Annotated in this window: 50 protein-coding genes (1 of these 50 cut by a window edge); 27 read left to right on the forward strand and 23 right to left on the reverse strand. The window is 73.9% G+C overall.

Annotated features, from left to right (window positions below; genetic code table 11):
- The 3 genes from NUM_RS17920 to NUM_RS17930 form a co-directional block, all read left to right on the forward strand.
- Positions 1-898, forward strand: an 898-nt coding sequence (locus NUM_RS17920; RefSeq protein ID WP_207126030.1) for a hypothetical protein, incomplete at its 5' end; no start/stop codon positions are given.
- Between the two features lie 375 nt (positions 899-1,273).
- Positions 1,274-2,080, forward strand: a complete 807-nt coding sequence (locus tag NUM_RS17925) for an FHA domain-containing protein (RefSeq protein WP_207126031.1) — start codon at positions 1,274-1,276, stop codon at positions 2,078-2,080.
- An 86-nt stretch (positions 2,081-2,166) separates the two neighbouring features.
- On the forward strand, positions 2,167-2,457 hold the full coding sequence (locus NUM_RS17930) for a hypothetical protein (RefSeq protein ID WP_207126032.1): 291 nt from the start codon (positions 2,167-2,169) through the stop codon (positions 2,455-2,457).
- Positions 2,458-2,511: 54 nt separating this feature from the next.
- Here the strand turns inward: NUM_RS17930 and NUM_RS17935 are convergent, their stop codons facing one another.
- From NUM_RS17935 to NUM_RS17985, 11 genes are all read right to left on the reverse strand, one after another.
- On the reverse strand, positions 2,512-3,186 hold the full coding sequence (locus NUM_RS17935) for a uracil-DNA glycosylase (RefSeq protein WP_207126033.1): 675 nt from the start codon (positions 3,184-3,186) through the stop codon (positions 2,512-2,514).
- Between the two features lie 55 nt (positions 3,187-3,241).
- On the reverse strand, positions 3,242-4,060 hold the full coding sequence (locus tag NUM_RS17940; RefSeq protein WP_207126034.1) for a MerR family transcriptional regulator: 819 nt from the start codon (positions 4,058-4,060) through the stop codon (positions 3,242-3,244).
- 111 nt (positions 4,061-4,171) lie between these two features.
- On the reverse strand, positions 4,172-5,047 hold the full coding sequence (locus tag NUM_RS17945; RefSeq protein ID WP_225918656.1) for a S1 family peptidase: 876 nt from the start codon (positions 5,045-5,047) through the stop codon (positions 4,172-4,174).
- Positions 5,048-5,240: 193 nt separating this feature from the next.
- Positions 5,241-6,647: a maltokinase N-terminal cap-like domain-containing protein gene (locus NUM_RS17950; protein WP_207126035.1), complete on the reverse strand. Its 1,407-nt coding sequence runs from the start codon at positions 6,645-6,647 to the stop codon at positions 5,241-5,243.
- The gene (treS, locus tag NUM_RS17955) at positions 6,644-8,491 is read right to left on the reverse strand and encodes a maltose alpha-D-glucosyltransferase (RefSeq protein WP_225918657.1); all 1,848 of its coding nucleotides are present in this window, start codon (positions 8,489-8,491) and stop codon (positions 6,644-6,646) included. The genes NUM_RS17950 and treS overlap by 4 nt, the downstream gene beginning before the upstream one ends.
- A gap of 69 nt (positions 8,492-8,560) precedes the next feature.
- Positions 8,561-10,528 carry an alpha-1,4-glucan--maltose-1-phosphate maltosyltransferase gene (locus NUM_RS17960; RefSeq protein ID WP_207126036.1) on the reverse strand — a complete coding sequence of 656 codons (1,968 nt, stop codon included), beginning with the start codon at positions 10,526-10,528 and terminating at the stop codon, positions 8,561-8,563.
- Positions 10,529-10,667: 139 nt separating this feature from the next.
- The gene (locus NUM_RS17965) at positions 10,668-11,153 is read right to left on the reverse strand and encodes a hypothetical protein (protein WP_207126037.1); all 486 of its coding nucleotides are present in this window, start codon (positions 11,151-11,153) and stop codon (positions 10,668-10,670) included.
- Positions 11,154-11,279: 126 nt separating this feature from the next.
- Complete coding sequence (locus tag NUM_RS17970; RefSeq protein ID WP_207126038.1) at positions 11,280-12,755, reverse strand: glycoside hydrolase family 3 protein; 1,476 nt, start codon at positions 12,753-12,755, stop codon at positions 11,280-11,282.
- A gap of 65 nt (positions 12,756-12,820) precedes the next feature.
- Entirely contained in the window at positions 12,821-13,681 is an 861-nt protein-coding gene (locus tag NUM_RS17975; RefSeq protein WP_207126039.1) for a carbohydrate ABC transporter permease, read from the reverse strand.
- Positions 13,681-14,649 (reverse strand): carbohydrate ABC transporter permease, encoded by a 969-nt coding sequence (locus tag NUM_RS17980; RefSeq protein WP_207126040.1) that lies wholly within the window; start codon positions 14,647-14,649, stop codon positions 13,681-13,683. The genes NUM_RS17975 and NUM_RS17980 overlap by 1 nt, the downstream gene beginning before the upstream one ends.
- A 202-nt stretch (positions 14,650-14,851) precedes the next feature.
- Entirely contained in the window at positions 14,852-16,177 is a 1,326-nt protein-coding gene (locus NUM_RS17985) for an extracellular solute-binding protein (protein WP_207126041.1), read from the reverse strand.
- A gap of 114 nt (positions 16,178-16,291) precedes the next feature.
- Here NUM_RS17985 and NUM_RS17990 point away from each other — a divergent pair, with 114 nt between their 5' ends.
- Both NUM_RS17990 and glgP read left to right on the forward strand, forming a co-directional pair.
- On the forward strand, positions 16,292-17,524 hold the full coding sequence (locus tag NUM_RS17990; RefSeq protein WP_207126042.1) for an ROK family transcriptional regulator: 1,233 nt from the start codon (positions 16,292-16,294) through the stop codon (positions 17,522-17,524).
- A 100-nt stretch (positions 17,525-17,624) separates the two neighbouring features.
- Positions 17,625-20,207 carry an alpha-glucan family phosphorylase gene (gene glgP / locus NUM_RS17995; RefSeq protein WP_207126043.1) on the forward strand — a complete coding sequence of 861 codons (2,583 nt, stop codon included), beginning with the start codon at positions 17,625-17,627 and terminating at the stop codon, positions 20,205-20,207.
- 14 nt (positions 20,208-20,221) lie between these two features.
- On the opposite strand, the gene NUM_RS18000 is transcribed toward glgP, so the two are convergent.
- Positions 20,222-21,190 carry a LacI family DNA-binding transcriptional regulator gene (locus NUM_RS18000; RefSeq protein WP_207126044.1) on the reverse strand — a complete coding sequence of 323 codons (969 nt, stop codon included), beginning with the start codon at positions 21,188-21,190 and terminating at the stop codon, positions 20,222-20,224.
- Positions 21,191-21,590: 400 nt separating this feature from the next.
- On the opposite strand from NUM_RS18000, the gene NUM_RS18005 reads away from it, so the two are divergent.
- Positions 21,591-22,241, forward strand: coding sequence for an N-acetylmuramoyl-L-alanine amidase (locus tag NUM_RS18005; RefSeq protein WP_225918659.1), 651 nt, complete (start codon positions 21,591-21,593; stop codon positions 22,239-22,241).
- 43 nt (positions 22,242-22,284) lie between these two features.
- Here NUM_RS18005 and glgX read toward each other — a convergent pair whose 3' ends face one another.
- Entirely contained in the window at positions 22,285-24,360 is a 2,076-nt protein-coding gene (gene glgX, locus NUM_RS18010) for a glycogen debranching protein GlgX (RefSeq protein WP_207126045.1), read from the reverse strand.
- Between the two features lie 133 nt (positions 24,361-24,493).
- On the opposite strand from glgX, the gene NUM_RS18015 reads away from it, so the two are divergent.
- The 6 genes from NUM_RS18015 (at position 24,494) to NUM_RS18040 (ending at position 30,852) form a co-directional block, all read left to right on the forward strand.
- On the forward strand, positions 24,494-25,321 hold the full coding sequence (locus NUM_RS18015) for an ABC transporter ATP-binding protein (protein WP_207126046.1): 828 nt from the start codon (positions 24,494-24,496) through the stop codon (positions 25,319-25,321).
- 127 nt (positions 25,322-25,448) lie between these two features.
- Positions 25,449-26,234 carry an enoyl-CoA hydratase/isomerase family protein gene (locus NUM_RS18020; RefSeq protein ID WP_207126047.1) on the forward strand — a complete coding sequence of 262 codons (786 nt, stop codon included), beginning with the start codon at positions 25,449-25,451 and terminating at the stop codon, positions 26,232-26,234.
- 51 nt (positions 26,235-26,285) lie between these two features.
- Positions 26,286-27,224 carry a class I SAM-dependent methyltransferase gene (locus NUM_RS18025; protein WP_207126048.1) on the forward strand — a complete coding sequence of 313 codons (939 nt, stop codon included), beginning with the start codon at positions 26,286-26,288 and terminating at the stop codon, positions 27,222-27,224.
- Positions 27,224-28,333 (forward strand): hypothetical protein, encoded by a 1,110-nt coding sequence (locus NUM_RS18030; RefSeq protein WP_207126049.1) that lies wholly within the window; start codon positions 27,224-27,226, stop codon positions 28,331-28,333. Before NUM_RS18025 ends, NUM_RS18030 begins: the two co-directional genes overlap by 1 nt.
- 122 nt (positions 28,334-28,455) lie before the next feature.
- Positions 28,456-29,157 carry an acyltransferase gene (locus NUM_RS18035; protein ID WP_207126050.1) on the forward strand — a complete coding sequence of 234 codons (702 nt, stop codon included), beginning with the start codon at positions 28,456-28,458 and terminating at the stop codon, positions 29,155-29,157.
- A gap of 114 nt (positions 29,158-29,271) precedes the next feature.
- On the forward strand, positions 29,272-30,852 hold the full coding sequence (locus NUM_RS18040) for a thiamine pyrophosphate-dependent enzyme (RefSeq protein WP_207126051.1): 1,581 nt from the start codon (positions 29,272-29,274) through the stop codon (positions 30,850-30,852).
- 69 nt (positions 30,853-30,921) lie between these two features.
- Here the strand turns inward: NUM_RS18040 and NUM_RS18050 are convergent, their stop codons facing one another.
- The 4 genes from NUM_RS18050 to NUM_RS18065 all read right to left on the reverse strand — a co-directional run bounded on the left by NUM_RS18050 (position 30,922) and on the right by NUM_RS18065 (position 36,338).
- A complete protein-coding gene (locus tag NUM_RS18050; RefSeq protein WP_225918661.1) occupies positions 30,922-32,412 on the reverse strand; it encodes a carbohydrate binding domain-containing protein in 1,491 nt (496 codons plus the stop codon).
- A 255-nt stretch (positions 32,413-32,667) separates the two neighbouring features.
- Complete coding sequence (locus NUM_RS18055; RefSeq protein WP_207126052.1) at positions 32,668-33,951, reverse strand: glycosyltransferase family 4 protein; 1,284 nt, start codon at positions 33,949-33,951, stop codon at positions 32,668-32,670.
- 45 nt (positions 33,952-33,996) lie between these two features.
- On the reverse strand, positions 33,997-35,511 hold the full coding sequence (locus NUM_RS18060; protein WP_207126053.1) for a DUF885 family protein: 1,515 nt from the start codon (positions 35,509-35,511) through the stop codon (positions 33,997-33,999).
- A gap of 32 nt (positions 35,512-35,543) precedes the next feature.
- Positions 35,544-36,338, reverse strand: a complete 795-nt coding sequence (locus tag NUM_RS18065; RefSeq protein ID WP_207126054.1) for a class I SAM-dependent methyltransferase — start codon at positions 36,336-36,338, stop codon at positions 35,544-35,546.
- Between the two features lie 209 nt (positions 36,339-36,547).
- Between NUM_RS18065 and NUM_RS18070 the strand changes: the two genes are divergently transcribed.
- The 7 genes from NUM_RS18070 to NUM_RS18100 all read left to right on the forward strand — a co-directional run bounded on the left by NUM_RS18070 (position 36,548) and on the right by NUM_RS18100 (position 41,959).
- On the forward strand, positions 36,548-37,327 hold the full coding sequence (locus tag NUM_RS18070) for an electron transfer flavoprotein subunit beta/FixA family protein (protein WP_207126055.1): 780 nt from the start codon (positions 36,548-36,550) through the stop codon (positions 37,325-37,327).
- A gap of 11 nt (positions 37,328-37,338) precedes the next feature.
- The gene (locus NUM_RS18075; RefSeq protein ID WP_207126056.1) at positions 37,339-37,902 is read left to right on the forward strand and encodes a hypothetical protein; all 564 of its coding nucleotides are present in this window, start codon (positions 37,339-37,341) and stop codon (positions 37,900-37,902) included.
- A 41-nt stretch (positions 37,903-37,943) separates the two neighbouring features.
- Positions 37,944-38,903, forward strand: coding sequence for an electron transfer flavoprotein subunit alpha/FixB family protein (locus NUM_RS18080; protein WP_207126057.1), 960 nt, complete (start codon positions 37,944-37,946; stop codon positions 38,901-38,903).
- A 304-nt stretch (positions 38,904-39,207) separates the two neighbouring features.
- On the forward strand, positions 39,208-39,795 hold the full coding sequence (locus NUM_RS18085; RefSeq protein ID WP_207126058.1) for a biotin transporter BioY: 588 nt from the start codon (positions 39,208-39,210) through the stop codon (positions 39,793-39,795).
- Positions 39,792-40,466: a hypothetical protein gene (locus tag NUM_RS18090; RefSeq protein WP_207126059.1), complete on the forward strand. Its 675-nt coding sequence runs from the start codon at positions 39,792-39,794 to the stop codon at positions 40,464-40,466. The genes NUM_RS18085 and NUM_RS18090 overlap by 4 nt, the downstream gene beginning before the upstream one ends.
- A gap of 54 nt (positions 40,467-40,520) precedes the next feature.
- Entirely contained in the window at positions 40,521-40,751 is a 231-nt protein-coding gene (locus NUM_RS18095; protein WP_203965495.1) for a DUF2630 family protein, read from the forward strand.
- A 32-nt stretch (positions 40,752-40,783) separates the two neighbouring features.
- Positions 40,784-41,959: a cysteine desulfurase family protein gene (locus NUM_RS18100; protein ID WP_207126060.1), complete on the forward strand. Its 1,176-nt coding sequence runs from the start codon at positions 40,784-40,786 to the stop codon at positions 41,957-41,959.
- 24 nt (positions 41,960-41,983) lie between these two features.
- On the opposite strand, the gene NUM_RS18105 is transcribed toward NUM_RS18100, so the two are convergent.
- Positions 41,984-42,349 carry a hypothetical protein gene (locus tag NUM_RS18105; RefSeq protein ID WP_207126061.1) on the reverse strand — a complete coding sequence of 122 codons (366 nt, stop codon included), beginning with the start codon at positions 42,347-42,349 and terminating at the stop codon, positions 41,984-41,986.
- A gap of 78 nt (positions 42,350-42,427) precedes the next feature.
- On the opposite strand from NUM_RS18105, the gene NUM_RS18110 reads away from it, so the two are divergent.
- Positions 42,428-42,838, forward strand: coding sequence for a heavy metal-binding domain-containing protein (locus NUM_RS18110; protein WP_207126062.1), 411 nt, complete (start codon positions 42,428-42,430; stop codon positions 42,836-42,838).
- Between the two features lie 52 nt (positions 42,839-42,890).
- On the forward strand, positions 42,891-43,964 hold the full coding sequence (gene mnmA, locus NUM_RS18115; protein ID WP_207126063.1) for a tRNA 2-thiouridine(34) synthase MnmA: 1,074 nt from the start codon (positions 42,891-42,893) through the stop codon (positions 43,962-43,964).
- Between the two features lie 41 nt (positions 43,965-44,005).
- On the opposite strand, the gene NUM_RS18120 is transcribed toward mnmA, so the two are convergent.
- Positions 44,006-44,881, reverse strand: coding sequence for a LysR family transcriptional regulator (locus NUM_RS18120; RefSeq protein WP_207126064.1), 876 nt, complete (start codon positions 44,879-44,881; stop codon positions 44,006-44,008).
- Positions 44,882-45,013: 132 nt separating this feature from the next.
- Between NUM_RS18120 and NUM_RS18125 the strand changes: the two genes are divergently transcribed.
- Positions 45,014-46,219 (forward strand): MFS transporter, encoded by a 1,206-nt coding sequence (locus NUM_RS18125; RefSeq protein WP_207126065.1) that lies wholly within the window; start codon positions 45,014-45,016, stop codon positions 46,217-46,219.
- A gap of 158 nt (positions 46,220-46,377) precedes the next feature.
- Here the strand turns inward: NUM_RS18125 and NUM_RS18130 are convergent, their stop codons facing one another.
- Positions 46,378-47,244, reverse strand: a complete 867-nt coding sequence (locus NUM_RS18130; protein WP_207126098.1) for an oxidoreductase — start codon at positions 47,242-47,244, stop codon at positions 46,378-46,380.
- 159 nt (positions 47,245-47,403) lie between these two features.
- On the opposite strand from NUM_RS18130, the gene NUM_RS18135 reads away from it, so the two are divergent.
- Positions 47,404-48,192: a GNAT family N-acetyltransferase gene (locus NUM_RS18135; RefSeq protein ID WP_207126066.1), complete on the forward strand. Its 789-nt coding sequence runs from the start codon at positions 47,404-47,406 to the stop codon at positions 48,190-48,192.
- A gap of 76 nt (positions 48,193-48,268) precedes the next feature.
- Here NUM_RS18135 and NUM_RS18140 read toward each other — a convergent pair whose 3' ends face one another.
- The 3 genes from NUM_RS18140 to NUM_RS18150 all read right to left on the reverse strand — a co-directional run bounded on the left by NUM_RS18140 (position 48,269) and on the right by NUM_RS18150 (position 51,238).
- Positions 48,269-48,604 carry a VOC family protein gene (locus NUM_RS18140; RefSeq protein ID WP_207126067.1) on the reverse strand — a complete coding sequence of 112 codons (336 nt, stop codon included), beginning with the start codon at positions 48,602-48,604 and terminating at the stop codon, positions 48,269-48,271.
- A 42-nt stretch (positions 48,605-48,646) separates the two neighbouring features.
- Positions 48,647-49,630 (reverse strand): zinc-binding dehydrogenase, encoded by a 984-nt coding sequence (locus NUM_RS18145; RefSeq protein ID WP_207126068.1) that lies wholly within the window; start codon positions 49,628-49,630, stop codon positions 48,647-48,649.
- An 84-nt stretch (positions 49,631-49,714) separates the two neighbouring features.
- On the reverse strand, positions 49,715-51,238 hold the full coding sequence (locus NUM_RS18150) for an NADP-dependent succinic semialdehyde dehydrogenase (RefSeq protein WP_263975132.1): 1,524 nt from the start codon (positions 51,236-51,238) through the stop codon (positions 49,715-49,717).
- Between NUM_RS18150 and NUM_RS18155 the strand changes: the two genes are divergently transcribed.
- The 4 genes from NUM_RS18155 to NUM_RS18170 all read left to right on the forward strand — a co-directional run.
- Entirely contained in the window at positions 51,198-52,214 is a 1,017-nt protein-coding gene (locus NUM_RS18155; RefSeq protein ID WP_207126070.1) for a uroporphyrinogen decarboxylase/cobalamine-independent methonine synthase family protein, read from the forward strand. The genes NUM_RS18150 and NUM_RS18155 overlap by 41 nt on opposite strands.
- 142 nt (positions 52,215-52,356) lie before the next feature.
- Positions 52,357-52,908: a ferritin gene (locus NUM_RS18160; RefSeq protein WP_207126071.1), complete on the forward strand. Its 552-nt coding sequence runs from the start codon at positions 52,357-52,359 to the stop codon at positions 52,906-52,908.
- A 167-nt stretch (positions 52,909-53,075) separates the two neighbouring features.
- Complete coding sequence (gene ligA / locus NUM_RS18165; RefSeq protein ID WP_225918663.1) at positions 53,076-55,253, forward strand: NAD-dependent DNA ligase LigA; 2,178 nt, start codon at positions 53,076-53,078, stop codon at positions 55,251-55,253.
- A gap of 247 nt (positions 55,254-55,500) precedes the next feature.
- A protein-coding gene (locus tag NUM_RS18170; protein ID WP_207126072.1) for a putative bifunctional diguanylate cyclase/phosphodiesterase crosses the window boundary here: on the forward strand, positions 55,501-57,319 show its 5' portion. 251 nt of this gene lie beyond the right edge of the window; the window shows 1,819 of its 2,070 coding nt (coding positions 1-1,819); the start codon lies at positions 55,501-55,503; its stop codon lies off the right edge, out of view.

Consider the following 57,319-nt stretch of genomic DNA (forward strand, 5'->3'; position numbering starts at 1 on the left):
GCTGCGTCGTACGGTCGCCGCGGTGGCCGTTGCCGCGCTCACCGCCGCGTTCGCGGTCGCGGTCGGCGGTGACGCGGTGCGGCCGGCACCGCGGCCCTCGCTCGGCGACGCCGCGACCGCCGACCCATGCGCGCTGCTCGACCCGGCCGGGCTGCGCCGGTACGGCGACGTGGACGTGCAGACCGCCTACGGCAACTTCAACCGGTGCGACGCGATAGTCGACCGTGACCACGGCGCCGACCTCGACGTGCAGGTCGAGTTCGACGTCGGCGCGGTACCCGGGCCGCGCGCCACCGTCGCCGGACTCCCGGTGCACCGGGAGAGGCAGGACGACGGCGCGTGCGCCCGAGAGATCCCGGTACCGGGCGGCTACCGGGTCTGGGTCGTCGCGGTACTCGACGGCGACGGGAGGGCCGACCTGTGCCCGGTCGCCGACACCGCGACGACCGCGGCGGTCGGCGTGCTGCGCCGCGGTACGGTGCCGCGGCGCGCGCCGTTCCCGACCGGCTCGCTCGGCCGGGTCGACGGCTGCACGCTGCTGCGTGGCGTGTCCGGGGTGGCCACCCCGATCGACCGCGGCTTCGCCGGCTGGGACTGCGCCGCGGACGGCGCCAAGCACACCTCGCTGCGCTGGCGTTTCGACCGAAACCAGCCGCTGACCAGCGAGGACGGTCGACCGATCCGGCTTGCCGGCCGGTCCGCGTTCGTCACCGCCGACGGCGACGGCGACGGCACCTGCCTGGTCCAGGTCGTGCAACGCCGGTACGACGACCCGCGGAACGGACCGACCGAGGAACTGCTGTACCTCGTCGTGCAGGGCGACGGCGCCGGCGAGCGGTACTGCCCGCTCGCCGAACGGCTGGCCGGTGCCGCGGCCCACCGCCTGCCGCCACCCTGACGCCCCGACACGCAACGACGACCCCGTGCACAACGACGACCCGACGCGCAACGACCTGGTGCATGACGGCCCGGTGCATGACGGCCCGGTGCATGACGGCCCGTTGCACGACGGCCTGGCGCGCGATGGCCTGATGCGCAAGGACCTCGACGTGACGACGATCCGATGCGTGCCGACAACACGGTGCGGGACGGCGACGTGGTGCGGGGCGGCGACCGAGCCACCGCCGCGCACCGCGTCGTACCCCCGAAGTGCGGCTCGTGCCGGGCACGCGCCGCACTCAGGTTCTAGCCGCCCCCGCCCGGGAGGGGTCCCGGCCGGCGCCGGGGGGCGGACCGGTCGTGCTAGGAATAAACCGGACGAAAGGCGGTGGTCGTGCAGGGCGGGACACGGCGACGAACCGGTGGCGGGCAGCAACTGCCGCCGGGCCACGACAGCCTGGCGTTCGGCGTACCGGAGTCGGTGCCGGGCACGATCTTCGTCCTGGCGGTCCGGGGCGGCATCGAGATGCGGCCCCGGGAGGGACGCACGATCCTCTTCGGGCGCAACCAGGAGGACGTGCACGTCTGCGTCGGCGTGGACGACCGCGGCGTCAGCCGACGGCACGGCGTGCTGCTGCACACCAGCGGCCGCTGGTGGGTGCGCAACACCGGACGGCTGCCGATCCGGCTGCCCGGCTCGCGGCTGCTGTTCCACGGCGAGGAGCCGGTGCCGCTCGCGACCGGCTACTCGCCGCTGTTCGTGCGCGGTTCGGCCGACCGCGACCACCTGCTGGAGGTGTACGTCGCGGCCGACGCCGGCGACCGCCCGGGTGAGCGCCCGCTGGACGAGACCCAGCCGCCCCGGCTGTGGCGCCTCGCCGACGAGGAACGCGCGGTACTGGTCGTGCTCGGCCAGCGTTACCTGCGGCACGACGCGCACCCGCAGCCGCTCGCCTGGCGGCAGGCCGCCGACCAGCTCGCCGAGCTGTACCCGGACGCCGGGTGGACGCCGAAGCGGGTCGAGCATCACGTCGCGGCGGTGCGTACCCGGTTGTCGACCGCCGGGGTCGCCGGCTTGACCCGCGACGAGGTCGGCGAACCGGTCGGCAACACGCTCAACCACAACCTGCTGCGCGAGCTGATGCTGTCCACCACGCTGATCCCGCCGGACCTGGCCCTGCTCGACGCACACCTCGACTGAGCAGCCCGAACGATCCGCCGACGGGACCGGTCCCGTCCCGGCCTGGCTAGCCTGCCGGCGTCGTTGCCGTGGAAGGGGCTGCCGAGATGGACGCGCTCGTAGAGATCCTGATCGTCGTCGGGGTCATGCTGATCTACCTGGTACCGGCGGTGATCACCGGGCTGAAGGGCAAGCAGGGCATGGTGACCGCCGGGGTGTTCCTGCACCCGGTCTGGTGGGTGGGTGCGATCCGGCTGGCCCGCCCCGACTCGTACTGGGCGCGCCGGTTCTACGACGACGCCAAGCGGCGGCGGGCGCTGGAACGCCACGACCGCGGTGCCGGGCCGGCGCCGGACCACCTCGCCGCGCTCACCGGCGACAGCGCCGGCGACGCCTGACCCCACCGACGCCTGGCCACCGGCGGTGCCCAGCACCACCGGCGTCCGGTGTGCTCAGGGCAGCTTCCAGTCGACTGGGCCGGAACCCTGCTGGACCAGCAGGTCGTTGGCCCGGGTGAACGGCTTCGAGCCGAAGAAACCGCGGTCGGCCGACATCGGCGACGGGTGCACGCTCTTGAGCACCGGGGTGTCGCCGAGCAACGGCTGCAGCGACTGCGCGTCGCGCCCCCACAGGATCGCGACCAGCGGGCCGCCGCGTGCCACCAGCGCCCGGATCGCCGCGTCGGTGACCTTCTCCCAGCCCTTGCCGCGGTGCGCGGCCGGCTTGCCCGGCTGCACGGTCAGGCAGCGGTTGAGCAGCAGCACGCCGTGCTCGGTCCACGGGGTCAGATCGCCGGTGGCCGGCTTCGGGTAGCCCAGATCGTCGCAGTACTCCCGGAAGATGTTGCGCAGGCTGGCCGGGATGCGGCGCTCCGGCGCGACCGAGAACGACAGCCCGACCGCGTCGCCCGGGGTGGGGTAGGGGTCCTGCCCGACGATGAGCACCCGCACGTCGGCGAGCGGTTGGGTGAAGGCGCGCAGCACCCGGTCGCCGGCCGGCAGGTAGCCCCGGCCCTCCGCGTTCTCCGCCCGCAGGAAGTCGCCCATCGCACTGATCTGCTCCGCCACCGGCGTCAACGCGTCAGCCCAACTCGCGTCGACGACCTCGGCCAAACCTCGCCCAGTCATGACCGCGGAGCCTACCCACCGGGTACGACACGGGCACACATCGGGTGTCCGCCGGTCACTCCCGCTCCACCGGTTCCTGGAGTTCGGTGACCCAGTCGGACTGGTCCGGCCCCGGGCAGGACAGGTACAGCTCGCGGTATCCGGTGGACCGGTACCCGTGGTCGCCGATCCAGCGCCCGAGCGCCTGGAACGACGGGTCGGACTCGGCCATCGCACCGTGGTGCACCAGCGTCGCCGCGGTCGCCACCGGCGGCAGGTCGACCACCTCGAACGGGTACGCCGGGTCCGGCGCCACCGCCACCGGCACGCCGGCGTGCACCAGCACCCCGCCGCCCGGATCGTCGGTGTACCAGGCGATGTCGGCCGCCGCAGCCCGCACGTGGTGCGCGTCGAGCAGGGTGCGCAGCCGCCCGTACAGCGGGACGATCACCGGCGTGATGTCCGCCGGGTCCCAGCTCGCGGCCACGCCCGTCAGCTGCGCCAGGCGAACCGCGGGGAGGTTCTTGAGCACGATCTCGGCGGTGGGCAGGTGCCCCTCGCGCTCGATCACCGCCAGCCGCGCCTCGACGCCGGCCAGCCGGGCCGTGTCCGCCTCGATCTGCTGCCGCAGCTGGGCGTGCCGCAGCCGCAGCATCCCGCGCAGCTGCTCGGCGGAGAGCTGGTCGTCGAGCACGGCGCGGATCTGGGCGAGGCTGAGCCCGAGCTCCTTCAGCGCCACGATCCGGTTCAGCCGGGCCAGCTGGTCGGCGGTGTAGTACCGGTAGCCGGTGGCGGCGTCGACCCGGGCCGGGGCCAGCAACCCGAGCGCGTCGTAGTGCCGTAGCATCCGTACCGACACCCGGCCGTGCCGGGCGAAGTCCCCGATCGTCAACATGGCGTGTCGTCCTGCCCCCTGCCACCGCCTCGGGTCAAGGATGCGCCCTGCCGCCGGTGACGCCGCGGCGCCCCGCCGGTCGGGTGACCGGCGGGGCGCCGACGGGTGCGGTCAGTAGACGGTGACGCCGTAGGCGCTGGCGGCCTGCGGCAACGGCTGGAAGAACGTGGTACCGCCGGAGGTGCAGTCACCGCTGCCGCCGGAGGTGATGCCGAGGCCCTTGGACCCGTCGTACATCGGGCCGCCGGAGTCGCCCGGCTCGGCGCAGACGGTGGTCTGGATCAGGCCGCGCACCGTACCGCCGCCGCCCGAGTAGTGCACGGTGACGTCCAGCGCGGTGACCGTGCCGCTGTGCGTACCGGACGTCGAGCCGGTGCGCTTGACCGACTCGCCGACGTACGCGTTCGCCGCGGTGAAGCCGCCCGGATGGCTCAGCGAGCTGTTGTCGTACCGGACGAGCGCGTAGTCGTGGCCGGGGAACGTGTAGCCGACCGTCGGCCCGATCAGGGTGCGGTGCCCGGAGTCGGTGTACCAGGTGTCCGCGACCTGGCCGCAGTGCCCGGCGGTGAGGAAGTAGTAGGTGCCGCCCTTGACCACGTTGAACCCGAGCGAGCACCGGTACTGGCCGCCGTAGATGGCGGCGCCGGCCGAAAGCAGCGGACGGAACACGCCCGCGGTGCGGGTGACGTGCACCGCGGCGGTGTCGCCGGCGGCCTTCCGGATCGTGGCGAGCTCGCCGGCCGACACGGTGCTGTCGGCGGTCACCACGACCCGGTGGGCCGCGGTGTCGGTGTACCAGGCGATGCCGCCGATGCCGGTGTTCGCCACGGCGGCGCCCACCCCGGCGAGTCGGCTGGCGCTGGGCGCAGACGGCGCCGCCGTGGCGGCGGCGGGCAGGCTGAGCGCGGACGCCGCGGCGAGGCCGACGGCGGCGGCGAGGGTTCGGATCGTGCGGGCGAGGCGGTGCGGGGCAGGGGAGATCGGCACGGGTTCCTCCTTCACGGTGCCGGGGCGGGGGCTCGCCTCGGCTGGGGATGAGACCGTCGTTGAATCCCGTTTCCTGCCATACGGTACTCGGAAGGAGACATTCGGCAATGGTCAGGCTTTCGGCGGAAAAACCTGTCGTATCGCGTCTCGTCGCGCTCGGTACTCCCGTTCGGCCCGGTGCCGGGCGGGTCGGTCAGGCGCTGGGCAGGTCGCCGGGCGGCGGCACCTCGAAGCCGAGCATCCGGGCGATCGAGCGCAGCGGGATCCACCGCCAGGCCGGCCGGTGCCGCGCCTCGTAGACCACCTCGTACACCGCCTTGTCCAGCTCGTACGCGCGCAGCAGGGTGCGGTGCCGGCCGGGGTCCTGGCCGGCGGCCTCGGTGTACCCGGCCGTGAACGCCGACCGGTTGCGCGCCGCCCACTCCTGCGCCCGGTACTCCAGCTGGTGGTCGGCGCCCTCGCCGACGAGCAGGTGCTCGGCCGCGTAGTCGAACGAGCGGAGCATCCCGGCGACGTCGCGCAGCGGCGAGTCGGACCGGACCCGTTCGGCGAGGGGCTTGACCGGTTCGCCCTCGAAGTCGATCAGCAGCCAGCCGGTCGGGGTACGCAGCGCCTGGCCGAGGTGCAGATCGCCGTGGATGCGCTGGATCGGGTACGGCGCGGTGAGGTCGGCGACGGCGGTGAACTCCGCGCCCAGCCGGGCCGCGTACCGGGCCAGCTCGGGCACGGTACGCACCGCGTCGGCGAGCCGGCCGATCATCGCCGCGGACAGCTCGGCGTGCCCGTCGGCGTCCCGCTGGCCGGAACCCAGCGCGGTGACCAGGTCGGTGTGCACCGCGGCGACCGCCGCACCGAGCCGGTGCGCCTCGGCGGCGAAGTCGCCGCCCACCTCGTCCGCCTTCAGGTCGCCCTCGGCGAACAGGTCGCGCACGCTCGCGGTGGCCATCGCCCAGCCGTCCGCCGAGTTCGCCGCGTAGGCCGACAGCATCCCGTACGACACGGCCGCGCCGGACAGCTCGCCGCCGATCTCGCCGAGCAGCGGCGCCACGTGCGGGCAGCCGACCCGGCGCAGCGCCCGGTTCAGCTCCACGTCCGGGTTGGCGCCGGGGGTGGGGCGGCGGAACAGCTTCAGGATCGACTCCTCGTCGAACACCACCGACGAGTTCGACTGCTCCACCTCGACCACCCGGCTCGGCAGGCCGCGGGTGATGGTCGCGCCAGGCTCCGGCCGGAACACCAGGCCGCCGTGCTGCTCGCCGCCGGCCAACGCGCCCAGCAGCAGGTCGGCCAGCTCGTCGTCCCACAGCCCGGCGAACCCGACGTGGCTGCCGACGGTACCGATCCGGGCGTGCTCCAGCTTCTCCGGCAGCGCGGTGCGCCAGCCGACCAGCAGCTGGTAGCGCTCCGGCTCGCCGGTCGCGTACCGCACCTCGACGACCAGGTGGTCCAGCCGTGGCTGCACGTCGCCCAGCGGTACGGCCGACACCGGGGTCACCGCCTCGATCGAGCGGTGCTTGCCGGCGAACCAGCGCTGCTCGGGCAGCCACCGGGCGAACGCGCCGGCCAGCGCCACCGCCCGGTCGGTGGCAGTGGGGCTCATGACGTGACCTCGTCCCGCGGGCTGATCTGGAACCAGAAGAACCCGTGCCCGGGCAGCGTGAGCAGGTAGGGCAGCTCTCCGATCGGCGGGAACGGCACCAGCCCGGACAGCTCGATCGGTGCCCAGCCCTCCCACTGCCGCAGGTTCAGCTCGATCGGCTGCGGGAAGCGGGACAGGTTGTTGACGCACAGCACCACGTCGTGGATCTCCGGCGAGGACTCGTCGCCCTCCTCGGCGTGCCCGCGGTACTCCCGCAGGTACGACAGGACCGACGGGTTGGAGCCGCCCAGGTCGTGGAAGTCGCCCAGCGCGAACGCCGGGTGCCGCTTGCGGATCTCGATCATCCGCCGGGTCCAGTGCAGCAGCGACGACGACGAGTTGAGCTGCGACTCCACGTTGATCGCCTGGTAGCCGTAGATCGGGTCCATGATCGTCGGCAGGTAGAGCCGGCCCGGGTTGGCCTGGGAGAACCCGGCGTTGCGGTCCGGTGTCCACTGCATCGGGGTACGCACCGCGTCCCGGTCGCCGAGCCAGATGTTGTCACCCATGCCGATCTCGTCGCCGTAGTACAGGATCGGCGAGCCGGGCAGCGACAGCAGCATCGCGGTGAACAGCTCCAGCTGGTCGCGGTCGTTGTCCAGCAGCGGGGCGAGCCGGCGCCGGATGCCGATGTTCGCGCGCATCCGCGGATCCTTGGCGTACTCCCCGTACATGTAGTCGCGTTCCTCGTCGCTGACCATCTCGAGGGTGAGCTCGTCGTGGTTGCGCAGGAAGATGCCCCACTGGCAGCCGGACGGGATCGCCGGCGTCTGCGCCATGATCTCCGAGATCGGGAACCGCGACTCGCGCCGTACCGCCATGAAGATGCGCGGCATCAGCGGGAAGTGGAACGCCATGTGGCACTCGTCGCCGCCGACGTCCGGATCGCCGAAGTACTCCACCACGTCGGTCGGCCACTGGTTCGCCTCGGCCAGCAGCACCCGGCCCGGATACTCGTCCTCGACGACCTTGCGCACGCTGCGCAGGAACGCGTGCGTCTCCGGCAGGTTCTCGCAGTTCGTGTCGTCCCGCTCGAACAGGTACGGCACCGCGTCCAGCCGGAACCCGTCGATGCCGAGGTTCAGCCAGAACCGCAGCACCGAGAGCATCTCCTCCTGCACCCGCGGGTTGTCGTAGTTGAGATCCGGCTGGTGGGAGAAGAACCGGTGCCAGTAGAACTGCCGGCGCACCGGGTCGAACGTCCAGTTCGACTCCTCGGTGTCGACGAAGATGATCCGCGCCTGCGGGTACCGCTCGTCGGCGTCGGACCACACGTAGAAGTCGCCGTAGTCGCCGTCCGGGTTGCGCCGCGACTCCTGGAACCACGGGTGCGCCTCGGAGGTGTGGTTCATGACCAGGTCGGTGATCACCCGGATGCCGCGCTGGTGCGCCTCGTCCAGCAGCAGCACGAAGTCCTCCACCGTGCCGAACTCCGGCAGCACCTGGTAGAAGTCGCTGATGTCGTACCCGCCGTCGCGCAGCGGCGAGGCGTAGAACGGCGGCAGCCACAGGCAGTCGACCCCGAGCCAGGACAGGTAGTCCAGCTTCGCGGTGAGCCCGCGCAGGTCGCCGCAGCCGTCCGCGGACGAGTCGTTGAACGCCCGCACCAGGACCTCGTAGAACACCGCCCGCTTGAACCAGTGCGGATCCGCCGGCAGGCTGCGCGCCGACCGGAAGTCGTCCGGTACCGGATGCGACACCTGCCCGTCGGCGGTGACGTAACTGCCGTCGTCGATGTCCGGCCGTCCGTCGTCGGGGCCCGTCCTGCCCGCCTCCGGGGGTCGCCGGAGGGTCGTCTCACTCACCGCGCACCTCGCGCTTCGCCGTTGTCTCTGTTGTCGTGTGGGTGGGGGGTGGGTGTGGCTCGGGGTGGGTCAGCCGTGCGGGTGCACGGTCAGCAGGTGCGCCGGCTGTTCGTACGGGTCGAGCCGGACCGCGTTGAACTGGCCCCAGTCGTACTCGGCGCCGGTCAGCTCGTCCCGCACGGCGAACCGGTCCGACCAGCCGACACCGAGTGCCGGCAGGTCGAGCGCGGTGTTCCCCCACTGCACGCTGTGTGGGTCCAACGAGCAGACCACCAGGACGGTGTTGCCGCTCGCCGCATCCCGCTTGGAGAAACACAACACCGCGTCGTTGTCCACGTGGTGGAACGTCAGGTCACGCAGCTGCTGCAGCGCCGGGTTGGCCCGCCGGACCGCGTTGAGCCGGGTGATCAGCGGCGCCAGGGTGTGCCCGGACGCCGCCGCGGCGGCCCAGTCGCGCGGCCGCAGCTGGTACTTCTCCGAGTCCAGGTACTCCTCGCTGCCGGGGGCCCGGGCGACGTGCTCGAACAGCTCGAAGCCGGAGTACACACCCCAGGACGGCGACAGGGTCGCGGCCAGCACCGCCCGGATGGTGAACATCGGCGGGCCGCCCTGCTGCAGGCTCGCGTGCAGGATGTCCGGCGTGTTCGGCCACAGGTTCGGCCGCATGAAGTCGGCGCTGGCGACCAGGTCGGCACCGAACTCGGTCAGCTCCGCCTTGCTGGTGCGCCAGGTGAAGTAGGTGTACGACTGGGTGAAGCCGGCCTTCGCCAGACCCTTCATCATCGCCGGCCGGGTGAACGCCTCGGCCAGGAACAGCACGTCCGGGTGGTCGGCGTGCACCTGCTCGATCAGCCACTGCCAGAAGTTGACCGGTTTGGTGTGCGGGTTGTCCACCCGGAACACCTTCACCCCGTGGTCGATCCAGTGCGTCACCACCCGCAGGATCTCCGCCCGCAGCCCCTTCGGGTCCCGGTCGAAGTTGAGCGGGTAGATGTCCTGGTACTTCTTCGGCGGGTTCTCCGCGTAGGCGATCGAGCCGTCCGCCCGCTGGGTGAACCACTCGGGATGCTCGCGCACCCACGGATGGTCCGGCGCGCACTGCAACGCCAGGTCGAGCGCCACCTCCATGCCCAGCTCGCGGGTACGGGCGACGAACGCGTCGAAGTCGTCCAGGCTGCCCAGCTGCGGGTGCACCGCGTCGTGGCCGCCGTCGGCCGAACCGATCGCCCACGGCACGCCCGGGTCGTCCGGCCCGGCGACCAGCGCGTTGTTGGCGCCCTTGCGGTTGACCAGCCCGATCGGGTGGATCGGCGGCAGGTAGACGATGTCGAAGCCCATGTCGGCGATCGCCGGCAGCCGCTCCGCCGCCGTCTTGAAGCTGCCGTGTTCCGGGGTCCCCTCCACCGCGGCGTGGCCGGACTCCGAGCGCGGGAAGAACTCGTACCAGGAGCCGAACGCCGCCCGCGGCCGATCCACCCAGATCGCCTGGCTGGACGAGCGGGACACCAGGTCACGCACCGGGTAGCACCACAGCAGCCGCTCCAGCGTCAGCGCCGGGGCGACCCGGTGGGCCAGGTCGGCGGAGCTGTCGCGCAGTGCCAGCACCGCCTCGGTGACCCGCGGCCGGTCCTGCTTGGGCACCAGCCGGATGGCGCGCACCAGCACCTCGGCGCCGTCGGCGAGATCGTTCGCCAGATCTTCGGCGCCCTGCCCGGCGTCGAGCTTCGCGACCACCGCGTGCCGCCAGGTCCGGTACGGGTCGCTCCAGGCCTCGATGCAGTAGCTCCACCGGCCCATCAGGTCCGGCCGGATCGGCGCCGCCCACCGGTCGGTACCGGACTCCACCTCGGTCATCCGGGTGAAGGGCTGCTTGAGCCCGGCCGGGCTGCGCCAGACCACGGCGCAGCCGAGGGCGTCGTGGCCCTCCCGGTACACGGTCGCCGAGACCGTGACCCACTCGCCGACGACGGCCTTGGCCGGCGCCCGGCCACAGTCCACGACGGGGGAAACGGCTTCGATCGGGATTCGTCCGGTCATCGGTGTCCACGGTATCCACCGACATGCCGTCGCGCACTACGCCGCGCTCATCCGTCCTCGCGATGTGTCGTCGCGTTGCCGTCACGGACGGCCGGCGGTCACCGGTCGGTGGTCGGGTCCGGCGAGGCGGCGGAGCCGGTCAGCTGGCGGCGATCTTCACGATGGCGATGATCACCGCGATGATCGCGGCCACCACGGCGACGCCGATCCGGATCGCGAGCCGGATCGCGAGCGTCCTGCCCACGCCGGCGGCGACCTCCCCGAACCCGCTCGAGCGCGGCTGCCCCAGCTGCATCGGCCGGTACGGGTCGTACCCGGGCGGGCCGTACTGCGGTGCCCCCTGCGCCGGGTACTGCCCGTTCGGCGCCGGCGCACCGCCGCCCTGGTACGGCGCCGACTGGTACGGGCCACCCTGGCCCGGCGCGCCCTGGCCCGGCGCGCTCGGGTACGGCGCCGACTGGTACGGGCCGCCCTGCGCCGGCGCCCCCGGGTACGGCGCCGACGGGTACGGCGGGGACTGCGGCGGCATCGCCGGAGCGGGCGCCGGCTGGTACGGCGGGACACCGGGCGCGCCGCTCGTCGGTGGGCCCGGCACCGGTGGGTTCGACATCGGTGGCGCTGGCATCGGCTGACCGTACGGCGGCGGGTACTGCGGGCCGCCGGTCGGCGGGTAGGACATGACGTCTCCACGGACGGGCTTCGCGCTGGCCGTGCCACGCTACCGCGCCCGCCGCCGGCCGGCGCGCGCCCGTCAGCCGGCGAGCAGCGCCTCGGCGGCCGCCCGGGCGTTCGCCGGGCCGGCGCCGAAGGTGGCGAGGTAGCCCACCGCGCGCGGCGGCCGCCACGCCGGCCAGCCCATCTCCACCAGCACCACCTGCGGGTAGGCGGCGGTGATCTGCTCGATCACCTCGCGGATCCGGGCGTGCCGGTGGGTGTCCCGGCTGACCAGGATCAGCGGCCCGCCGGCGGCCCGGCGGGCCAGCGCGTCCACGTCGATCGGCTCGTCCGACAGCGGCCGCAGCCGGACCAGGTCGGCCGGCGCGTCGGCCGCCTCCAGGTAGGGCAGCAGCCCCCAGGGCACCTCGCCGACCGCGATCGTGGGTGGCGCGTCCAGCTCGACGATCAGCGGCCGCGGCGAGCGGGGGAGCGCGCCGTACACGCGCAGCGCGCGGCGGGCGGCGGCGAGCCCGATCTCGTCCGGTACCGGCGCCGGAACGCCGCCGGTGGCCCGGTCGGCCCGGGTGGCGGCGGCCAGGACGGCGGAGCGGCGGGCGGCGTCGGCGAGCCGCTCGGCGGACAGCCGACCGTCGTGCACGGCGGCGACGATCTCCGCCACCGTCGCCTCGACCAGCTCCTCGGTGATCCGCGAGCCGAGGCAGAGCAGGTCGGCGCCGGCGGCGAGCGACCGGACCGCGGCGGGGCCCATGCCGGCATCGCCGGCGGCGCCGCCCATCTCCAGCGCGTCGGTGATGATCGCGCCGCCGAAGCCGAGCTCGCCGCGCAGCAGGTCGCCCAGCGCGGCCCGGCTGAAGGTGGCCGGCAGGTCACCGGTGAGCGCCGGTACCCGCAGGTGCGCGGTCATGATCGCCGGCGCACCGGCGCCGATGGCGGCGGCGAACGGCGGCAGGTCGCGCTGGCGCAGCACCGACAGGGGCGCGTCCACCACCGGTACCGCCTCGTGCGAGTCGACCCGGGTCGCGCCGTGCCCGGGGAAGTGCTTGGCGCAGGCGGCCACGCCGGCGTCACCGAGACCGCGGACCGCGGCGACGGTGTGCGCGGCGACCCGGGCCGGGTCGGTGCCGAACGAGCGGGTACCGATGACCGGGTTGTCCGGCGCGGAGTTGACGTCGACGGTGGGGGCCAGGTCGAGCGTGATGCCCAGCGCGGCCAGCTCGCCGCCGAGCGCCGCGTACACCTGGCGAGTCAGGTTCTCGTCGTCGACCGCGCCCAGCGCCGCGTTGCCGGGGTAGCGCGACCCGGAGGTGTAGCCGAGCCGGGTGACGTCGCCGCCCTCCTCGTCGAGCGCCACGATCAGCTCCGGCCGGTCCGAACGCAACGTCGAGATCAGCCCGGTGATCTGGGGTTCGTCCACGATGTTGTGGCCGAACAGGACCACCCCGCCGAGCCCCTCGTCGCCGAGCCGGCGCACCCAGTCGGGTGCGGTCGCGTCCGGGAACGCGGCGAGCAGGGTGCGCAGCGCCTGGCCGCGTAACGACGGATCGGTCATCGGTTGGGTGCCCTTCCCTTGCCCACTGCGCTGCGCGGAACCACTGCTTCCCGGACCCACCGCCGTCATCCCTTGACCGCACCGGCGGTGAGGCCGCTCGCGACGTGCCGCTGGATGATGGCGAAGAAGACGACCACGGGCAGCGCCATCATGGTCGCGCCCGCCATCAGCGCCCCGTAGTCGACACCGTGCGCGGAGACGAACGACACCAGCCACACCGGCAGCGTCTCCTTCTGCTGGTCGGAGAGCAGCACGTACGCCATGATGTACTCGTTCCAGGACTGGATCAGGGCATAGATCGACGTCGCCACCAGGCCGGGGAACACCAGCGGCAGCACGATCCGGAAGAACGCCTGCAGCCGGGTGCAGCCGTCCACCATCGCCGCCTCCTCCAGCTCCGCCGGCACGCCGGCGACGAAGCCGCGCAGCGTCCAGATGCTGAACGGCAGGACGAACGCGAGGTAGGTCAGGACCACCCCGGACAGCTTGTTGACCTGGTCGATCGAGTTGAGCATCAGGTAGAGCGGGATGATCAGCGCGGACATCGGCACCATCTGCACGACCAGGATGGCGAAGATGAACGCGCGCCGCCCGTACCAGCGGAACCGGGCGATGGCGACGGCCGCGAGCAGCGCCAGCACCAACGCGATGATCATCGTACTGAACGCGATGATCACGCTGTTGCCCAGCGCGTCACCGAAGTGCGGCGCGTGGATCGCCCGGGAGAAGTTGGACAGGGTGGGGTGCAGCGTGGCGAAGTGCGGCGTGTAGGTCATCAGCTCGTCGCCCGGTTTGAAGGCGGTGAGCACCATCCAGTAGACCGGGAAGATCATCAGGACCGAGACGACCACGCCGACGACGTTCGCGGCGATCCGGCCCCCGCCGGGGCGCGGCCGGCGGGGCGGCGTGCTGGTGTGACTCGTCATCAGTCGATCTCTCCTTGACGCAGGCTCTGCCGGATGTAGAACACCGTGAAGACCAGCAGCAGCACCACGGTGACCACCGCGATCGCGGCGCCCAGGCTGTACTCGTTCACGCCGAAGGCGCGCACGAACGAGTAGACCCCGAGGATCTGGTACTGCGGTTCCGGCCGGCCGCCGCGCGCCACCCAGACCTGGTTGAACACCTGGAAGTCCCAGATCACCGACAGCACCGTGACGATCGTGTAGATCGGCCGCAGGATCGGGTAGGTGACCCGGAAGAAGATCTGCCGGCCGTTCGCACCGTCGACCCGGGCCGCCTCCTCCAACTCCTTCGGTACCTGGGAGATGCCGGCATAGAGGGTGATCGCGACGAACGGGATCGCGCCCCAGACCACGATCATGGTGATCACGCCGAACCCGGAGATCGTGTTCGCGTACCAGTCGTGCCCGTTCATGTCGACCCCGGGCAGCCGCCCGACCAGCCAGTTCACCACCCCGAACTCGTAGTCGAACAGCCAGTTGAACACCAGCGTCGACACCACCTGGGGCATCGCCCACACGCAGATGAGTACGACGGTGAGCAGCAGCCGGCACCACCGGGACGCCGCCCGCATCACCAGCGCGAGCACGGTGGCGAGGACCAGCGTCAGCGCCACGTTCGCGGCGGTGAACGCCACGGTGCGCAGCACGACGAGGAAGAACTCGGGGTCGGAGAGGATCTTCGCGTAGTTGCCGAGGCCGATGAACGGTGCCGGCAGCCCGCTGAACAGCTCCCGCTGGGTCAGGTCCTGCACTGACAGCAGCGCGAGCTTGACCAGTGGGTAGCCCTGGACGCCGGCCAGCACGACCACGGTCGGCAGGATCAGCAGGTAACCGATCGTCTTGGGGGCGAGACGGCGCCGGCGGCGTGGCGCTGGCCCCGGCGGCGCCGCACCGGCGGCCTGGGCCGGGGCCTGGGTGGAGGCGGACATGCTGCTCCCTGCGGTGAGTGTGGTGCGCCGGACCGGCCCTGCGGTGGGCGTGTCGCGCGGGGCCGGATCCGGGCCGGCTCGGCGGGTCGGGCCGGCCCGACGCGGGAGGTTCGTCGGGCCGACCCGACCGTGGGGGTGGATGCCGGGCCGACCCGATCGAGGGGGTCTGGTCGGCCGAGCCGACCCGGCGGGTCAGGGACGGTCAGGAACCGTTGAGGGCCTGCTCGACCTGCTGGTTCATCTCCTTGCAGGCGTCCGCGACGCTCTTCTTGCCGGTCGCGATGGCGGACAGCCCGTTCTGCAGGATCGAGCTCTTCTCGACCTTCGGCCAGCCGGTCGAGATCGGCACCATCCAGCTGTCGGTGGCCGACGAGGCCGCCGCGGACAGCGCCGGGTCGGACTTCGCCTGCTCCAGCAGCGTGGTCGTGTTCGGCACGTTGCCGGCCTTCATCAGCAGCTTCTCGTTGGACTGCGAGGTCATCGCCGCGGTCCAGGCCGCCGCCCAGTCCGGGTGCTGGCTCTTGGCCGTGATGGCGAGGTCCGAGCCGCCGGCGAACGACTGCATGGCCTCCTTGCCGGAGCCGCTGGGCATCGCGAAGCTGCCGATGGAGTCCTTCAGCTTCGGGTTGCCGCCGTTGCCGTCGGCGTAGACGCTGCCGCCCTCCCAGCCCAGGCCGTACATCATCGCGACGTGGCCCTGCGCCATCACCGTGTACTGCTGGGGATTGGCCTCGTCGCTGGTCTTGCTGGCCTTGGACAGCTGGTCGGACAGCGCCTTCCACTGGGTGAGGCCCTTGATCGCGGCCGGCGAGTCGAGGCCGCCGACCCACTTGTCACCCTTCTTGGTGGCGATGGTGCCGCCGGCGTCCCGCACGAACGACATCGCCGAGTACCAGAACTTGCCCGGCATGTAGAAGGCGGAGAACTTCGGGTCGGAGCCGTACTTCTTGTTCAGCTTGCCGCCGTCGGTCATCAGCTCGGCGAGGGTCTTCGGCGGGGTGCTGATCCCGGCCTTGGCGAACATGTCCTTGCGGTAGAACACGATCCGGCTGCCCGAGTAGTAGGGCACGCAGTAGACCTTGCCCTCGTACGTGCAGGACGCGGCGAGGCCGGAGTTCCAGTTGGCCGAGTCGGCGAACAGGTTCTTCGAGTCGGTCAGGTCCCGGAACGCGCCGTTGGCCAGGTACGAGGTGGTCTCGGTGTCGCCCATCTCGACCACGTCCGGCACGTGCTTGCCGGTCAGGGCCGCGTCCAACTTGGTCAGGTGGTCGTTCCAGGCCTGGTAGCTGACCTTGACCTTGACCTTCGGGAACTTCTTGTGGAACGAGGTGGTGGCGGCCTTGACCGCGTTCGGCCAGCTGGACTGCGCGTCGACCTGCAGCCAGACGGTGAGCGTGCCGGTCGCGTTCTTGTCGCCCTTGGTGTCGATCTTGCCGGTGCTGCCGGCGGCCCCACTGCCGTTGCCGCACGCTGCGGCTCCCAACAGGACCGCGGCCAGTCCGGCGGCGGCCATCAGCCGATGTTTCACGCATCCTCCCTGGATGTGGTGCGCTCAGGCGATCACCGCCGGCGCTCTAAGCTGGCGGTTGTCCCCGTGGGAATCTAATAGGAAAGTTTCCTAAAGACTAGAGGACGAATGGTGATGAGTCGACGCCGTCAGCCCGGCACGCCGCGGTTGTTACGAGCTCTTAATGACCGCGCTGCCCTCGAACTGCTGCTCGCGCACGGCCCGCTGACCCGGGCCAAGCTCGGCGAGCTGACCGGGCTGTCGAAGGTCACCGCGTCCCAGCTGGTCGAACGGCTGGAGCAGCGAGGCCTGGTCGAGCGGGTCGGGGTGTCCGCCGGCGGCCGCGGACCCAACGCCCAGCTCTACGCGGTCGTGGCCTCCGCCGCGTACGTGGTGGGGATGGCCATCGGCCCGCACGGCGTCACCGCCCAGGCCGCCGACCTCACCGGCGCCGAACACGGCCGGGTCGAGGTCGCCGCCGACATCTCCGACGACCCGGTCGGGCTGGTGCACGAGGTGCTCGCGCAGGCGGCGAAGGCCGCCGAGGTACCGGCCGGCAAGATCCGGCACGTGGTGCTCGGCTCGCCCGGCGTGATCGACCCCCGCTCCGGCGAGGTGTCGTTCTCCTGGGAGCTGCCGCGCTGGCACCGCGGCCTGCTCGCCGCCCTGACCGCCGACCTGAACCGGCCGGTCCGGATCGTCAACGACGTCAACCTGGCCGCCGTCGCCGAACACCGGCTCGGCGCCGGCGCCGGCGTGGACGACTTCGTCCTGCTGTGGTGCGACCGCGGCATGGGCGTCGGCGTGATGCTCGACGGCCGGCTCTACCAGGGCGTACTCGGTGCCGCCGGTGAGGTCGGCTACCTGCCGGTGCCCGGCGTCGAGCTGGTGCACGGGGTCACCCGCGCGCACAAGGCGCCGTACAGCGCGCTCGCCGGCGCCGAGCCCATCCGGGCGCTCGCCCGCGAGCACGGCTTCCGGCAGCGCACCGCCGCCGCGGCGGTGGCCGCCGCCGTCGCCGACCCGGAGCGGGGCGGCCCGCTGCTGGACGAGATCGCCCGGCGCATCGCGCTCGGCGCCGCCGCCGTGTCCGTCGTGCTCGACCCCGGCCTGGTGGTGCTCGCCGGCGAGGTCGGCTCGGCCGGCGGCGACGAGCTCGCCACCCGGGTCGAGCGCGAGGTGCGCGAGCTGGCGCCGGTCGCCCCGAAGGTCGTCGGTACCATCATCGACGCCGACCCGGTGCTGCACGGCGCGGTGCTGACCGCGCTGGCCTCCGCCCGGGAGGAGATCTTCGAGGGCACCGATCTCGACGGCGCGGATCTCGACGGTACCGACGCGGACGACGCCGAGCCGGAGCCCGCACCGTGACGCCACGACGTACTTTCCGGTCCGTCGTCGTGACCCAATCCGAGCTGCCTCGGGCGTTTCGGCCCGGCCCGGGGCGCGCAGCCGGTACTGTCCAGAACCCGTGAGAGCGCTCCGAAGGTTCACGGTCCGGGCCACCCTGCCCGAGCCGCTGGCCGCCCTCGACGACATTGCCGGCAACCTGCGCTGGGCCTGGCATCCACCCACCCGCGACCTGTTCGCGGCGATCGATCCGGCCGGCTGGCAGGCGGTCGGACAGGACCCGGTGCGGCTGCTGGCACGCCTGTCCGCGCCGCGGCTGGCCGAGCTCGCCGCCGACCCGGAGTTCCGGCTGCGGCTCGACGCGGTGCACGCCGACCTGCGCCGCTACCTGACCGAGCCCCGCTGGTACCAGACGCTGCCGGCCGAGGTGCCGGCCTCGATCGCGTACTTCTCGCCGGAGTTCGGGATCACCGAGACGCAGCCGCAGTACTCCGGTGGGCTCGGCATCCTCGCCGGCGACCACCTGAAGACGGCGAGCGACCTGGGCGTACCGATCGTGGGGGTCGGCCTGCTCTACCGTGCCGGGTACTTCACCCAGGGGCTGACCGCGGACGGCTGGCAGACCGAGCAGTACCCGACGGTGGACCCCGGCCAGCTGCCGCTGCGGCTGCTGCGCGAGGCGTCCGGTGCGCCGGTGGTGATCGGCGTCGGGCTGCCCGAGGGGCGCACCCTGCGGGCCCAGGTCTGGCAGGCGTACGTCGGCCGGGTCACGCTGCTGCTGCTCGACAGCGACGTGCCGGACAACGGGCCGGCCGAGCGGGCCGTCACCGACCGGCTCTACGGCGGCGGTGTCGACCACCGGCTGGTCCAGGAGGCGCTGCTGGGCATCGGCGGTGTCCGGGCGGTACGCGCCTGGTGCCGGGTCACCGGTGCCCCCGCGCCGGAGGTGTACCACACCAACGAGGGGCACGCCGGATTCCTCGGCCTGGAACGGATCCGGGAGCTGGTCGAGCCGGGCGAGCTGGACTTCGACGCGGCGCTGCGGATCGTGCGGGCCGGCACCGTGTTCACCACCCACACCCCGGTACCGGCCGGCATCGACCGGTTCCCGCGCGAGACGATCGAGCGGTTCTTCGGCGGCGACAACGCGAGCCCGGGGATGCCGGCGGACCGGATCCTCGCGCTCGGCGCGGAGACCGACCCGGCGGTGTTCAACATGGCGCACATGGGGCTGCGGCTGGCCCAGCACGCCAACGGCGTGTCCGCGCTGCACGGCCAGGTCAGCCGGGAGATGTTCGCGTCGCTGTGGCCCGGCTTCGACGTCGCCGAGGTGCCGATCACCTCGGTCACCAACGGCGTGCACGGCGGTACCTGGGTGTCCAGGCCGGGGCTGGAGCTGGCGCAGCGGGCCGGCGTCGACACCTCGGAGTCGCCGGCGGCCGAGGCGCCGTACGAGACGGACGCGTTCGCGAAGGTGGCCGCGATGCCGGCCGGTGACCTGTGGGCGGTGCGCCGCGAGCTGCGCGCCAACCTGGTCGCCGAGGTACGCCGCCGGCTGCGCGCCTCGGCGCTGCGGCGCGGCGCCACCGAGGCCGAGCTCGGCTGGGTGGCCGACGCGCTCGACACCGACGTGCTGACGATCGGTTTCGCCCGGCGGGTGCCCAGCTACAAGCGGCTGACCCTGATGCTCGCCGACCGGGCCCGGCTGCAGCGGCTGCTCACCGACACCGACCGACCGGTACAGGTGGTGGTGGCGGGCAAGGCGCACCCGGCCGACGACGGCGGCAAGCGGCTGATCCAGGAGATGGTCACCTTCGCCGACGATCCGGGGCTGCGGCAGCGGATCGTGTTCCTGCCCGACTACGACATGCGGCTGGCCCGGCACCTGGTCGCCGGCTGCGACGTGTGGCTCAACAACCCGCAGCGGCCGCTGGAGGCGTGCGGCACGTCCGGGATGAAGTCGGCGCTCAACGGCGGCCTCAACCTGTCCATCCGGGACGGCTGGTGGGACGAGCTGTACGACGGTCGCAACGGGTGGGCGATCCCCACCGCGGCGGGCGTCGGCGACCCGGGCCGGCGCGACGCGCTGGAGGCCGGCGCGCTCTACGAGCTGCTCGAACAGCAGGTGGTACCGCTGTTCTACGCGCGCGACGACGACGGGGTGCCGGCCGGCTGGGTCGAGGCGGTCCGGCACACGCTGACCACGCTCGGCCCGCGGGTGCTCGCCGACCGGATGCTCACCGAGTACGTCGACCGGCTGTACCGGCCGGCGGCGCTGGCGTCGCGGCGGATGGCGGCCGACGGCGGCACCCCGGGCCGCGAGCTCGCCGAGTTCGCCGGCCGGGCGGCCGCGGCGTGGTCGGCGGTCGCCGTCGAGCAGGTGGAGCTCGACGACCACGCCGCCCCGGCACTCGGCGCGGCGCTGCGGGTCCGGGCCCGGGTACGGCTCGGCCGGTTGGCGCCGACCGAGGTGCGGGTGCAGGCGTGCACCGGTGCGCTCGGCGAGGACGGCTCGGACGAGCTGACCGCGGTGGTCACCGAGCCGATGCGGCTGGTCGACGGCGACCCCGAGGCGGGCTACACGTACGCCGCGGACGTCCCGCTCACCCGCGCCGGCGTGGCCGGCTGCACCGTGCGCATCCTGCCCGCGCACCCCCTGCTCACCGCCCCCACCGACCTTCCGCTGGTCCGCTACCCGGCCTGACCGGGGTACGGCGGTCAGCGCAGGGTGGTGGAGGCGCGGACGACGAGGGTGGGTGCGAGGGCGATGCGGCGGGTGGGGCCGCCGCGCGGGCGGTCCAGCAGGCGCAGGCACTCGGCGGCGATCTGCTGGTGCGGTTGCCGCACGGTGGTCAGCGGCGGGTCGGCGAGCGCGGCGAAGCCGTTGTCGTCGAACCCGGTGACCACCACCTCGCCGGGCACCGAGATGCCGGCCGCGCGCAGCCCCTGCAGTACGCCGAGGGCGATCTCGTCGTTGACGCACACCACGGCGTCCGGCAGCGGGCCCCGTTCGCGCAGCTCGTCGACGGCGCGCACACCCCACTCGACGCCGTACGCGCCGAGCAGCGGTTCGGCGGTCGACAGGCCGTGCCGGGCGGCGGCCGGGCCGAACTCGGCGAGCCGGGTGCGGCCGGCGGACGACTCGGAGACGGTGCCGACCAGCACCGCGGTGCGGGCGCCGACCTGCGCGAGGTGCTCGGTGAGCAGCCGCAGGCCGGCGACGTCGTCGACGCCGACCCAGTCCAGCGCGGTGTCCGCGACCGACCGGTCGACCTGGACCACCGGCACCTCGCCGGCGATCGAGGTCAGCGCGGCGGCGCTGGCGACCGTACTGACCGGGGCGACGATCAGGCCGTCGACCTGCCGGTCGGCGAGGGCGTGGATGCGCGACGACTCGACGGTGGCGTCGCGCTGCGCGTCGCACAGCAGCAGTTGCCGGTTGTCGTCGCCGAGGCAGCGTTCGATCGCCTCGACCAGGACCGGATAGAACGGGTTGGAGATCTGCGGGACGACCATGCCGATGGTGTCGGTGCGCTGGGTGCGCAGCGCGCTCGCGACCCGGTTCTGCCGGTAGCCGAGTGCGGTGGCGGCGTCCCGGACCCGGACCGCGATCTGCTCGCCGACCGGGCGGGCGCCGGTAAGCGCGCGCGAGGCGGTCGACACCGACACGCCGGCCGCACGGGCCACGTCGCGGATGGTGACGCGCACGGCTACCGGCTCGCCGGGGTACGGGGACCGCGCGGTCGCCGGTGGCCCAGGTCCTGCTGGGGGCTGCCCGGTGCGTCCGGCCCCCGTCGTGTCGGCCCCATGCCACCTCCCGTTCGCGCGGCGGTCACGCCGCGTCCTTCCGTACCGGGACTGTATCGGCCGGCGGGGCCGGCGGGGTCGCCGGCGGCGGGCACTGCGGTACGGCACACGCCACCGGCCCGGGGTGGTACGCCCCGGCTGTGTAGGAAAGAATCGCGGTGTCTCTTTCGGTTGGAAACTATTGACACGCGGATTCTCGTGTATTAAGCCTGTCTGATCGGATTATCCGGTTATCGCCCGGTAGCCGTCCGGCGCCGGGCCCAGGTTCTGGGGAGTGCCCATGACTTCGGTCCACAGAGGACTGTCTCGCCGCGCGCTGTTCACCGCCGCGGCCGGGGCCGCCGGCGCCGGCGTGCTCGGTGCCGGCCTGGCCGGCGCCGCATCCGCCGCACCGAGCGGGGCTGGCGCGCCCGCGGCCGGCGCGGCGGCGGGCCGCAAGGCCAGCGGTGTCGACTACCCGGCCGCGCACTGGGTGCCGGCCAGCACCAGCAACTACACCAAGTCGAACCGGCCCAGCACGTACCCGATCGAGCTGGTGGTCATCCACGTCACCCAGGAGACGTTCGCCGACACCATCACGCTGTTCCAGGACCCGAGCCACGCCGCCTGCGCGCACTACGTGACGCGCTCCGCCGACGGGTACATCGACCAGATGGTGCGGGAGAAGGACATCGCCTGGCACGCCGGCAACTGGGACTACAACACCCGCAGCATCGGCATCGAGCACGAGGGCTGGGTCGACGACCCGAGCTGGTTCACCGACGCGATGTACTCCGCGTCGGCGAAGCTGACCCGCAGCATCTGCGATCGGTACGGCATCGCGATGGACCGGGACCACATCATCGGGCACGTGGAGGTGCCCGGCACCGACCACACCGACCCCGGCCCGTACTGGGACTGGGACAAGTACATGGCCCTCGTCCGGGCCTGACCGGCCACCGCCCCGACCGGCCACCGCCGCGACCGGTCGGCGCTCAGCCGGTCGCGGCGACGTCGACGGCGCGCAGCACGAGCAGGCTGCGCGCCGTCATCGTGATCCGCTCGCCCGCCGCGTACTCGCCGGCCGACCCCTCCGCGGTGTCGAGCACGACCTGCCACCGCGCCGCCGCCCGCGGCAGCCGTACCGACGCGTCGACCTCGGCGCCGTGCAGGTACAGCAGGTAGGAGCCGCCGGCCCCGGCCGACGCAGGTCCCGCCGTGGAGGCTGCCGGGTCGCCGGTGTCGGCGCGGGCGCCGTCGAGGAAGGCGCCGAGGGTGCCGGCGCCGCCGGCGTGCCAGTCCGCGGCGGTCACCTCGGCGCCGTCGGCGCGGTACCAGACCAGGTCACGCCGGCCGTCGACGGCGGCACCGGTGAAGAAGTGCCGGCGCCGGAACACCGGCTCGGTGGCGCGCAGTTCCAGCAGCCGGGTGGTGAACGCGAGCAGTTCGGGGTCCGCGCCGGCCCAGTCGACGTGCGACACCTCGTTGTCCTGGCAGTACGCGTTGTTGTTGCCGCGCTGGGTGCGACCCAGCTCGTCGCCGGCCAGCAGCATCGGCACCCCGGCCGACAGCAGCAGCGTGCCGAGCAGGTTGCGCACCTGCCGGCGCCGCCGGGCCAGCACCGCCGGGTCGTCGGTGTCGCCCTCGACGCCGTTGTTCTCCGACCGGTTGTCGTCGGTACCGTCGGCGCCGCCCTCGCCGTTCGCCTCGTTGTGCTTGTGGGCGTAGCTGACCACGTCGCGCAGCGTGAACCCGTCGTGGGCGGTGACGAAGTTGACCGACGCGCCGGGGCCGCGGCCGCCCTCGCCGTACAGGTCCTCGGAGCCGGCGAGGCGGGTGCCGAGCTCGGCCAGGCTGTCCGCCCGGCCCCGCCAGAAGTCGCGCACCGCGTCCCGGTACCGGCCGTTCCACTCCGACCAGCCCGGCCCGAACCCGCCGACCCGGTAGCCGCCGGCGCCCAGGTCCCACGGCTCGGCGATCAGCCGTACCTTGCGCAGCACCGGGTCGGCCGCGACCGCGGCGAGGAAACCCGGGTACTGCGCCACGCCCGACTCGCCCCGCAGCAGCGCGCTGGCCAGGTCGAACCGGAACCCGTCCACGCCGAGCGCGAGCACCCAGTACCGCAGCGAGTCCAGGACCAGGCGCAGCGTCGCGGGCTGCCGGACGTCGAGGGTGTTGCCGCAGCCGGTGAAGTCGCGGTAGCGGGCCGGATCGCCCGGCTCCAGCCGGTAGTAGGTACGGTTCGCGAGGCCGCGCCAGCTCAGCGTCGGCCCGGTCGGCGGCCCCTCCGCGGTGTGGTTGTAGACCACGTCGAGGATCACCTCGATGCCGGCGTCGTGCAGCACCGCGACCATGTCCCGGAACTCGGCGACCGGGTCGGCGGTGGCGGCGAAGCGGGTGTCCGGCGCGAAGTAGCCGAGCGTGTTGTAGCCCCAGTAGTTGGTCAGCCCGCGCTGCGCCAGGAACGGCTCGGTCGCGCTGTGCTGGACCGGCAGCAGCTCCACCGCGGTCACCCCGAGCCGGCGCAGGTGCGACACCGCCGCGGGATGCGCCAGCCCGGCGTAGCTGCCCCGCAGCCGCTCCGGCACCTGCTCCAGCCGGGCGGTGAACCCGCGCACGTGCAGCTCGTACAGCACCGTGTCGGTCCACGGCCGCAACGGCGGGCGCCACACCTGCGCCGGCGCCGCGGTCACCACCCCGCGCGGCAGGTACGGCGCCGAGTCGTGCTCGTCCGGCGCGCCGTCGGCGCCGACGCTGCGCAACGCCGGATGGTCCGCCGGCGCCCCGGTCAGCCGCCGCGCGTACGGGTCGACCAGCAGCTTCGCCGGGTTGAACCAGTGCCCGCGGTGCGGCTGCCACGGCCCGTACGCGCGCAGGCCGTACCGGTCGCCGACGCCGACGCCGGGCACGTGGCCGTACCAGACGTCGTCGATCCGCTCGGTCAGCCGCACCCGGCGCTCGCCGCCGGACCGTTCGGTGCCGTCGTACAGGCACACCTCGACCGCGTCGGCGTGTGCCGCGCACACCGCGAAGCGCACCCCGTCCGCCATCGGTGTCGCACCCAGCTCCATGCCACCTCCACCGCCGGCCGGCACCGACCTCCGGCTGCACCGCCGGTCGGCGCCGACCCGCTGTCTCCGCCGCCGGTCGCTACGACCTCCATGATCGCCGCCGACACCCGATCGCACCCGCCGGCGGCCATGATTGGATGGCGCGGTGGCAGCCAACACCGATCCCGATCTGGTCGTCGCGCTGGACGCGGTGACGGTCATCCGCGACGAGCTCGCCCTGGTCCGCGACGTCAGCTGGCAGGTGGAGCTGGACGAGCGCTGGGTGGTGCTCGGTCCCAACGGCGCGGGCAAGACCACCCTGCTCAACCTGGCGGCCGGCCGGCTCTACCCGACCACCGGCACGGTGCACGTGCTCGCCGAGCGGCTCGGCGGCACCAACGTCGCCGAGCTGCGTACCCGGCTCGGGCTGGTCGGCGGCCATCACGTGGTGCGGATCCCGCCGGACGAGACGGTGCACGACGCGGTGCTCACCGCCGCCTGGGGCGTGCTCGGCCGGTACCGGGAGAGCTACGACGCGATGGACGACGCCCGGGCCGACGAGCTGCTGGCCCGCTGGGGCGTCGCCGGGCTCGCCGGGCGCCGGTACGGGACGCTGTCCGATGGTGAGCGCAAGCGGGTACAGATCGCCCGGGCGCTGATGACCGACCCCGAGCTGCTGCTGTTCGACGAGCCGGCCGCCGGCCTGGACCTGGGCGGCCGGGAGGACCTGGTGCACCGGCTGGCGACGCTCGCCGTGGACCCGGACGCGCCGGCGATCGTGCTGGTCACCCACCACGTCGAGGAGATCCCGCCGGGCTTCACGCACGCCCTGCTGGTCCGCGACGGCGCGGTCGTCGCCGCCGGCCCGGTCGACCGGGTGATCACCGGCGACAACCTGTCCGACACGTTCGGCCTGCCGCTCGCGGTCAACCGGATCGGCGACCGCTACACCGCCCTGGCCCGGCCGGTACCGGCGCTCTGACCTGCGGTGTCGGCGGCGGCGCCGGCGCATCGGGCGGTGCGCTCCGGGCGGGGGCTACCGACCGGTTAAGGTCGGTGCGAGGCGGCGCCGCGACCCGGCCCGCAGCTTCGTGATCGAGGAGGTCGCAGTGGGGGAGTTCGTTCGGCTGGAGACGCTCGACGAGCAGCCGGGGGTCGGCGTGATCCGCCTGACCCGGCCGCCGATGAACGCGCTCAACTCGACCGTGCAGGCCGAGCTGAAGGCCGCCGCGGCCGAGGCGACCAGCCGGGACGACGTCCGCGCCGTGATCGTGTACGGCGGCGAGAAGGTGTTCGCCGCCGGCGCCGACATCAAGGAGATGGCCGACGAGGGGTACGCGCAGATGGCCGGCCGGGCGCTGGAGCTGTCCGCCGCGTTCGACGCCATCGCCCGCATCCCGAAGCCGGTGGTCGCCGCGATCACCGGGTACGCGCTGGGTGGCGGCTGCGAGCTGGCGCTGGCCTGCGACTTCCGCGTCGCCGCCGCGGACGCGAAGCTCGGCCAGCCGGAGATCGGCCTCGGCATCATCCCCGGCGCCGGTGGCACCCAGCGGCTGCCCCGGCTGATCGGCCCGTCGAAGGCCAAGGAGCTGATCTTCACCGGCCGGCACGTCGCCGCCGACGAGGCGCTGCGCATCGGCCTGGTCGACGCGGTCGTCCCGGCCGGCGAGTCGGTGTTCGACGCCGCGGTGGCCTCGGTCCGGCCCTACCTGACCGGGCCGGCGCAGGCGTTGCGTGCCGCCAAGCAGGCCGTCGACGGTGGCCTGTCGGTCGACCTGGCGAGCGGGCTGGCGCTGGAGAGCCACCTGTTCGCGGCGCTGTTCGCCACCGAGGACAAGAACGTCGGCATGCGGGCGTTCCTGGCCAAGGCCAAGCCCGACTTCACGGGGAAGTGACCCGATGAACGAGCCCGGTCCCGTCGGCGTCCCGGCGAAGGAGGAACGTCGGTGAGCCAGTCGCACCCGAGTGCCGCCGAGGTGGCGGCCGCCCGCGACGATCCGAAGCAGGCGAACATCCTCTACCACGACTGGGAAGCCAACACCTACGACGAGAAGTGGTCGATCTCGTACGACGAGCGCTGCGTCAGCTACGCCCGGGACCGGTTCGCGCACGTGGCCGGCACCGAGGGCTGGCCGTACCGCAACGCGCTGGAGCTGGGCTGCGGCACCGGGTTCTTCCTGCTCAACCTGATGCAGGCGGGCGTGATCGAGAAGGGTCACGTCACCGACATCTCGCCGGGCATGGTCGAGGTGGCGCTGCGCAACGCCAAGCAGCTCGACCTGGACGTGGACGGCCGGGTCAGCGACGCCGAGACGATCTCGTACGACGACGCGAGCTTCGACCTGGTCGTCGGGCACGCCATGCTGCACCACATCCCGGACGTCGAGCAGGCGCTGCGCGAGGTGCTGCGGGTGCTGCGGCCTGGTGGCCGGTTCGTGTTCTGCGGCGAACCGAGCAAGGTCGGCGACTTCTACGCCCGCAAGCTCGGCCAGCTGACCTGGTGGGCCACCACCAACCTCACCAAGCTGCCCGGGTTGACCGACTGGCGCCGGCCGCAGGCCGAACTGGACGAGTCCTCCGCGGCGGCGGCGCTGGAGGCGGTCGTGGACATCCACACGTTCGATCCGCAGCAGCTGCGCCGGACCGCGATCCGGGCCGGTGCGATGGACGTCGAGGTGGCCACCGACGAGCTGACCGCGGCGCTGCTCGGCTGGCCGGTGCGTACCTTCGAGGCGGCGGTGCCGAAGGAGAAGCTCGGCTGGGGTTGGGCCAACTTCGCCTACCACTCCTGGCGGGCACTGTCCAGTGTGGACACGAACGTGCTGTCGCACCTGGTGCCGAAGGAGCTGTTCTACAACGTCGAGATCACGGGTGTGAAGCCGTAGTGCCGGACATCGCCGGTACCGCCGACCAGCCGCCCGGGTCCGTCACCCCGGGGCCGGACGCCACGCCGCCTGGCCGGTCCGCGCCGGAACCGGCGGCGAGCGATCCGGTCGCCCGGGAACCGGAGGCGTTGGACTCCACTGTGGACGGTGCGCCGGCCGACGCCGACCCGGACGCCCGGACCGACGCCGCCGATCAGCTCCCGAGCCCCGGCGACGCCGCCGATCAGCTCCCGAGCCCCGGCGACGGCGACGCGTCGGCCGCGAGTGTGGCCGAGCCCGAGCCCGGCGGCGACGACACGGCGGGCGCCGACGATACCGCGGCGGGATGCGACGAGACAGCAGACGCCGGCGATGCCGCGGCCGACGGCGACGCATCGGCCGCGAGTGCGGCCGAACCTGAGCCCGAGCCCGGCGGCGACGGCGAGACCGCTGCGGTGGCGGACGGGGCGGGGGTCGACGGCGGGACCGACCCGGCGGCGCCCGGCGCCGACGGGCCGACCGACCCCGGGGAGCTGGACGAGCTGACCGCAGTGCTGGACGACGGCTCCGACGAGCCGCGGCGGCACTGGCTGCGGTACCCCGGGCTGTTCGGTGCGCTGACCGTCGTCGCGCTGGTCATCCTGGTGCCGTGCGGCGCCGGCATCCTGTTCTTCACCGGCGCGTTCGCCGACCCCGGTGCGTACGGGCGTGCCCCCGACGCGTGCGCCCGGCTCACCGCGCACCAGGTCGAGGCGGCGTTCGGAGCCGGTCTGGTCCGCGACTACCCGTCGGACACCGGCGACGAATCGAGCTGCACCTACCTGGGCGGCGCCGCCTCCGGCCGCAACGCGCGGGTCACCCTGACCCTGACCCGGTACGGGACGAAGGGGCCGCTGTCCGCCCCGCGGATGGCGCACGCCGGCTTCACCTCCGACCTGTCCGGCACCCGCGATCGCGCCACGCTGGCCGGGCTCGGCGACGAGGCGGCCCGGGTCACCTCGGACACCGGTACGACCGTGCTGGTGCGGCGCAGCAACCTGGTGCTGCGGCTGGACGCGTCCGGCGACATCGAGGACCCGAGCCGCGGGGTCACCAGCACCGCGCGTGCCCTGGTCGGCTCGCTGCGCTGACCGCGTACCGCCCGGCGAACGCCGGCCCGCGTCTCCGGCGCCGCCCGCCGCGCTCGGTGGGCGGGCCGGCTGCCCGCCGCCGGGTGGCTCGGCCGGACCGGCCCGTCGGGTACTTTCGGGGCATGGTGCGGGGGCGACGCGAGCGGCGGCAGGCGAGGTTTCTGACCCGTGCGTCGCTCGCCTGGATCTGGCGGCACCGCGCCTTCACCCCGTACTACCTGCTGCGCTACTGGCGGTTCGCGCTGCTGCGGCTGCGCCGGGCGGACGTGGTGACCGAGGGGTTCGTGTTCCTGGGCCGGCGGGTCGAGCTGACCGCGCCGCGGGGCCGGGGCCGGATCGTGCTGGGCCGCTGGTCGCACCTGGGTGACGGCACCGCGATCCGGGCGCACGAGGGCACCGTGCACATCGGCGACAAGGTGGTGCTCGGCGCCGACGTGCGGATCAACGGCTATCTGGACATCGAGGTCGGCGCCGCGACGCTGATCGCGGACTGGGTCTACGTGGCCGATTTCGACCACGTCACCACCGACCTGACCCGGCCGATCAAGGACCAGGGGATCGTCAAGTCGCCGGTGCGGATCGGCCCGGACTGCTGGCTCGGTACCAAGGCGACCGTCACCCGCGGCGTCCGGATCGGCCGCGGCAGCGTGCTCGCCGCGAACGCGGTGGCCACCCGCGACATCGACGAGTACACGATCGCCGGCGGGGTGCCGGCCCGGCCGCTGCGCAGCCGGCTGCCGCTGCCGGAACTGCGGGTCGAGGCGCCGGCCCGGCCCGCTCGTCCTGCCCGGTTCGCGCCCGGAGCGACGCCGGCCGGGCCATGATCGACCCAGGGGCCGCCTCGAAGCCCCGGCCGGGCGAGCCGGCGGAGGTCGAGGCGGGCCCTGGCCCGTCGCGACGCCGCCGTACCGGCGGGTGCCGATCGGCGGGCGGAGGGGGTGAGACGGATGGTGTCCGGGCGCGGCGGGGAGCTGGCCGTGGCGGCGCTCTCCGGGTACGGCATCGGCGAGGTGTTCACGCCGGCCGGCGAGCACGTGCCCGCGATCCACGACGCGGCGCGGGCGGCTCGGATGCGCGTCGTCGAAGTACGGCACGAGCAGACCGCGGTGTTCGCCGCGGAGGCGGTCGCGACGTTGCTGCGCCGGCCTGGCCTGGCGGTGCTCGGCGCCGGTCCCGGCGTCACCAACGCCGTCTCCGCGATCACCGCCGCCCACTTCAACGCCGCCCCGGTGGTGGTACTGGCCGGCCGGGCGCCGGCGTGGCGCTGGGGTTCGGGCAGCCTGCCGGCACTCGACCACGTCGCCATCGTCGAGTCGGTGACCAGGTCGGCGGCCACCTGTACCGAGGTGGGCAACATCGGCGTCGACGTGCGCGCGGCGGTCCTCGCGGCACTCACCCCGCACCGCGGTCCGGCGTTCCTGGACCTGCCGATGGACGTGGTGTTCTGCGCCGGTGAGGCGGAGCTGCCGGCGGCGACGTTGCCGCCGCCGGTCGAGCCGGACCCGGCGGCGGTGGCCCGGGCCGGTGCGTTGCTCGCCGCGGCCGAGCGGCCGGTGATCGTCGCCGGCTCCGACGTGTACAGCGCGGACGCGGTGGCCGCGTTGCGCGAGTGCGCCGAGACCTGGCGGATACCGGTGTTCACCACCGGGCTGGCGCGCGGCGCGCTGCCCGGCGACCATCCGCTCGCCTTCCGGTGCTGCAAGCGGGCCGCGCTGGCCCGGGCGGACCTGGTCGCGGTCCTCGGTACCGCACCGGACCTGCGGCTCGGCGGCGGTACCGACGCCCGGTTGATCCACGTGGTCGACGCGCCCCCCGCGGCCGATGGCCCGCCCGGCGACGACGGGACGCTGTGGGTGGCGGGTGACCTGCGGTTGGTGCTGTCCGGGATGGCCGACCACCGGGGCGTGCGGGCCGACCACGCGGACTGGATCGAGCTGCTGCGCGTCGCCGAGGACACCGCCCGGGCCCAGGAGGCCGGTCACCTCGCCGACGACCGCGAACCGATCCGGGCCACCCGGCTGTACGCGGAGCTGCGCCGGGCGCTGACCGACGACGCGATCATCGTCGGCGACGGCGGCGACGTGGTGTCCGCCGCGGCCCGCCACCTCGATCCGGGCCGGCCCGGCAGCTGGCTGGACGGCGGCCGGTACGGCAACGGCGGCGCCGGCCTCGGCTACGCGCTCGGCGCCGCGCTGGCCTGCCCGGACCGCCCGGTGTGCGGGCTGCTCGGCGACGGCGCCGCCGCCGGCTCGGTACTGGAGGTCGAGTCGCTGGTCCGGCACCACCTGCCGGTCGTGCTGGTGGTCGGCAACAACGGCAGCTTCGGTACCGCCGGGCTGCGCGGCGCCGACGACCGGACGCCGGGGCTGCGGCTGGAGAAGGTGGTGGCCGCCCTCGGCGGCGCCGGCGAGACCGTCGCCACCGCGCGGGAACTCGCGCCGGCGCTGCGCCGCGCGTTCGAGTCCCGGGTGCCGTACCTGCTCAACGTGCTGATCGAGCCCCGCCCCGACCCCGAGTGACCGGCGATCGGGGGCACCGCGGGGCTCGGCGCCGACGACGCCGAGCCCCGCCCCCGTTGCCCGGTACGGTCAGCTCACGCCGACGTCGTCGACGTCGACGGCGCCCTGCCCGTACCAGCCGTGCACGAAGACCTGCACGGTGCCGCTGCCGCCGGTGGTGAAGGTGGCCGACAGCTTCGTGTACCCGCCGGCGTTGGTCCAGGTGCTCGCGTCGGTGGCGGCACCGGTGGTGCCGAGGAACGCGTAGTCGCCCTGCACGTAGGCGGTGAGGGTGTACGTGGTGTTCGCGTGCAGCGTCACCGACTGGGTGCAGGTGGCGTTGTCGGACGCGGTCGGCGCCAGCTCCAGCGCCCCGGAGCCGCCGTGGGTCGGCGACGACACGATGCTGCCGGTACCGCCGGTGCAGGTCCACGGGGACAGCGAGCCGGTCTCGAAGTCGCCGTTGACCAGGCCGCTGCCGGTGGGCGGGGTGGTGGGCGGCGTCGTCGGTGGGGTCGTCGGCGGGGTGGTCGGGCCGGTGCCGCCGCCGTTGAACGCGGCGAACGTGTGGCTGAAGTACCAGGTGTCCTGCTGGATGCCGGAGCAGCTGTCCGAGCCGCCGGTGCCGGGGCAACTGCCGTTGTCACGTTGCAGCGCCCAGAACGACAGCGCGGCGAGACCCTTGTCCTGCGCCCACTGCTCGACCACCGGCGCGTCGGCCGTGGTGAACGTCTCCGCCGCGCCGTAGTCGTCGATGCCGGGCATCTCGATGACGCCGATCATGTGCCACAGCTCGGCGGCCGACTTGTTCGGGTACAGCCCGGCGAGCTGGCTCTGCAGTCCGGTCGTGGCGGTCTTCGTGTCGGTGGCCATCTCGTGGTTCGCGCCGTCGTAGTAGTCGAACGTCATGATGTTGACGACGTCGATCCGCGCCCCGTGGGACACGGCGCTGCGCAGCACGTTCAGCCCGGAGCTGGCGAGGCCGCTGGTGGTCGTCGGCAGCGTGTAGGCGAACTGGACGGTGCGACCGTTGCTCGCGGCCCAGTCCTCCACCTGCTTGATCGCGGCGTTGCGGCGGTCGATGCCGGCGGAGTTGGTCAGCGAGTTGTCCTCGATGTCGAGGTCGAGCCGGGTCACGTCGTAGGTGGTGATCACCTTCTCGTACGCGGCGGCGATCTTGCCGACGTCGGTGCACGAGTCGGCGATCTCGGTGCCGGTGTTGTCCGCCGTGTACCCGCCGAACGACGGGATCACGTCACCGCCGCCGGCGCGGATCGTGTCGATGTCGCTGCCGTACTGGCTCGTGTCGACCGGCATCGAGCTGTCGCCGTCCCAGTACGGCGTGCACGAGCCCTTCGACGCGGTCTGCAGGAACGCGAGCGTGAGGTACTTGTTGCCGGACTGCTGGGCCAGCTGGGCCAGGCTGTCACCGTTGTAGGTCTCGAAGTACGGGGCGGACACGTGCGCCGGCAGCGTGCTCGCCGCGGTCGCCGGTCCGCTGACCGCGAACCCGATGGCGACGGCGCCGCCGAGCACGGTACCGGCCGCCGCGAGCGCGGCGGTCAGGCGTGATCGAAGCATGTGGGGCTCCTTGACACGGAGGGGTGACGCAGGGGGAGACCGGTCGCGCGCCCGGCTTATCAGTAAGGTTTCCTAACTGATGCAGTGCACTTAAGTACGTTTCACCCCGCCTGTCAAGCGTCGTCCCCTGCGCCGGCTTGCCCTCAACACGGCGGTCGGCGTGCCCCGACACGGCGGTACGGACCGGTCGAACCGGCGCGGACGATGGAGCGGACCCGGCTCGGCCGGCCGGCTGGCCGGCACGGCATCGGTGACTCAGGCAGAGCCGTCGCGGAGCAGGTTGCCGTCCGGAACCACGATCGGCGGGATCGGGCCGTCCGCCGTACCGGCCGCGCGCAGCGCCCGCTCGTCCCGCCGTGCCTGGTCGTAGGCGTCGAGGGTGCGCTCGGCGATCACCGGCCAGGCGTAGCGGGCGGCCACCAGGCTGCGGCCCCGCCGGGCCAGCCGGCGCGCGAGCACCTCGTCTGCCAGTACCGAGCTGACCGCCTCGGCGAGCGAGCGCGGGTCCTTCGGCGCGAAGCTGACCGCGGCGAGGCCCGCCGCGACGAACTCGCCGAGCCCGCCGGTCGCCGACACCGCGAGCGGCGCGCCGGCGCTCGCCGCCTCCACCGCCACCATCCCGAACGGCTCGTACCGGCTCGGCACCACCGCGCAGTCGGCGGCGGCGAACAGCGCCGGCAGCTCGGCGCCGAGGAAGCCGACGAACTCGACGGTGCGCGACAGCCGCCGGCGCCGGACCTCGGCGACCAGCTCCTCGGCGTACTTGCCCTCGCCGGCGACGACCACCCGCAGCCCGGGGAACCGCCGGCGCAGCGTCGGCGTGGCCGCGATCAGGTCCTGTACGCCTTTCTCGTGCACCAGCCGGCCGGCGTACACCACCAGCGGGCCGTCGCCGCCGAACCGCTGCCGGGCGGCGCGCACCTGGCCCGGGGTGGCGGTGAACGCGGCCGGGTCGACGCCGTTCGGGATCACCCGAACCTTGCCGGCCGGCAGCTCGAACAGCCGGCTGACCTCCCAGCGCATGTAGTCCGAGCAGACCAGCACCCGGCGCGCCTCGTACGTCAGCCACCATTCGACCGAGTGGATGCAGCGGTTCAGCTCGCCCGGCAGCCAGCCGGAGTGCCGGCCCGCCTCGGTGGCGTGCACGGTCGCCACCAGCGGTACGCCCAGGTGGTGCTTGAGCGTCACCGCGGCGTGCGTGACCAGCCAGTCGTGCCCGTGCACTACGTCGAAGCCCCGCTCGCCGGCGACCCGCAGGGCGGCCCGGGTCAGCGCGTGGTTGAGCGACATGGTGAACGCCAGCAACGTCTCGGTACTGAACGGGAACAGCGGCGGGTCGGCCGGCGCACGCACCACCCGCACCCCGTCGCGGATCTCGTCCAGCGGCGCCTCGGTGCCGTCGGCCTCGGTGCCGTGCCGGGTCACCACGGTGACCTCGTGTCCGGCCGCGGCGAGCGCCACCGACAGCGCGTGCACGTGCCGACCGAGGCCACCGACGACGACCGGCGGATATTCCCAGGACAGCATCAGCACGCGCATGGGCACCGATTCTGGCACCCGTTACCCGCTGGTACGCACCCCGGGTCAGCCGCGGTCGATCGCCGTGTCGAGCAGGCCCAGCGGCGGCGCGCCGAGGTCGAGCACCGCGGCATGGAACCGGGGGAGCGAGAACCCCGCCCCCCACGCCGCCCGGGCCCGGTCCCGCACCTGCCCGAGCACCAGCTTGCCCCAGGTGTACCGGCCGTACGTCGGGTCGAACGTGCCCCGGTACGCCTCGGCCAGCGCGGCCGGCCCCTGCAGGTGCGCGTCCGAGGTGAACAGTGCCGCCGCCTCGTCGACGCTCATCGCGCCGGTGTGCAGGCCGATCGCCGCGGTCAGCCGGACCACCCGGACCAGTGCCTCCAGCGCCACGCCCGCGGTGTAGCGGGGATCGTCGGCGTGGAACCCCTGTTCCAGCGCCATCTCCTCGGCGTAGTGCGCCCAGCCCTCCACGAACGCCTCGCCGATCAGCGTGCGGCGCACCGCCGACGGTGCCCGGCGCAGCGCCCGGGAGTGCGAGAAGTGGCCCGGCGCCACCTCGTGCACGGTGATCGCCGGCAGGCTGGTACGGCTGAACACCGCGAGCCACTGCTCCCGGTCGGCGGCCGGCCAGCCCGGCTCCGGCGGCGTCACGTGGTACCAGCTCGGCGCGTCCGGCTCGTACGGTGCGGCCCACGCCATCATCGCCATCGCCCAGCGCCGCGACTCCGGTGCCGGGCCGACCAGGCACTCCCCGTCGGTGTACGGCGCCAGCACGTGCCGGGCGGTCCACTCGATCACCTCGGCGGTCAGCGCCCGCGCCTCGGCCAGCACCCCGTCGATGCCCGGATGGTCGGCGGCCAGCGCCGCGACCGTGGCCGCGGTGCCGGCGTCCGGGTCGATCCGCCGGCACGCCTCGGCGAGCATCGCGCGCAGCCGGTGCCGCTCGGCGTCGGCCGTCTCGGCGAGCTCACCCAGCCGTACCGGCATCGCCTCGGACGCGGACAGCAGCCCGGCCAGCCCCGCCTCGCCCAGCGCCGAGGAGTCCGGCCCGGTCCGGGCGCAGCCCTGCAGGTGGTCGAGCAGCCGGCGGTGCGCGGCGGCGGCCGCCGCGCCGGCATCGCCGTCCTCCGGGCGGATCTGGCCGGCCAGCCCGCGGGCCGCCGACAGGGTGGCGCTCGCGACCGGCCCCGGCACCGCGTCCAGCGCCTCGATCGCCGCGTCGACCGCGTCCGGCCAGGCGGCGAGATGCGCGGCGCGGGCGGCGGACCGCTCCGGCGCCGGCGCGTACTCGCGGTCGTAGCAGGCCAGGTCGAGGTTCGCCACGTGGTAGAGCGGGTTGCTGCGGTGCAGCGCGAGCTCCCCGTACTCGACCCGGGCCGACGCCTCGGCCGCCGACGCGTGCGCCTGGTCGTGCGGATCGGGGTACACGTGCGCGCCGGCCGGGGCCAGCCGGGACAGCGCGGCGGCGACCCCGGCGGGCGACAGATCCTGGACCACGCCGTCGTACTCGTGCCGGCCGACCGACTCGCGGGCGGTCGGCACCATCAGGTCGCAGAGCGCGCGCAGCCGTGCATCCATGCGCGGACCCTACCGCCCGACCGGCCCCATGATCAGACTTTTTCGGCGACCACGACCAGGTCCAGCGCGCCGTCGAGGTCCGATGTGGACAGTACGAAGTCGGCCGCGGTCACCGCGTCGACCAACGCGGCGAGCCCGGCCGGCCAGTCCGCGGCCGGCGTCGCGAGCTGCGCCTCGACCAGGCCCGCGCCGTACCGCCGGCGGCAGCGCTCGTCCAGCTCGGCGAGTCGGGCGCCGGCGTGCAGCCCGTACGTCGTCGCGCCCGGCAGTACCGCGGCGACCAGCGCGGCGAGCTCGGCGGCGGACAGTTCGCGGGAGTGGTAGATGTTGCGCGGCCGGTCGGTGGCCGGGTCGTACCCGGGGGAGAAGGTGAGCCGGTTCGGGGTGCTGAGCACCAGGGTGCCGCCCGGCGCGAGCACCCGGGCGCACTCGGCCAGGTGCGCCGGCTGGTCCCACAGGTGCTCGATCAGCTGCATGCTGACCACCGCCGCCACCGCACCGGTACGCACCGGCAGCGCCACCGCGTTGCCCCGGGCCACCGGAACCGCGGGGTAGCGCCGGCGCACGTGCGCGAGCGTGGCCGCGTCGTAGTCCAGCCCGAGCACCCGCCGCCGTGCACCGCTCGCCCCGTCACCCGCGGTGGTGCCGGCGGTGAGCAGGTCCGCGCCGTAGCCCTCGCCGACGCCGATCTCCAGCACCCGGCCGGCCGGCAGCAGCGGCTCGACCACCCGGTAGGCGGCCTCGTGCCGGCGGAACCAGTAGTTCTCCACCGGCAGGTCGGGGACGGTGCGCTCGCCGGTCAGCGGCAGCGCGGGGAGGGTCGGCATGCCCGCACCCTAGAGGTCCGGGCCGGGCCGGCCCCGGGCCGGTACGGCTGTGAGATGTATCGCGGTGGTCGCCGCGCGCGGCTGGCTACCCGCTAGTAACATTGCTCGGGAAGGATCCGCCGGCCGGCAGACTATGTTGGCTGCGTGCGACCGGTCACCGGTCGTGGTCTCGTGACAATGCTCGGGTTAGCAGGAGGTCTGCGGCAACGATGAACATCGTCGTCCTGGTCAAGCAGGTACCGGACTCCGGTGCCGAGCGCACGCTGAAGTCCGATGACTGGACGGTCGACCGCGCGTCGGCCAGCAACGTCATCAACGAGATGGACGAGTACGCCATCGAGGAGGCGCTGCGCATCACCGAGGCGCAGGGCGGCGAGGTCACCCTGCTGACCGTCGGCCCCGACCGCGCCACCGAGTCGATCCGCAAGGCCCTGTCGATGGGCCCGAACGGGGCCGTGCACGTCGTCGACGACGCGATTGCCGGCTCCGACGCGGTGCAGACCTCCGCGGTCATCGCCGCCGCGCTCGGCACCCTGGAGTGGGACCTGGTCCTCGCCGGCGCCGAGGCCACCGACGGCCGGGTGCAGGTCATCCCGCACATGATCGCCGAGCGGCTCGGCGTCCCGGCGCTCACCGGCGCCCGCAAGCTCACCGTGGACGGCGACACCCGGACCATCGAGCGCCAGACCGACGAGGGGTACGAGGTCGTGGCGGCCACCGGCAAGGCGATCGTCAGCGTCTGGGACACCATCAACGAGCCGCGGTACCCGTCGTTCAAGGGCATCATGGCGGCCAAGAAGAAGCCGGTGAAGACGCTGTCGCTGGCCGACCTGGGCATCGAGCCCACCGCGGTGGGTGGTGCGAACGCGCACACCACGGTGCTGTCGGCGCAGCCCCGGCCGGCCCGGCAGGCCGGTACCCGGGTGCCCGACGAGGGCGAGGGCGGCGTCGCGCTGGTCGAGTTCCTGGCCACCGAGAAGTTCGTCTAAGTTACTCGGTCATGACCTACCCTTCCCAGCCCGGCCCGGTGCCGGCGGCGCAGCCGTCCGGACCCGGTTCGCCTGTGCCCCAACAGTTCCCGCCGCAGCAGCCGCCGGGCCAGTACCCACCGCCGGCCGGTGGACCGCAGCCCCCGGCCGCGCAGTACGCGCCCGGCCCGCCGCCCCAGTACGCGCCGCCCCAGTCCGGGTCGCCGCAGTACGGGCAGCCCCAGTACGGGCAGTCCCAGTACGGGCAGTCCCAGTACGGGCAGTCCCAGTACGGGCAGCCGGGTCCGGCGCCGCAGGGCTACGGGCCGGGCGCGGGGCAGCAGGGATACGGGCAGCCGGGCGCGGCGCTGACGGCGACGTTCGTCAAGCACACCGGGATGCTGCTGCTGTGGCAGCAGAACACGCGCCGCTACCAGGGCAGCTTCGAGCAGATCACCGCGAAGTACAAGCAGGCGCAGCTGCACTGCCTGCTGGCCGGCTGGTGGTCGATCAGCTCGGTGATCTTCTTCAACTGGTTCGCGCTGGGCAAGAACATGTACGAATACGGCAAGGTCAAGAAGGCCGCCGGGCGGTAGCCGCCCGCACCGATTGACCGCGATCGCGGAGGCAAGGACAGATGGCTGAGGTACTGGTCGTCGCGGACGGCACGGCGTCGGGCGGCGTGCGGAAGGCGACCCTGGAGGCGCTGACGCTGGCCCGCCGGCTCGGCGAACCCGCCGCGGTGGTGCTGGGTGCGCCCGGCACCGCCGACGCGCTCGCCGGCCCGCTCGCCGAGTACGGCGCGGTCAAGATCTACGCCGCCGAGAGCGACGAGATCGCCGGCCACCTGGTGGCGCCGAAGGCGGAGGTGCTGGCCCGGCTGGTCGGCGAGGTGTCGCCGGCGGCGGTGCTGCTGCCCTCCTCTCAGGAGGGCAAGGAGATCGCCGGGCGGCTGGCGGTCAAGCTGGACGCCGGGCTGCTCACCGATGTCTCCGACATCGCCGCCGACGGCACCGTCACCCAGGTGGTGTTCGCCGGCTCGACCATCGTCACCGCGAAGGCGAACGGCCTGCCGGTCGTCACGGTCCGGTCGAACTCGGTCTCCCCGGAGCCGGCCCCGGCCGCCGGTGAGCGGGTCAGCGTCGACGCCACGGTGTCCGACGCGGCGAAGGGCGCCACGGTGCTGGAGCGGGTCGCCGAGCAGAAGGGCTCCCGGCCGGAGCTGACCGAGGCAGGGGTGGTCGTCTCCGGTGGGCGCGGTGTCGCCAGCGCCGAGAACTTCGCCCTGATCGAGGAGCTGGCCGACCTGCTCGGCGGCGCGGTCGGCGCGTCCCGGGCCGCGGTCGACTCCGGCTTCTACCCGCACCAGTTCCAGGTCGGCCAGACCGGCAAGACCGTCTCGCCGCAGCTGTACCTGGCGATCGGCATCTCCGGCGCGATCCAGCACCGGGCCGGCATGCAGACCTCGAAGACCATCGTCGCGATCAACAAGGACGACGAGGCGCCGATCTTCGAACTGGCCGACTACGGCATCGTGGGCGACCTGTTCAAGGTCGTCCCGCAGGCGGTCGAGCAGATCCGCAAGCGCCAGGGCTGACCCGGCGCCGATCCGAGCCGAAGCGGTACGTCGCAGTGGCGGCGTACCGCTTCGTGCCGTCCACCCGAATCCCGGCCGCGGCTGGCCGGCCCGCCCCGGACCGGGGCCGGCGCGGCACAGGGTCTGCGGTGACGATCTGTCGTACCGGGGGCTTGACAATCCTGCGCATCCCGGCAACGCCCGGCGTGCCGCCCGCGCGCGGTGCCGGGAGAGCCGGTACCCGGCGGGAAAGCCGACAGGTACGGCGATCGCGGTGTCCTAGGCTGTTCGCGGTTGACTTCACGTGCACCCCCTGGAGGAAGTTGTGTCCACTAGCCCGGTCGTGCTGCGTCGGCAGGTGCTCGCCGACCTGATCCCCGGTTCCGTCGCCCGCAACGCGCTGCTGGTCGCCGGCGGTGCCGCGCTGACCGGGCTGGCCGCCCAGCTGTCGGTGCCGATCGAGCCGCTGTCCCCGGTGCCGGTGACCGGCCAGACCTTCGCGGTACTGCTGGTCGCGGCGGCGCTGGGCCCGTGGCGGGCGCTCGCCTCGATGGCGCTGTACCTCGCGGTCGGGATGGCGGGCGTGCCGTGGTTCGCCGGCGGCACCTCCGGCGCGGGCGGTGCGTCGTTCGGCTACATCCTGGGCTATCTCGCGGCCGGGCTGCTGGTGGGCGAGCTGGCCCGCCGCGCCGGTGACCGGACCCCGCTGCGCACCGTCGGCACGATGCTGCTGGGCAACGCGGTGATCTACGCGTTCGGGGTGTCCTGGCTGGTCGGCATCGTCGGCATGACGGTGCCCGCGGCGCTGGTCGCCGGCGTGCTGCCGTTCCTGATCGGCGACGCGATCAAGGTCGCGCTGGCGGCCGGGGTGCTGCCCGGGGCCTGGGCGCTGGTGCGCCGTTTCGGCAAGTGACCGACGCTCCGGTCGAGGGCGTGCCCGTACCCGGTGCGGGCACGCCGGTCGACCTCGACGTGGACAACTGGGACCCGTGGACGCCCGAGCAGCTCGCGCAGCGGCTGGCCGGCGTCGACGCCCCGTGGTGGGTGTGCGGCGGCTGGGCGATCGAGCTGTTCCACCGCGACGCCGGTACCGGCCCGCTGCGCGACCACGAGGACCTCGAGTTCGGCATCTGCCGGCCGGACTTCCCGGCGTTCCGGGCCGCGCTGCTCGCCGGCGGCGGGCTCACCCAGTACGCGGCCGGGAACGGGAAGCTGTGGCCGCTGCCGGCCCACGAGCTGCCGCCGCCGCAGATCACCCAGGTGTGGACCGCGACCGCGGCCGACGACGTGTTCCGTACCGACCTGTTCCTCGATCCGGGCAGTCGCGATCAGTGGGTGTGCAAGCGGGACGATCGGCTCGTCCGGCCGCTCGCCGACACGATCGCGCGGTCCGCGTCCGGCGTGCCGTACCAGCGGCCCGAGGTGGTGCTGCTGATGAAGGCCAAGCACGCCCGGGACAAGGACGTGGCCGACCTCACCGCCACCCTGCCGCTGCTGTCGCCGGCGCAGCGCGACTGGCTGGCCGGCGCGCTGCGGCGCCTCCACCCCGGCCACGCCTGGATCGACCGCGTCGCGGCAGCCTGACGCCCGGTTTCCCGGTACCGTCGAGCCACGGTGAACAGAACTGGGGTGGATGCGGTGAACGACAAGGACGTACTGGGGCAGATCCACGACCTGGTGGCCGAGGAGCACCGGCTGCGCGACGCCGGCGGCAGCGACGAGGAGCGGGCCCGGCTGGCCGCCGTCGAGCAGCAGCTCGACCAGTGCTGGGACCTGCTGCGCCGCCGCCGGGCCCGGGAGGACGCCGGCCAGGACCCGACCGCGGAGCGGGTGCGGCCCAGCTCCGAGGTCGAGTCCTACCTGCAATAGGCGGGCCCGGCCCGGGCCAATAAGCTGGGCGCATGGCGTATCTGGACCATGCGGCCACCACGCCGGTGCTGCCGGCGGCGCTGGACGCGTACGTGCGGGCCGCCGGTCGGTTCGGCAACGCCTCCTCGCTGCACGCCTCCGGCCGCGCCGCCCGCCGGGTGGTCGAGGAGTCGCGCGAGCAGATCGCCGAGCGGCTCGGTGCCCGACCCAGCGAGGTGGTGTTCACCTCCGGCGGCACCGAGAGCGACAACCTGGCGGTGAAGGGCATCACCTGGTCGAGGCGCGCCGCCGACCCTGCCCGGGACGTCCTGCTGGTCGGCGCGGCGGAACACCACGCGGTGCTGGACGCGGCGCACTTCCTGGCCGACCACCAGGGCGTCACGGTGGTCCCGGTGCCGGTCGACGCGGCCGGCCGGGTGACACCGGACGCGCTCGCCGCGGTGCTCGCCGCGCACCGCGACCGGGCCGCACTGGTCAGCACCATGTGGGCGAACAACGAGGTCGGCACCGTCACGCCGATCGCCGAGCTGGCCGCCGTCGCCGCCGAGGCCGGGGTGCCGCTGCACACCGACGCGGTGCAGGCGCTCGGCGCGGTCCCGGTCGACTTCGGCGCCTCCGGTGCCGCGGCGATGACCGTCACCGGGCACAAGATCGGTGGACCGGTCGGCGTCGGCGCGCTGCTGCTGCGTACCGACGTGGCGTGCACGCCGGTGCTGCACGGCGGCGGCCAGGAACGCGACGTGCGGTCCGGCACCCTCGACGTGGCCGGCGTGGCCGCTCTCGCCACCGCCGTCGACGACGCCGTGTCCCGGCAGCAGGACGAGGCGCGGCGGCTCGCCGCGCTGCGCGACGACCTGGTCGCCCGGGTCCGAGCCGCGGTGCCGGACGCGGTGCTCAACGGCGACCCGGTCGACCGGCTGCCCGGCAACGCGCACTTCTCGTTCCCCGGCTGCGAGGGCGACGCGCTGCTGATGCTGCTGGACGCGGCCGGCGTCGAGTGCTCCACCGGCTCGGCCTGCTCGGCCGGGGTGGCGCAGCCGAGCCACGTGCTGCTCGCGATGGGCGCCGACGGCGACCGGGCGCGCAGCTCGCTGCGGTTCTCGCTGGGCCACACCTCGACCGCCGCCGACGTGACCGCGCTGCTCGACGCGCTGCCGGCCGCGGTGGACCGGGCCCGCCGCGCCACCGCGGTCTCCCGCCGCCGCTGAGCCTCGCCCGGGATCGGAGCGCGGTCAGCGCGTCCGGCCGGCCGGTCCGCGCCCGGCCGGGCCGCTCGGCTGGTCGTCCGGTTCGGGCGGTGCGGTGCCGGCGCGCAGCAGCCGCCGGATCGTCTGTACCGCGACGACGATCAGCAGCACCGCGCCGACCACGCCGGCGATGCCGGTGGCGAGGAATCCCGGTCCGTGCAGCGGGATGCGCCGGATCCCGTTCGGCGTGTGCAGCTCGCACGCGCCGTCGTTGATGCTGGCCGGGAAGACGCCGTTCTCGAGGCAGTCGTACGCGGTCTTCGCCTCGTGCGCGCCCCACGCCAGCAACCCGAAACTCGCCACGCACAGCGCCGCCAGCACCAGCACCGGCCACCACGAAAGCCGCTTCATCGCACCCATCCTCGCATCGCGGCCGCACGGGCGCCGGGCGGAGCCGGCCGGTTGCCCGGGTCGGCCACCATCGCGGCCATGCTGATCGTCACCACCAACGACATCCCGGGGTACCGGATCAGGCTGGTACTGGGCGAGGCGTTCGGGATCACCGTCCGGTCGCTCGGCTTCGGCGGCGGGTTCTCCTCGCTCGGCGGCGGGGAGGTGTCCGCGGCGACCAGGCTGGTGATCCAGTGCCGCAACGAGGCGATGGGCCGGCTGGTCGCCGAGGCGTGGAACCGGGGCGCCAACGCGATCGTCGGGATGCGGTTCGACACCGGCGCGCTGACCGCCGGCGTCAACGAGGTGTGTGCGTACGGCACGGCGGTTTGGGTGGATCCGGTGACCGACGACGCGCAGGCGCAGTACGCGCAGTTGGTCGCGGCCGGGCGGATCCCGCAGGTACGGCCGGTCGAACCACCGCTGCCCGGCCATCCGGCGGCGCGTTAGGCTCGCCGTTGCGGATCGACGGCGGTCCACGCGGTGCTGGGGGATGTGGGTCATGAGGGTGTTGGCGGCGATGTCGGGCGGGGTCGACTCGGCGGTGGCGGCCGCGCGCGCGGTCGACGCCGGGCACGACGTGACCGGCGTGCACCTGGCGCTGTCGGCGAACCCGCAGGCCTACCGCACCGGCGCCCGCGGCTGCTGCACCCTGGAGGACTCCCGGGACGCGCGCCGCGCCGCCGACGTGCTGGGCATCCCGTTCTACGTGTGGGACATGGCCGAGGAGTTCCGCGAGGACGTGGTCGCCGACTTCCTCGCCGAGTACGCGGCCGGTCGCACCCCGAACCCGTGCCTGCGCTGCAACGAGAAGATCAAGTTCGCCGCGGTGCTGGACCGGGCCCGCGCGCTGGGCTTCGACGCCGTGGTCACCGGCCACCACGCCCGGCTGGCGGACGGGGTGCTGCGCCGCTCGGTCGACCAGGCCAAGGACCAGTCGTACGTGCTGGCCGTGCTGCGGCCCGACCAGCTGGCCGGCGCGGTCTTCCCGCTCGGCGACTCGACCAAGGCGCAGGTACGGGCCGAGGCGGCGCGGCGCGGTCTCGCCGTCGCCGACAAGCCGGACAGCCACGACATCTGCTTCATCGCCGACGGCGACACCCGCGGCTTCCTGCACCGCGAGCTGGGCAGCGCGCCGGGCGACATCGTCGACGCGGACACCGGCGAGGTGCTCGGCAGCCACGACGGGGCGTACGCGTACACGGTGGGGCAGCGGCGCGGGCTCAACCTGACCCGCCCGGCGCCCGACGGAGCGCCCCGGTACGTGCTGTCCATCACGCCGGTGCAGAACACGGTGACGGTGGGCCGGCGCGAGGCGCTCGCCGTCGACACCGTCACCGCGGAGCGTCCGGTGTGGACGGTGCCGCCGCCGGCCAGCCCGTTCGACTGCCAGGTGCAACTGCGCGCGCACGGCGAGGTGTACGACGCGAGGGTGACGCACGACGCCGCCGGGCTCACCGCGACGCTGCGGGCGCCGGCCAGCGGGGTCGCGCCGGGCCAGGCGATCGTGGTGTACCGCCGCGACCCGGCCGGCGACGTGGTGCTCGGCTCGGCGACGATCGCCGCCGCCGCCTGATCCACGCCGGCCCGGCCCCGACGACCGCTGCCGCGTCGCGGTCAGCCTGCCGTCGCGTTCGGGAGCAGGGCGAGCAGGGCGGTGGCGGCCGGCGGCGGGGTGCGGTCGGCGGCGACCACCGCGAGCAGCTCGCGCGGGATCGGCGGGTCGGTGCGCAGCCCGACCATCCGGTCGGTGCCGCGCACGGTCAGCGGCGGCAACAGCGACACACCCAGCCCGTGCGCGACCAGTTCGACCAGGTGCGCGATGGTGTCGACCTCGCAGCAGACCCGGCGGGTCAGCCCGTGCCGGGCGCAGACCTCGTCGATGCGGCGGCGCAGCGACGAGTCCGGCCGGTACTCGACGAAGTCGCGGTCGCCGAGCGCGTCGAGCGCGACGGTGCCGGCCGCCGCGAGCGGGTCGGCGGCGGCGACCGCGAGCACCAGATCCTCGGCTCCGAGCGGGATCTCGCGCAGGCCGCGCGGGTCGATCGGCCGGTCCACGAACGCGACGTCCAGCTCGCCGGCGGCGGTGGCCCGGGCCAGCCCGGACGCGCTGGAGTTGGTCAGCCGCAGCGCCACCCCGGGGTGCCGGCGGTGGAACTCGGTCAGCAGCGCCGGCAGGTCGATGCCGCCGAGCGTCTGCAGCACGCCGACCGACAGCCGGCCGCGCAGCACCCCGCGCACCCCGGCGACCGCGTCCCGGCCGTCCGCGGCGGCGGCGAGTGCCTGCCGGGCCGCGGGGAGCAGCGCCGCGCCGGCGGCGGTGAGCCGGACCCGCCGGCTGGTGCGGACGAACAGGTCGGTGCCGAGCTCGCGCTCCAGCGCCCGGATCGAGCCGGACAGGCTGGACTGCACCACGTGCACCCGCCGCGCCGCCCGGGTGAAGTGCAGCTCCTCCGCGACGGCGACGAAGTGGTCGAGTTGCCGCAGCTCCATTGATCGATGGTACCGATCGACAGGATCGAAACAATCCGTTGGAGGGATCGGTGACGGGTTGGCAGGCTGGGGAGGACGGCGTCCGGCGGAACGGGCCGAGGACGAACCGGTGGAAGGGGCACGATGGGGGTCATGACGGAGCAGCGGACGGCCCGGCGGGGCGCGGCGGTCGGCTTCGCGTTCGTCGCGTACGCGTTCGGCGTCACCATGGTCGGCACCACCCTGCCGACCCCGCTGTACGCGATCTACCAGCACGAGTACGGCTTCGGCAGCCTGCTGACCACGGTGATCTACGCGGTGTACGCGGCCGGCGTGATCGCCGCGCTGCTGCTGTTCGGCCGGGCCTCCGACGCGTACGGGCGGCGCCGGGTGCTGCTCGTCGGCCTCGCCGCGTCGGCTGCCTCGGCGCTGGTGTTCCTGTCCGACGCCGGGTTGGCCGCGCTTTTCGTCGGTCGGGTGCTGTCCGGCCTGTCCGCCGGGATCTTCACCACCACCGCGACCGTCACCCTGGTCGACCTGGCGCCGGCCGCCCGGCAGCGGACCGCGGCGCTGGTCGCCACCACGGTCAACATGCTCGGCCTCGGCTGCGGCCCGCTGCTCGCCGGGGTCCTCGCCCAGTGGGCGCCGCTGCCGCTGCGACTGCCGTTCCTGGCCAACCTGGTACTCCTGGTGCCGGCGGCGATCGGCGTGCTGCGCGCTCCCGAACCGGTGGCGGTCCGGCCGGGCGCCCGGCTGAGCGTGCAGCGGCCGTCGGTGGCGGCCCCGGCGCGGGCGGTGTTCGTCCCGGCGTCGGTGGCGGTGTTCGCCGCGTTCGCCGTGTTCGGGCTGCTCACCTCGATCGAACCCGGCTTCCTCGCCACCGTGTTGGGGCTCGACTCGCGGGCGCTGGCCGGGCTGGTGGTGTTCACCATGTTCGCCGGCTCGGCGCTCGGCCAGGTCGGGCTGGCCCGGGTACCCAGCCGGGTCGCGTTGCCGGTCGGCTGCCTGGTGCTGGTGGCCGGGCTGGCCGGGATCGCCGGCGGCCTGCTCGGCCGGTCGGTCGCGGCGCTGATCGCCGGTACCGTCGTGATCGGCGTCGGGCAGGCGCTCAGCTTCCGGTCCGGGATGGCGGCGATCACCGCGGCGAGCCCGGAGGCGGAGCGCGCCGCCACCGTCTCCAGCTTCTTCGTCGTCGCCTACGTCGGCATCTCGCTGCCGGTCGTCGCGGTCGGGGTGGCGGCGAACCTGTGGGGCCTGCGTACCGCCGGGATCGCGTTCACCGCCGCCGTCGCCGTCGTCGCGCTCGGTGCCCTGCTCGCGGTGCTGCGCCTGGACCGCCGCCGGCCGGGACCCGCCTGACCGCCGCCCGCCGCCGGAACCACCGTCCGGTGCCTGGGCCACCGCCGGCCGGACCGGCCCGACCGCCGTCCGGCGCCTGCCCGCCGTCCGGCGCCAGACCGCGGCCGGCCGCGGCGACCGTGCCGGGCGGTACCCGGGCGCGGCGGCCGGGGTGGCGGTCAGGCGCCGATGGCGTCGAGGTCGGCGCGGGCGTCGGCGGGCAGGTCCAGGCCGGCGCCGGCGATGTTCTCCCGCAGGTGGGCGACGTTCGAGGTACCGGGGATCAGCAGGATGTTGGGTGAGCGCTGCAGCAGCCAGGCCAGCGCGACCGCCATCGGGGTGGTGTCCAGCCGCTTCGCGACCGCCTCCAGCGCCTCGGACTGCAGCGGCGAGAACCCGCCGAGCGGGAAGTACGGCACGAACGCGATGCCGTCCGCCGCGGTCGCCGCGACCAGCCCGTCGTCGTCGCGCTGGGCGATGTTGTACCTGTTCTGCACGGTCACCACCGGCGCGATGGCCCGCGCCTGCGCGAGTTGCTCGGCCGTCACGTTGCTGACGCCCAGGTGGCGGATCAGGCCCTCGGCGCGCAACTGCGCCAGCGCCTCGAACTGCTCGGCCAGCGAACCGGGCTCGGGCGAGTGCACGCCGCCGACCCGCAGGTTGACCACGTCGAGCACGTCCAGGCCGAGGTGTTCGAGGTTCTCGTACACCTGCTCGCGCAGCTGCCGCGGGCTGCGGGCCGGTGGCCAGCCGCCCCGCTCGTCGCGCCGGGCCCCGACCTTCGTGACGATGTGCAGGTCGTCCGGGTACGGCGCGAGCGCCTCGCGGATCAGCTCGTTCGTCACGTACGGACCGTAGAAGTCGGCGGTGTCGAGGTGGTTGATGCCGGCGTCGACCGCGGCCCGCAGTACCGCGATCGCGCCGTCCCGGTCCGCCGGCGGCCCGAACACGCCGGGGCCGGCGAGCTGCATCGCGCCGTACCCGACCCGGGTGAGGTCGAGGTCGCCGACGCGGTAGGTGCCGCCGGGAAGCTGCTTCGCTGTCATGATCGCCTTTCCCGCCGCGGCGCTCACCGCGGCTGCCTTCACCGTCCGCCGGGGCGGGGGCCCCGACCAGGCTCCGGTTCTCCTGGGACCGGGAGGACCAGGCTGGCGAGAGCCGAATCACGCTGGCGCGCCGCGGCCGCTGCCGTGACGATGGTCCGCGTGCAGATACGCAGGTTGATCCCGGCCGACGTGCCGGCCTGTCAGGAGCTGTCGGCCGACCGTGGCTGGCTGCGCGAGGACCGACGCTGGGCGCTGCTGATCGAGCTGGCCGAGGTGTACGGGATCGACGCCCCGGACGGTGGTCTCGCCGGTGCGGTGACGCTGACCCGGTACGACACGCACGCCGCGATCGGCATGATGCTCGTCGCCGCCCGGTACGAGCGGCAGGGGCTCGGGCGGGCCCTGATGTCGCACGTGCTGGCCGCGGCCGGCGGTCCGGTCTGCCTGCGCGCCACCGACAACGGCCGCCCGCTGTACGAGAAGCTCGGGTTCGGCGCCGACGGCAGCTCGGTGACCTACCTCGGCACGCTGTCCGGCGACCGACCGGACCTGCCGCCGACCCGGCCGGCCGACCGGACGGATCTGCCGGAGATCCTGCGGCTGGACGCCGACGCGTTCGGCGCCGACCGGTCCCGGCTGCTGCGCCGGCTGGTCGACCTCGGCCGGCTCCGGCTCGCCGCCGGCGGGTACGGCGCGAGCTGGCGCAACGGCGCGTACAGCCTGCTCGGCCCGGTGGTGGCGGACGACGTGGCGACCGCGATCGCGCTGTGCACCGATCTGGCGGACGGGCCGGTCCGGCTGGACATCGCGTCGTACCAGCCGGAGTTCGAGGCGTGGGCGGCCGACCGGCTGTCCCGCGGCGAGCGGGTCAGCCTGATGTCGACCGGCGGCACCCCACCCGGCGACGTCAAGCGCCTGTTCACCCCGTTCACGGTCGCCACCGACTAGAGCTGTCCCGACGACCAGCGCTGTCCCGACGATCGGGGCTGTCCCGACGTCCCGCGGACGCGAGACGGGCCCCCGGTCACTCCACGCAGAACTCGTTGCCCTCCGGATCGCGCAGGACGGTGAGCTCGGCGCCGGGCCGGACCACGGTGGCGCCGAGCGCGACCAGCCGGGCCACCTCGGCGTCGATCGGGCCGTGCGCCCGCAGGTCGAAGTGCAGCCGGTTCTTCGCCGTCCTGGGCTCCGGCACCCGGACGAACCACAGGTTCGGCCCGCCCCAGCCGGCGGCCTCCACGTACGCCCGGTCGGCGGTGGCGTCCTCGTCCACGTTCGAGCCGAGCGCCGCGGCCCAGAACGCGCCGAGCGCCAGCGGATCCGCGCAGTCGAACGTGACGTTCTTGATGTAGGCGATCATCCGGCGACGGTAGGCGGTCGGGCCGCCGGCGGCGAGCGGGTTTCAGCAGCGCAGTACGACCTTGCCGGTGGCCCGATTGGCCTCCATGTACCGGTGCGCGGCGGCGACCTCGTCGAGCTCGAACACCCGGTCCACCACCGGCCGGTACCGGCCCGCCTCGACGTCGGACACGATGCGCCGCAACGCATCCGCGCCGGCCCGGCCGGCCAGGTCCTGCGAGCCGAACGCGGTCAGCTTGGTACCCGACGGGATCGAGCCGACCGGCTCGAAGTCCGGCACCAGCCACTCGCCGCTGAGCAGGCCGGTCATGCACACCGTGCCGCCGCGCCGCACCAGGTGCAGCGAGTCGAGCATCGTCGGTGCCCCGACCAGGTCCAGCACCAGGTGCGGCCCGGCGGGCAGGATCCGGCGTACCGCGGCGGCCAGGTCACCGTCGTCGAGCACCACGTGGTCGGCGCCGTTGGCGGCCAGCCGCGCCACCTTCTGCGGGTTGCGGGTGGTGGTGAGCGTGGTCAGGCCGCGCTCGCGGGCGAGCGACACGGCGGCCAAGCCCAGCGCCGACGACCCACCGCGGACCAGCAGGGTCTCGCCGCTGCCGGCGCCGAGCGCGGTGAGCGAGCCGTACGCGGTCAGGAACGTCTCGGGCAGCGCGCCGAGCGTCGGCCAGTCCAGCGCGGTGTCCAGCCGCATCAGCAGCCGGTCCGGCAGCAGCGCGTACTGCGCGTACCCGCCGTCGAACGCGCGGCCCATGCCTCCCATCACCGCGGCGACGGTCGCGCCGGTCGGCAGCAGCGGGTCGAGCGACTCGGCGACCGTACCGACGCACTCGATGCCCAGCACCCGGGGTGGCTCGACGCCGGGGGAGTGGCCCTGCCGGGTCATCAGCTCGGACCGGTTCAGCCCGGCGGCGTGCACCCGGACCAGCGTCCACCCGTCCCGGGCGGCCGGCCGCGGCACGCTTCGTACCTCGATCGTCTCCGGCCCGCCCGGTCCGGTCCAGACCGCCGCCCGCATCGTCTCGCCCATCGCGCACTCCCGCGTCCGTCACCGCTGCCGACCATGATCGACCCGGCTGCCCGCCGGTGTTTCACCGCCCACCGCGTGCTGCGGTCAGCCGAGCCAGACCGACTTGACGTTGCAGAACTCGCGGATGCCGTGCGCCGCCAGCTCCCGGCCGTACCCGGAGCGCTTGATCCCGCCGAACGGCAGCTCCGGGTACGAGGTGACCATGCCGTTGACGAACACCGCGCCGGCGGCGAGCTCGTCGACGAACCGGTCCGCCTCGTTCGGGTCGGCGGTCCACGCGTTCGCGCCGAGGCCGAACCCGGTGTCGTTGGCGATCCGGATCGCGTCGTCGATGTCGCTGGCCCGGTACAGCCCGGCGACCGGCCCGAACACCTCCTCGCCGTACATCTTCATGCCGGGCGTGAGGTCACCGACCACGGTCGGCGGGTAGTACCAGCCCTTGCGGTCCGGACTGACCCCGCCGGTGAGCACCGTCGCGCCGCGGCCGACGGCGTCGGCGACCAGCTCCTCCACGTCGTCGCGGCCGGCCTCGGTGGCGAGCGGGCCGACGTCGGTCACCTCGTCGGTCGGGTCGCCCATCCGCAGTTCCTTCATCCGGGTCACGAACCGGGCCGAGAACTCGTCGAACACGTCGGTGTGCACGATGAACCGCTTCGCCGCGATGCAGGACTGGCCGTTGTTCTGCACCCGGGCGGTGACCCCGACCCGCGCCGCGCGGTCCAGGTCGGCCGACGGCATCACCACGAACGCGTCCGACCCGCCCAGCTCCAGTACCGTCTTCTTCACCTCGTCGCCGGCGATCGAGGCCACCGAGCGGCCGGCCGGTTCGCTGCCGGTGAGCGTCGCCGCCGCGACGCGCGGGTCCCGCAACACCTGCTCGACCTGGCCGGAGCCGATCAGCAGGGTCTGGAAGCAGCCGGCCGGGAACCCGGCGCGTTCGAACAGCTCGCCCAGGTACAGCGCGGTCTGCGGCACGTTGGAGGCGTGCTTGAGCAGCCCGACGTTGCCGGCCATCAGCGCCGGTGCGGCGAACCGCACCACCTGCCACAGCGGGAAGTTCCACGGCATCACCGCGAGCACCACGCCCAGCGGCTGGTAGCGGGCGTACGCGCGGTGGGCGCCGACCGCGCTCGGGTCCGCCGGTTCGTCGGCGAGGAACTCCGCCGCCCGGTCGGCGTAGAACCGCATCGCCCGGGCGCACTTGCCGACCTCGGCCTGCGCCTGCCGCAGCGGCTTGCCCATCTCGGTGGTCATGGTGACCGCGGTCCGGTCGGTCTCGGCGTCCAGCAGGTCCGCCGCCGCCCGCAGCCACTCGCCCCGCTGGCCGTAGCTGGTGTGCCGATAGTCCGCGAACGTCTCGTACGCCCGCCTGATGCGCGCCGTGACCTCGTCGTCCGGGTACGGCTCGAAGGTGCGCAGGGTCTCGCCCGTCGCCGGGTTCACCGTCGCGATCGCCATGCCGACAGCCTCGCCCCGCCGCCACGGCGCCGTGGCGGGTTTCGGCGATCCCACCCCGGCACGGGTACGCCGTGGCCGGCCGGCCCGCGTGGCCAAGTAGCCTGCCGTCGTGAGCGAACAGGGGTACCCGTGGCCGGCGGGCGCGGCCACCGGGGTCGGGTCGCTGCCCGGTACCGATCCGGGCGAGGCGTTGCGGGTGGTCTTCGGCGAACTGCCCGACCTGCCGTACCTGCCGGAGCTGCCCGACCGCGGCCCCGGCGCCGAGCTGCTCGGCCGTACCGCCGGGCTGCTCGCGGAGCTGCCGGTCGAGCTGTACGCGGCCCGCTGGCGCATCGCCGCCCGCCCCGGCCGCGACCTGCGGCGCACCCGGGACCTGCTGGAACGCGACCTCGACCAGCTGGTCGAGGTGGCCGAGGGCTACACCGGCACGCTCAAGGTCGCCGTCGGCGGCCCGTACACCCTCGCAGCCGGGCTGGAGCTGCCGTCCGGCGGCGCGGTGCTGCGCGACGCGGGTGCGCTGCGGGACCTGACCGCCTCGCTGGCCGAGGGCGTCGCCGCGCACGTCGCCGACGTCGCCGCCCGGGTACCGGGGGCCCGGGTGCTGGTGCAGGTGGACGAGCCGTCGCTGCCGGCGGTGCTCGCCGGCCGGGTGCGCACCGCGAGCGGGTTCGGCACGTACCGGCCGGTGGACGGGCCGGACGCCACCGAGACCCTGCGCACGGTCCTGGCCGCCGCCCGGGTGCCCGCGGTGGTGCACTGCTGCGCCGCCGACGTCCCGGTCGGGCTGCTGCGCGCCGCCGGCGCCGCCGCGGTCGCCGTGGACACCGCGCTGTTGCCGTCCGACGCGGCCGGGCTGGACGCCTGGGGCGAGGCGCTGGACGCCGGCCTCGGCCTGTTCGCCGGCGCGGTGCCGGCCAGCGCGTCGCGCGGCGCGGACGCCGCGGCGGCGGACGCGGTACGCGAGTTCTGGCATCGACTCGGGCTGCCACCGGCCCGGCTGCCCGCGCAGCTGGTGCTCACCCAGGCGTGCGGGCTGGTCGGCACCGGCCCGGAGCAGGCCCGCGCGGCGCTGCGGTACGCCCGGGACGCCGCCCGCCGCATCGCCGACGAACCGGACGTCCGCTAGCCGTACCACGGTGTCGTACGTGCTGGTACGGGGGGTTTTGCCCCGTCGCCCGTCCGCTGACCCCGTGATCAACAGCGCGCACCGCGGGCGGGCCGGCGCAAACGCGGGTCGCCGTGCGGTGACGCGGAGTAGGGTGCGGCGCATGTCGGTGCCGAAGAAGCTGCCCCGCACCAAGTTCGCGCAGCTGCTGCAGACCCAGGTGCGCAACGAGTTCACCGCGGCCCAGCAGTACGTCGCGGTGGCGGTCTGGTTCGACAACCGGGACCTGCCGCGGCTGGCCGCGCACTTCTACCGGCAGGCGCTCGAGGAGCGCAACCACGCGATGATGATGATCCAGTACCTGATGGACCAGAACATGCCGGTCGCGGTGCCGGGCGTGGACGAGGTGCGCAACGACTTCGACAACGCCGAGGAGCTGATCGCGCTCGCGCTGCAGCAGGAGCGCGACGTGGCGGACGAGATCGACACGCTGATGGCCGCGGCCCGCGCCGACCACGACTACTCCGGCGAGACGTTCGTGCAGTGGTTCGTCGCCGAGCAGGTCGAGGAGATCGCCCAGATGTCGACCCTGCTCAACGTGGTGCGCCGGAGCAACGGCAACCTGTTCGACGTGGAGAACTTCCTCGCCCGGGAACGGGTCGGGGACCAGTCGGTGAGCCCGACCGCGCCCCGGGTCGCCGGCGGCACCCTCTGATCCGGTCCACCGCCGCCGGCCCGCGCGCCGCTGCGCCGGACGGTCCGCCCAGCCGGCCCGGTCACCGTCCCGGAGCGTCTCGACGGTTCTGTCGGCACCGGCCGATACCGTGATGCCGCCGGCTCCTGGCCGGCGGGATCGCGACGGATCGGGGACGGGAGACCAGCGTGAGCACCAGCGGCGACGAGCTGTCCGGCACACCGACCGCCGAGCAGGAGGCCGCGGCCGGCGCCGAGCCGACGGCGGAGGCGCGCGAGCGGCACCGCACCCTGGCCGAGCAGATCGACGACCACCAGTACCGCTACTACGTGCTCGACTCGCCGACCGCCTCCGACGCCGAGTACGACCACCTGATGCGCGACCTGGAGCGGCTGGAGGAGCAGTTCCCGGCGCTGCGCACGCCGAACTCGCCGACCCAGCGGGTCGGCGGCACCTACTCGACGCTGTTCACCGCGGTCGAGCACGTCGAGCGGATGCTCAGCCTGGACAACGCGTTCAACTCCGACGAGATCGCCGCCTGGGCCGAGCGGGTCGAGCGGGAGGCCGGCGGCGCGACGGTGTCCTACCTGTGCGAGCTGAAGGTCGACGGTCTCGCGGTCGACCTGGTCTACCGGGGCGGCCGGCTGGTGCGCGGCGCGACCCGCGGGGACGGCCGCACCGGTGAGGACATCACCCCCAACGTGCGCAGCGTCGAGGGCATCCCGCACGAGCTGGCCGCCTCCGCGGAGTTCGGCGTGCCGGCGCTGGTGGAGGTGCGCGGCGAGATCTACTTCCCGGTCGAGGGTTTCACCGAGCTCAACGCGTCGCTGGTCGAGCAGGGCAAACCGCCGTTCGCCAACCCGCGCAACGCGGCCGCCGGCAGCCTGCGGCAGAAGGACCCGCGGATCACCGCACAGCGGCCGCTGCGGCTGGTGGTGCACGGTCTCGGCGCTCGGGAGGGGTTCGAGCCGACCCGCCAGTCCGAGGCGTACGCGGCGTTGCAGGCCTGGGGACTGCCCACCTCGAAGCGGTGGCGGGTGGTCTCGTCGCTGTCCGACGTGCAGGACTACATCGACTACTACGGCGAGCACCGGCACGAGGTCGAGCACGAGATCGACGGCGTGGTGGTCAAGGTCGACGAGGTCAGCGTGCAGCGCCGGCTCGGCTCCACCAGCCGGGCGCCGCGCTGGGCCATCGCGTACAAGTACCCGCCGGAGGAGGTCAACACCAGGCTGACCGACATCCGGGTCAACGTGGGCCGCACCGGCCGGGTCACGCCGTACGCGGTGCTGGACCCGGTGCGGGTGGCCGGCTCGACCGTCGCGTTCGCCACCCTGCACAACGCCTCCGAGGTCAGGCGCAAGGGCGTGCTGATCGGCGACACGATCGTGCTGCGCAAGGCCGGCGACGTGATCCCGGAGGTGGTCGGCCCGGTCGCCGACCTGCGGCCGGCCGACGCCCGCGAGTTCGTGATGCCGACGCACTGCCCGGAGTGCGGAACCGAGCTGCGGCCGGAGAAGGAGGGCGACGCCGACATCCGCTGCCCGAACGCCCGGCGCTGCCCCGCGCAGCTGCGCGAGCGGGTGTTCCACCTGGCCGGGCGCGGCGCGTTCGACATCGAGGCGCTCGGGTACAAGGCGGCCACCGCGCTGCTGGCCGACGACGTCATCGCCGACGAGGGCGACCTGTTCGCGCTGGACGCCGACCGGCTCGCCGGCTCGGAGTTCTTCGTCAACAAGGACGGCACCCTCGGCAGCAACGCGCACCGGCTGCTGGACAACCTCGCCGAGGCGAAGACGAAACCGCTGTGGCGGGTGCTCGTCGCGCTGTCGATCCGGCACGTGGGTCCGACCGCGGCGCGGGCGCTGGCCCGCGAGTTCGCCTCGGTCGAGCGGATCGCCGGCGCCGAGCAGGAGGAGCTGGCCGCGGTCGACGGGGTGGGCCCGACGATCGCCGAGGCGGTCCGCGACTGGTTCGCCGTCGACTGGCACCGCGGGGTGGTCGACAAGTGGCGCGCCGCCGGGGTCCGGATGGCGGAGGAGCGCGCCGACGACGAGCCACGGCCGCTGGCCGGGGTGACCGTCGTGGTCACCGGGTCGCTCGCCGGGTACTCGCGGGACGAGGCGACCGAGCAGATCCAGTCCCGTGGCGGCAAGGTGACCGGCTCGGTGTCCAGGAAGACCGGCTTCGTGGTGGTCGGCGAGAACCCGGGCAGCAAGTACGACAAGGCGCTGTCGCTGAAGGTGCCGGTGCTGGACGAGGACGGCTTCGCGGTGCTGCTGACCGACGGCCCGGACGCCGCCACCGAACGCGCCCAGATCGGGCCGGAGGAGGGCGCCGCGGCGGCCGGCGGCGACGGACAGTGAGCGGATCGGCCCACGTCACTCGGAGATAACAAAACGGCCGAGTTTGTTCGCGGTTCGGCGGACACTCAGGGTTGTGCTGGCCGGCAGGTCCATACTGCGCCAGGTAGGCGTCACTGTGCCCGATCGACCTCGTTTCACACCGAGGTCGTCCAGTTGTGCGGGTCCACACGGCGCGACCTCGGCGATCGGCGACACGTGCCCCGGCGCGTCGGTCCGCCGGTGACCTTCTTCCGTCTCGGAGGGGTGGATGGAGTCGACGGCACTGCGCAACGAGCCGCCGCTGCGGCACAAGCGGGTCTTCGTCGGCTACCTCGCCGTGGTCATCGCCGCCGGGGCCGCGGTCGTCGCGCTCGGCCTGCCCGGGCTCGTCCGCGCCATCCCCGACCTGCCGGTCGACGCCTGGCTGCTGATCCTGCTGGCGGCGGTGGTGGACGCCGGCCCGTTCAGCGGACCACGGCAGCGCAGCAGCTCGGTCGGGGTGTTCCCGTCGGTGTGCTTCGGCTTCACCGTGCTGCTGCTGTGGGGCCTCGGCCCGGCCGTGCTGCTCGCCGTCGTCGCGATCATCGGATCGACCTGGCGGCTGCACGCCAAGCTGTGGCGCGCCGCGTTCAACCTCGCCCAGTACCTGCTCGCCTACGGGGCCGCCGCCCTGGTGCTGCACACCGTCCGGGACGACGTGTTCCGGGCCACCGGCTGGCACGCGGTCGCGGTGGTCGGTGCCGCCGCCGCCTGGTTCGTGGTCAGCGAGCTGATCGTGGACACCGCGGTCCGGCTCCGGTTCGGCGGCAACTGGTGGTCGACGGTGTGGGGCGGGCTGTCGTTCGAATTGCAGACCACCGGGGCGTTGCTGTTGCTGGCGCCGGTGCTGGCCGGCGCCATCAGTACCAGCCCGTGGCTGATCGCGCTGATCCTGGTGCCGCTGTTCGCGGTGTACCGCAGCGCCCGGGTCGCCGCCGAGCGCGACCGGGAGTCCCGGCACGACCCGCTGACTGGCCTGGCCAACCGCAAGGCGCTGCAGGAACGCATCGAGGACGACATCGCCCGCCGGGACGGCGACGCGCGCCCCGGCCCGCTGCTGCTGGTGCTCGACCTGGACCGGTTCAAGGAGGTCAACGACGCGCTCGGGCACGGTGTGGGGGACCGGCTGCTGGTCGAGGCGGGCCGCCGGCTGCGGGCCCGGCTGCCCGAGGACGTACTGGTCGCGCGGCTCGGCGGGGACGAGTTCGCGGTGGTGCGCACCGCGGTCGGTGACCTGGACACGGCGCACGCGTTCGCCGAGCGGGTCGCGGCCGTGCTGTCCGGGCCGGTACACCTGGACGGGATGCCGCTGGAGGTGGCCTCCTCGATCGGGGTGGCGGTGTACCCGCGGCACGGCACCGACTTCGACGAGCTGCTGCAGCACGCCGACGTCGCGATGTACGAGGCGAAGCAGCGCAACGACTCGGTCTCGGTGTACGCGCCGGAGGCCGACCACAACTCCGCCGCCCGGCTCGGCCTGCTCGGCGACCTGCGCCGCGCCCTGGAACGCCCCGACCGCCCGGAGCTCGGCGAGCTGGGCGTGTTCTACCAGCCGCAGGTGGCGATCGACTCCGGCGAGGTGGTCGGGGTCGAGGCGCTGCTGCGCTGGCGCCACCCCGAGCACGGCATGGTCGGACCGGAGGAGGTGATCCGCGCCGCCGAGCACACCGCGGTGATGCGGCTGCTGACCTACCGGGTGCTCGACGAGGTGGTGGCGCGGGTGGCGCAGTGGCAGCGCGACGGGCTGGTGCTGCGGGCCGCGGTCAACGTCAGCGTCCGCGACCTGCACACCGCCGATCTGGTCGACCACCTCGCCGGCCTGCTCGACAGGCACGACGTGGCGCCGAGCCAGATCGAACTGGAGATCACCGAGGGCGCGCTGATGGCCGACCCCCGCCGGGTGCTCGCCACGCTGCGCCGGCTGGACCGGCTCGGCATCGCGCTGTCCCTGGACGACTTCGGTACCGGCTACTCGTCGATGCTGCACCTGCGCCGGCTGCCGCTGTCCGAGGTGAAGATCGACCGGTCGTTCGTGCTGGGCATGGGCT

Origin of the sequence: Actinocatenispora comari (assembly GCF_017312725.1) — a bacterium.
Lineage (GTDB): Bacteria > Actinomycetota > Actinomycetes > Mycobacteriales > Micromonosporaceae > Actinocatenispora > Actinocatenispora comari.

Coding starts and splice junctions, on each gene's coding strand:
- NUM_RS17950 (WP_207126035.1), bottom strand. CDS start 6,647: ATGAGCCCCACTGCCACCGACCGGGCGGTGGCGCTGGCCGGCGCGTTC.
- NUM_RS18070 (WP_207126055.1), top strand. CDS start 36,548: ATGAACATCGTCGTCCTGGTCAAGCAGGTACCGGACTCCGGTGCCGAG.
- NUM_RS17940 (WP_207126034.1), bottom strand. CDS start 4,060: ATGTTGACGATCGGGGACTTCGCCCGGCACGGCCGGGTGTCGGTACGG.
- NUM_RS18075 (WP_207126056.1), top strand. CDS start 37,339: ATGACCTACCCTTCCCAGCCCGGCCCGGTGCCGGCGGCGCAGCCGTCC.
- NUM_RS17930 (WP_207126032.1), top strand. CDS start 2,167: ATGGACGCGCTCGTAGAGATCCTGATCGTCGTCGGGGTCATGCTGATC.
- NUM_RS18120 (WP_207126064.1), bottom strand. CDS start 44,881: ATGGAGCTGCGGCAACTCGACCACTTCGTCGCCGTCGCGGAGGAGCTG.
- NUM_RS18130 (WP_207126098.1), bottom strand. CDS start 47,244: ATGACAGCGAAGCAGCTTCCCGGCGGCACCTACCGCGTCGGCGACCTC.
- NUM_RS18125 (WP_207126065.1), top strand. CDS start 45,014: ATGACGGAGCAGCGGACGGCCCGGCGGGGCGCGGCGGTCGGCTTCGCG.
- NUM_RS17935 (WP_207126033.1), bottom strand. CDS start 3,186: ATGACTGGGCGAGGTTTGGCCGAGGTCGTCGACGCGAGTTGGGCTGAC.
- NUM_RS17980 (WP_207126040.1), bottom strand. CDS start 14,649: ATGTCCGCCTCCACCCAGGCCCCGGCCCAGGCCGCCGGTGCGGCGCCG.
- NUM_RS18160 (WP_207126071.1), top strand. CDS start 52,357: ATGTCGGTGCCGAAGAAGCTGCCCCGCACCAAGTTCGCGCAGCTGCTG.
- NUM_RS18105 (WP_207126061.1), bottom strand. CDS start 42,349: ATGAAGCGGCTTTCGTGGTGGCCGGTGCTGGTGCTGGCGGCGCTGTGC.
- NUM_RS18100 (WP_207126060.1), top strand. CDS start 40,784: ATGGCGTATCTGGACCATGCGGCCACCACGCCGGTGCTGCCGGCGGCG.
- NUM_RS18065 (WP_207126054.1), bottom strand. CDS start 36,338: ATGCCGACCCTCCCCGCGCTGCCGCTGACCGGCGAGCGCACCGTCCCC.
- NUM_RS17960 (WP_207126036.1), bottom strand. CDS start 10,528: ATGACCGGACGAATCCCGATCGAAGCCGTTTCCCCCGTCGTGGACTGT.
- NUM_RS18050 (WP_225918661.1), bottom strand. CDS start 32,412: ATGCTTCGATCACGCCTGACCGCCGCGCTCGCGGCGGCCGGTACCGTG.
- NUM_RS18060 (WP_207126053.1), bottom strand. CDS start 35,511: ATGGATGCACGGCTGCGCGCGCTCTGCGACCTGATGGTGCCGACCGCC.
- NUM_RS17965 (WP_207126037.1), bottom strand. CDS start 11,153: ATGCCAGCGCCACCGATGTCGAACCCACCGGTGCCGGGCCCACCGACG.
- glgX (WP_207126045.1), bottom strand. CDS start 24,360: ATGGAGCTGGGTGCGACACCGATGGCGGACGGGGTGCGCTTCGCGGTG.
- mnmA (WP_207126063.1), top strand. CDS start 42,891: ATGAGGGTGTTGGCGGCGATGTCGGGCGGGGTCGACTCGGCGGTGGCG.
- NUM_RS18110 (WP_207126062.1), top strand. CDS start 42,428: ATGCTGATCGTCACCACCAACGACATCCCGGGGTACCGGATCAGGCTG.
- NUM_RS18140 (WP_207126067.1), bottom strand. CDS start 48,604: ATGATCGCCTACATCAAGAACGTCACGTTCGACTGCGCGGATCCGCTG.
- NUM_RS17975 (WP_207126039.1), bottom strand. CDS start 13,681: ATGACGAGTCACACCAGCACGCCGCCCCGCCGGCCGCGCCCCGGCGGG.
- NUM_RS17970 (WP_207126038.1), bottom strand. CDS start 12,755: ATGACCGATCCGTCGTTACGCGGCCAGGCGCTGCGCACCCTGCTCGCC.
- NUM_RS18145 (WP_207126068.1), bottom strand. CDS start 49,630: ATGGGCGAGACGATGCGGGCGGCGGTCTGGACCGGACCGGGCGGGCCG.
- NUM_RS18035 (WP_207126050.1), top strand. CDS start 28,456: ATGGTGCGGGGGCGACGCGAGCGGCGGCAGGCGAGGTTTCTGACCCGT.
- NUM_RS18005 (WP_225918659.1), top strand. CDS start 21,591: ATGACTTCGGTCCACAGAGGACTGTCTCGCCGCGCGCTGTTCACCGCC.
- NUM_RS18055 (WP_207126052.1), bottom strand. CDS start 33,951: ATGCGCGTGCTGATGCTGTCCTGGGAATATCCGCCGGTCGTCGTCGGT.
- NUM_RS17990 (WP_207126042.1), top strand. CDS start 16,292: ATGAGTCGACGCCGTCAGCCCGGCACGCCGCGGTTGTTACGAGCTCTT.
- NUM_RS18080 (WP_207126057.1), top strand. CDS start 37,944: ATGGCTGAGGTACTGGTCGTCGCGGACGGCACGGCGTCGGGCGGCGTG.